Origin of the sequence: Paenibacillus germinis (assembly GCF_013141785.1) — a bacterium.
In the GTDB taxonomy this organism is placed as follows: domain Bacteria; phylum Bacillota; class Bacilli; order Paenibacillales; family NBRC-103111; genus Paenibacillus_E; species Paenibacillus_E phytorum.
In genome coordinates, this window is the sequence record NZ_WHOC01000183.1 from 1 (window position 1) to 57671 (window position 57671).

The 57671-nt window shown below is 44.3% G+C and carries 54 protein-coding genes, 3 tRNA genes and 2 pseudogenes (1 of these 59 running past the window's edge); 41 read left to right on the forward strand and 18 right to left on the reverse strand.

Annotated elements, in window-relative coordinates; genetic code table 11:
- Positions 1 to 24: 24 nt before the first annotated feature.
- The 5 genes from GC102_RS35240 (at position 25) to metK (ending at position 2970) form a co-directional block, all read left to right on the forward strand.
- A tRNA-His gene (locus GC102_RS35240) sits at positions 25 to 97 on the forward strand.
- A gap of 16 nt (positions 98 to 113) precedes the next feature.
- A tRNA-Gln gene (locus GC102_RS35245) sits at positions 114 to 185 on the forward strand.
- A gap of 16 nt (positions 186 to 201) precedes the next feature.
- A tRNA-Leu gene (locus GC102_RS35250) sits at positions 202 to 283 on the forward strand.
- Between the two features lie 232 nt (positions 284 to 515).
- A complete protein-coding gene (gene mtnK, locus GC102_RS35255; RefSeq protein WP_171693656.1) occupies positions 516 to 1730 on the forward strand; it encodes an S-methyl-5-thioribose kinase in 1215 nt (404 codons plus the stop codon).
- Positions 1731 to 1764: 34 nt separating this feature from the next.
- Complete coding sequence (metK, locus tag GC102_RS35260) at positions 1765 to 2970, forward strand: methionine adenosyltransferase (RefSeq protein WP_171693657.1); 1206 nt, start codon at positions 1765 to 1767, stop codon at positions 2968 to 2970.
- 64 nt (positions 2971 to 3034) lie between these two features.
- Here the strand turns inward: metK and speD are convergent, their stop codons facing one another.
- The 3 genes from speD to GC102_RS35275 form a co-directional block, all read right to left on the reverse strand.
- Positions 3035 to 3406 carry an adenosylmethionine decarboxylase gene (gene speD, locus GC102_RS35265; protein WP_171693658.1) on the reverse strand — a complete coding sequence of 124 codons (372 nt, stop codon included), beginning with the start codon at positions 3404 to 3406 and terminating at the stop codon, positions 3035 to 3037.
- A 186-nt stretch (positions 3407 to 3592) separates the two neighbouring features.
- A complete protein-coding gene (locus GC102_RS35270; protein WP_171647736.1) occupies positions 3593 to 4903 on the reverse strand; it encodes an aminotransferase class I/II-fold pyridoxal phosphate-dependent enzyme in 1311 nt (436 codons plus the stop codon).
- Between the two features lie 115 nt (positions 4904 to 5018).
- Positions 5019 to 5609, reverse strand: coding sequence for a GNAT family N-acetyltransferase (locus GC102_RS35275; protein ID WP_171693659.1), 591 nt, complete (start codon positions 5607 to 5609; stop codon positions 5019 to 5021).
- A gap of 247 nt (positions 5610 to 5856) precedes the next feature.
- Here GC102_RS35275 and GC102_RS35280 point away from each other — a divergent pair, with 247 nt between their 5' ends.
- The 6 genes from GC102_RS35280 to GC102_RS35305 all read left to right on the forward strand — a co-directional run bounded on the left by GC102_RS35280 (position 5857) and on the right by GC102_RS35305 (position 12446).
- A complete protein-coding gene (locus GC102_RS35280; RefSeq protein WP_171693660.1) occupies positions 5857 to 6837 on the forward strand; it encodes a phosphotransferase in 981 nt (326 codons plus the stop codon).
- Between the two features lie 15 nt (positions 6838 to 6852).
- On the forward strand, positions 6853 to 7758 hold the full coding sequence (locus GC102_RS35285; protein ID WP_171693661.1) for a phosphotransferase: 906 nt from the start codon (positions 6853 to 6855) through the stop codon (positions 7756 to 7758).
- A gap of 149 nt (positions 7759 to 7907) precedes the next feature.
- Entirely contained in the window at positions 7908 to 8705 is a 798-nt protein-coding gene (locus GC102_RS35290; protein ID WP_246321299.1) for a glycosyltransferase family 2 protein, read from the forward strand.
- A gap of 62 nt (positions 8706 to 8767) precedes the next feature.
- A complete protein-coding gene (locus tag GC102_RS35295; protein ID WP_246321300.1) occupies positions 8768 to 9763 on the forward strand; it encodes a glycosyltransferase family 2 protein in 996 nt (331 codons plus the stop codon).
- Between the two features lie 4 nt (positions 9764 to 9767).
- A complete protein-coding gene (locus tag GC102_RS35300; protein ID WP_171693663.1) occupies positions 9768 to 10511 on the forward strand; it encodes a glycosyltransferase family 2 protein in 744 nt (247 codons plus the stop codon).
- A 492-nt stretch (positions 10512 to 11003) separates the two neighbouring features.
- Entirely contained in the window at positions 11004 to 12446 is a 1443-nt protein-coding gene (locus GC102_RS35305; RefSeq protein WP_171693664.1) for an NAD-dependent malic enzyme, read from the forward strand.
- Positions 12447 to 13022: 576 nt separating this feature from the next.
- On the opposite strand, the gene GC102_RS35310 is transcribed toward GC102_RS35305, so the two are convergent.
- Together GC102_RS35310 and asd are read right to left on the reverse strand one after the other, a co-directional pair.
- Entirely contained in the window at positions 13023 to 14282 is a 1260-nt protein-coding gene (locus tag GC102_RS35310; RefSeq protein WP_171693665.1) for an MFS transporter, read from the reverse strand.
- A 29-nt stretch (positions 14283 to 14311) separates the two neighbouring features.
- Positions 14312 to 15100, reverse strand: a complete 789-nt coding sequence (gene asd / locus GC102_RS35315; protein WP_171693666.1) for an archaetidylserine decarboxylase — start codon at positions 15098 to 15100, stop codon at positions 14312 to 14314.
- Positions 15101 to 15616: 516 nt separating this feature from the next.
- Between asd and GC102_RS35320 the strand changes: the two genes are divergently transcribed.
- Positions 15617 to 15913: a transposase gene (locus GC102_RS35320; protein WP_171693667.1), complete on the forward strand. Its 297-nt coding sequence runs from the start codon at positions 15617 to 15619 to the stop codon at positions 15911 to 15913.
- A 69-nt stretch (positions 15914 to 15982) separates the two neighbouring features.
- Positions 15983 to 17260 (forward strand): beta-N-acetylhexosaminidase, encoded by a 1278-nt coding sequence (nagZ, locus tag GC102_RS35325; protein WP_171693668.1) that lies wholly within the window; start codon positions 15983 to 15985, stop codon positions 17258 to 17260.
- A gap of 44 nt (positions 17261 to 17304) precedes the next feature.
- On the opposite strand, the gene GC102_RS35330 is transcribed toward nagZ, so the two are convergent.
- Complete coding sequence (locus tag GC102_RS35330) at positions 17305 to 18405, reverse strand: YheC/YheD family endospore coat-associated protein (RefSeq protein ID WP_171693669.1); 1101 nt, start codon at positions 18403 to 18405, stop codon at positions 17305 to 17307.
- A gap of 285 nt (positions 18406 to 18690) precedes the next feature.
- Between GC102_RS35330 and GC102_RS35335 the strand changes: the two genes are divergently transcribed.
- The 14 genes and pseudogenes from GC102_RS35335 to GC102_RS35395 form a co-directional block, all read left to right on the forward strand.
- A complete protein-coding gene (locus GC102_RS35335; protein ID WP_171693670.1) occupies positions 18691 to 23319 on the forward strand; it encodes a WIAG-tail domain in 4629 nt (1542 codons plus the stop codon).
- Positions 23320 to 23772: 453 nt separating this feature from the next.
- The gene (locus GC102_RS35340; RefSeq protein WP_171693671.1) at positions 23773 to 24489 is read left to right on the forward strand and encodes a sugar phosphate nucleotidyltransferase; all 717 of its coding nucleotides are present in this window, start codon (positions 23773 to 23775) and stop codon (positions 24487 to 24489) included.
- Between the two features lie 3 nt (positions 24490 to 24492).
- Complete coding sequence (gene rfbB / locus GC102_RS35345) at positions 24493 to 25506, forward strand: dTDP-glucose 4,6-dehydratase (RefSeq protein ID WP_171693672.1); 1014 nt, start codon at positions 24493 to 24495, stop codon at positions 25504 to 25506.
- Positions 25503 to 26378, forward strand: a complete 876-nt coding sequence (gene rfbD / locus GC102_RS35350) for a dTDP-4-dehydrorhamnose reductase (protein ID WP_171693673.1) — start codon at positions 25503 to 25505, stop codon at positions 26376 to 26378. The genes rfbB and rfbD overlap by 4 nt, the downstream gene beginning before the upstream one ends.
- 40 nt (positions 26379 to 26418) lie before the next feature.
- Complete coding sequence (locus GC102_RS35355; RefSeq protein ID WP_171693674.1) at positions 26419 to 27549, forward strand: CgeB family protein; 1131 nt, start codon at positions 26419 to 26421, stop codon at positions 27547 to 27549.
- A 413-nt stretch (positions 27550 to 27962) separates the two neighbouring features.
- Positions 27963 to 28142: pseudogene (locus GC102_RS40820) on the forward strand (GT-D fold domain-containing protein); the annotation flags it as partial.
- A 10-nt stretch (positions 28143 to 28152) separates the two neighbouring features.
- Entirely contained in the window at positions 28153 to 28266 is a 114-nt protein-coding gene (locus GC102_RS40825; protein WP_376769435.1) for a GT-D fold domain-containing protein, read from the forward strand.
- Positions 28267 to 28380: 114 nt separating this feature from the next.
- Positions 28381 to 28836: a glycosyltransferase family 2 protein gene (locus GC102_RS35365; RefSeq protein WP_171693676.1), complete on the forward strand. Its 456-nt coding sequence runs from the start codon at positions 28381 to 28383 to the stop codon at positions 28834 to 28836.
- 2 nt (positions 28837 to 28838) lie between these two features.
- On the forward strand, positions 28839 to 29561 hold the full coding sequence (locus GC102_RS35370) for a glycosyltransferase family 2 protein (protein WP_171693677.1): 723 nt from the start codon (positions 28839 to 28841) through the stop codon (positions 29559 to 29561).
- Positions 29562 to 29566: 5 nt separating this feature from the next.
- On the forward strand, positions 29567 to 29812 hold the full coding sequence (locus GC102_RS35375) for a hypothetical protein (protein ID WP_171693678.1): 246 nt from the start codon (positions 29567 to 29569) through the stop codon (positions 29810 to 29812).
- A 32-nt stretch (positions 29813 to 29844) separates the two neighbouring features.
- Complete coding sequence (locus GC102_RS35380; protein ID WP_171693679.1) at positions 29845 to 30978, forward strand: glycosyltransferase family protein; 1134 nt, start codon at positions 29845 to 29847, stop codon at positions 30976 to 30978.
- A 25-nt stretch (positions 30979 to 31003) separates the two neighbouring features.
- Positions 31004 to 32137: a DegT/DnrJ/EryC1/StrS family aminotransferase gene (locus tag GC102_RS35385; RefSeq protein ID WP_171693680.1), complete on the forward strand. Its 1134-nt coding sequence runs from the start codon at positions 31004 to 31006 to the stop codon at positions 32135 to 32137.
- 101 nt (positions 32138 to 32238) lie between these two features.
- Positions 32239 to 32391, forward strand: coding sequence for a GNAT family N-acetyltransferase (locus GC102_RS35390; RefSeq protein WP_171693681.1), 153 nt, complete (start codon positions 32239 to 32241; stop codon positions 32389 to 32391).
- Positions 32392 to 32997: 606 nt separating this feature from the next.
- Positions 32998 to 33576: pseudogene (locus GC102_RS35395) on the forward strand (IS66 family transposase); the annotation flags it as partial.
- A gap of 47 nt (positions 33577 to 33623) precedes the next feature.
- Here GC102_RS35395 and GC102_RS35400 read toward each other — a convergent pair.
- Positions 33624 to 33806: a hypothetical protein gene (locus tag GC102_RS35400; RefSeq protein ID WP_171693682.1), complete on the reverse strand. Its 183-nt coding sequence runs from the start codon at positions 33804 to 33806 to the stop codon at positions 33624 to 33626.
- A gap of 127 nt (positions 33807 to 33933) precedes the next feature.
- On the opposite strand from GC102_RS35400, the gene GC102_RS35405 reads away from it, so the two are divergent.
- Positions 33934 to 34410, forward strand: a complete 477-nt coding sequence (locus GC102_RS35405; protein WP_171693683.1) for a transposase — start codon at positions 33934 to 33936, stop codon at positions 34408 to 34410.
- A 273-nt stretch (positions 34411 to 34683) separates the two neighbouring features.
- On the opposite strand, the gene GC102_RS35410 is transcribed toward GC102_RS35405, so the two are convergent.
- From GC102_RS35410 to GC102_RS35425, 4 genes are all read right to left on the reverse strand, one after another.
- Positions 34684 to 35835 carry a glycosyltransferase family 2 protein gene (locus tag GC102_RS35410; protein WP_171693684.1) on the reverse strand — a complete coding sequence of 384 codons (1152 nt, stop codon included), beginning with the start codon at positions 35833 to 35835 and terminating at the stop codon, positions 34684 to 34686.
- 331 nt (positions 35836 to 36166) lie between these two features.
- On the reverse strand, positions 36167 to 36658 hold the full coding sequence (locus GC102_RS35415; RefSeq protein ID WP_171693685.1) for a hypothetical protein: 492 nt from the start codon (positions 36656 to 36658) through the stop codon (positions 36167 to 36169).
- A 24-nt stretch (positions 36659 to 36682) separates the two neighbouring features.
- Positions 36683 to 37993 (reverse strand): glycosyltransferase family protein, encoded by a 1311-nt coding sequence (locus GC102_RS35420; protein ID WP_376769436.1) that lies wholly within the window; start codon positions 37991 to 37993, stop codon positions 36683 to 36685.
- A gap of 96 nt (positions 37994 to 38089) precedes the next feature.
- Positions 38090 to 39226 carry a DegT/DnrJ/EryC1/StrS family aminotransferase gene (locus GC102_RS35425; protein ID WP_171693687.1) on the reverse strand — a complete coding sequence of 379 codons (1137 nt, stop codon included), beginning with the start codon at positions 39224 to 39226 and terminating at the stop codon, positions 38090 to 38092.
- 394 nt (positions 39227 to 39620) lie between these two features.
- Between GC102_RS35425 and GC102_RS35430 the strand changes: the two genes are divergently transcribed.
- Genes GC102_RS35430 through GC102_RS35440 form a run of 3 tightly spaced genes read left to right on the forward strand, consistent with a single transcriptional unit; the run spans position 39621 to position 42100 of the window.
- Positions 39621 to 40736, forward strand: coding sequence for a glycosyltransferase family protein (locus tag GC102_RS35430; protein ID WP_171693688.1), 1116 nt, complete (start codon positions 39621 to 39623; stop codon positions 40734 to 40736).
- A 15-nt stretch (positions 40737 to 40751) separates the two neighbouring features.
- Entirely contained in the window at positions 40752 to 41486 is a 735-nt protein-coding gene (locus GC102_RS35435; RefSeq protein WP_171693689.1) for a WbqC family protein, read from the forward strand.
- Positions 41483 to 42100, forward strand: a complete 618-nt coding sequence (locus GC102_RS35440) for a PglD-related sugar-binding protein (protein ID WP_171693690.1) — start codon at positions 41483 to 41485, stop codon at positions 42098 to 42100. The genes GC102_RS35435 and GC102_RS35440 overlap by 4 nt, the downstream gene beginning before the upstream one ends.
- A 102-nt stretch (positions 42101 to 42202) precedes the next feature.
- Here GC102_RS35440 and GC102_RS35445 read toward each other — a convergent pair whose 3' ends face one another.
- Positions 42203 to 43162, reverse strand: coding sequence for a recombinase family protein (locus GC102_RS35445; RefSeq protein ID WP_216628278.1), 960 nt, complete (start codon positions 43160 to 43162; stop codon positions 42203 to 42205).
- 143 nt (positions 43163 to 43305) lie between these two features.
- On the opposite strand from GC102_RS35445, the gene GC102_RS35450 reads away from it, so the two are divergent.
- On the forward strand, positions 43306 to 43992 hold the full coding sequence (locus GC102_RS35450) for a glycosyltransferase family 2 protein (RefSeq protein ID WP_171693691.1): 687 nt from the start codon (positions 43306 to 43308) through the stop codon (positions 43990 to 43992).
- Between the two features lie 208 nt (positions 43993 to 44200).
- Positions 44201 to 44302 (forward strand): IS3 family transposase, encoded by a 102-nt coding sequence (locus tag GC102_RS40830; protein WP_376769438.1) that lies wholly within the window; start codon positions 44201 to 44203, stop codon positions 44300 to 44302.
- A gap of 129 nt (positions 44303 to 44431) precedes the next feature.
- Here the strand turns inward: GC102_RS40830 and GC102_RS35460 are convergent, their stop codons facing one another.
- On the reverse strand, positions 44432 to 44971 hold the full coding sequence (locus GC102_RS35460; protein ID WP_216628279.1) for a collagen-like protein: 540 nt from the start codon (positions 44969 to 44971) through the stop codon (positions 44432 to 44434).
- A gap of 237 nt (positions 44972 to 45208) precedes the next feature.
- Here GC102_RS35460 and GC102_RS35465 point away from each other — a divergent pair, with 237 nt between their 5' ends.
- The 7 genes from GC102_RS35465 to GC102_RS35495 all read left to right on the forward strand — a co-directional run bounded on the left by GC102_RS35465 (position 45209) and on the right by GC102_RS35495 (position 50145).
- Positions 45209 to 46243, forward strand: coding sequence for a YheC/YheD family endospore coat-associated protein (locus GC102_RS35465; RefSeq protein WP_246321301.1), 1035 nt, complete (start codon positions 45209 to 45211; stop codon positions 46241 to 46243).
- Positions 46244 to 46494: 251 nt separating this feature from the next.
- Positions 46495 to 47289, forward strand: a complete 795-nt coding sequence (locus tag GC102_RS35470; RefSeq protein ID WP_216628280.1) for a glycosyltransferase family 2 protein — start codon at positions 46495 to 46497, stop codon at positions 47287 to 47289.
- Between the two features lie 4 nt (positions 47290 to 47293).
- Positions 47294 to 48391, forward strand: coding sequence for a glycosyltransferase family 2 protein (locus tag GC102_RS35475; RefSeq protein ID WP_246321302.1), 1098 nt, complete (start codon positions 47294 to 47296; stop codon positions 48389 to 48391).
- Positions 48392 to 48397: 6 nt separating this feature from the next.
- On the forward strand, positions 48398 to 49126 hold the full coding sequence (locus GC102_RS35480) for a glycosyltransferase family 2 protein (protein WP_171693692.1): 729 nt from the start codon (positions 48398 to 48400) through the stop codon (positions 49124 to 49126).
- An 85-nt stretch (positions 49127 to 49211) separates the two neighbouring features.
- Complete coding sequence (locus GC102_RS35485) at positions 49212 to 49502, forward strand: nucleoside-diphosphate sugar epimerase (protein WP_171693693.1); 291 nt, start codon at positions 49212 to 49214, stop codon at positions 49500 to 49502.
- An 11-nt stretch (positions 49503 to 49513) separates the two neighbouring features.
- Positions 49514 to 49861 (forward strand): alpha-helical endospore appendage domain-containing protein, encoded by a 348-nt coding sequence (locus GC102_RS35490; protein ID WP_171693694.1) that lies wholly within the window; start codon positions 49514 to 49516, stop codon positions 49859 to 49861.
- On the forward strand, positions 49861 to 50145 hold the full coding sequence (locus GC102_RS35495; protein WP_171693695.1) for a hypothetical protein: 285 nt from the start codon (positions 49861 to 49863) through the stop codon (positions 50143 to 50145). Before GC102_RS35490 ends, GC102_RS35495 begins: the two co-directional genes overlap by 1 nt.
- Here GC102_RS35495 and GC102_RS35500 read toward each other — a convergent pair.
- The 5 genes from GC102_RS35500 to GC102_RS35520 all read right to left on the reverse strand — a co-directional run bounded on the left by GC102_RS35500 (position 50125) and on the right by GC102_RS35520 (position 56627).
- Entirely contained in the window at positions 50125 to 51114 is a 990-nt protein-coding gene (locus GC102_RS35500) for a ketoacyl-ACP synthase III (RefSeq protein ID WP_171693696.1), read from the reverse strand. The two genes, GC102_RS35495 and GC102_RS35500, sit on opposite strands and share 21 nt — an antisense overlap.
- A gap of 756 nt (positions 51115 to 51870) precedes the next feature.
- A complete protein-coding gene (locus tag GC102_RS35505) occupies positions 51871 to 53127 on the reverse strand; it encodes a Gfo/Idh/MocA family protein (protein ID WP_171646802.1) in 1257 nt (418 codons plus the stop codon).
- 22 nt (positions 53128 to 53149) lie between these two features.
- A complete protein-coding gene (locus tag GC102_RS35510) occupies positions 53150 to 54736 on the reverse strand; it encodes an extracellular solute-binding protein (RefSeq protein ID WP_171646800.1) in 1587 nt (528 codons plus the stop codon).
- A gap of 37 nt (positions 54737 to 54773) precedes the next feature.
- Positions 54774 to 55658 (reverse strand): carbohydrate ABC transporter permease, encoded by an 885-nt coding sequence (locus GC102_RS35515; RefSeq protein ID WP_171646798.1) that lies wholly within the window; start codon positions 55656 to 55658, stop codon positions 54774 to 54776.
- 24 nt (positions 55659 to 55682) lie between these two features.
- Entirely contained in the window at positions 55683 to 56627 is a 945-nt protein-coding gene (locus GC102_RS35520) for an ABC transporter permease (RefSeq protein ID WP_171646796.1), read from the reverse strand.
- Positions 56628 to 56883: 256 nt separating this feature from the next.
- Between GC102_RS35520 and GC102_RS35525 the strand changes: the two genes are divergently transcribed.
- Positions 56884 to 57671 carry the 5' end (the start) of a helix-turn-helix transcriptional regulator gene (locus GC102_RS35525; protein WP_171646794.1) on the forward strand. The gene runs 1471 nt beyond the window's last position, so the window shows 788 of its 2259 coding nt (coding positions 1-788); its start codon is at positions 56884 to 56886; its stop codon lies beyond the right edge, outside the window.

The following is a 57671-nucleotide window of genomic DNA, read 5'->3' on the forward strand; positions in this document are numbered from 1 at the left end:
TTCAGGGAATAAATCCCTACTGTGGCGATCGTGGCGAAGGGGTTAACGCACTGGTTTGTGGATCCAGCATTCGTGGGTTCAAGTCCCATCGGTCGCCCTTTTCCCTTTAATAATGGGGATTAGCCAAGCGGTAAGGCAACGGACTTTGACTCCGTCATGCCTAGGTTCAAATCCTAGATCCCCAGTTTTCTAATTTCATATGCGGTCGTGGTGGAACGGCAGACACACCATCTTGAGGGGGTGGCGCTCACAAGGCGTGAGGGTTCAAATCCCTCCGACCGCATCCCTATTTAAGCAAGAAACCCTTACTAGTTAAGGGTTTTTTGTGTTTCAACGGATGATTTGTAACATACAGTCATGCCAAACATTTTGCTTCCATCTAGATTCTCTTAGAATGGCCTAAATATGTAGTCTGTTTTACTATTTTGGCTTTTTGCATACACCAAAATCTCTTTCTTCGATTATTAATAGAATAGTATTACTTTTCTATAAGAGGAGGAAGGAGGAATGATAGTATGCTTCAGTACCAACCCCTTAACGAATATAGAGCTATGAATTATGCCCGAAAGTTAAGAAACATGTTTATGTCAAATGCACAGTTGGATTGCAGTGAGATCGGCGATGGAAATTTGAATCTCGTCTTTCGTATTACAGACAAAGGTTCAGGAAAAAGCATCATCCTAAAGCAGGCGCTTCCCTATGCGCGGGTGGTTGGGGAATCTTGGCCATTGACCCTTGAACGAGCACGAATTGAAAGTCAGGCATATATTATTCAACAGTCTATTTGCCCAGGTTTTGTGCCTATTATCTATCATTATGATAGTGCGATGGCATTGACTGTGATGGAAGATTTATCGAACCACCTTAATATGCGTAAAGGATTGGTTGCCCGAGAACGTTATCCTCATTTTGCATGTCATATTGGCACTTTTCTAGCACGGACTTTGTATTTAACTTCTGACTTTGCATTGCCCTCTCAAGTAAAAAAGGAAAAAGTGGTGCAGTTCTCAAATCCGGAAATGTGCAAGATATCCGAAATTCTCATTTTTACGGATCCCTATTTCAATTCAGAAACCAATCAATTTAATCCATTGATAGCAGATAAGGTGGTTGAAATATGGGAGAATAACCAACTGAAACTTGAGGTAGCCAAATTAAAGGAAGGTTTCCTCACTCATGCCCAGGCACTCATCCATGGGGATCTTCATACCGGCAGCATCATGGTAACGAAAGAGGATACTAAGGTGATTGATCCGGAGTTCGCTTTTTATGGACCTATTGGATTTGATATCGGTGCTGTGATAGGAAACCTATTACTTAGCTTTTTCTCCCACGAAGGACACACTCCGGACTCTCAGGAACGAATTGAATATCAAGCGTATCTTCTTACGATGATCGAACAAATATGGACGTACTTTGAAAAAGAATTTAGGGATTTATGGGAAAAGGAATCTAAAGAAAGAATGGCGGTAATCCCGGGATACGTAGATCATTACTTACTCCAAATACTTGAGGATGCTGCGGGCTATGCGGGTTGTAAAATGATTCGTAGAATTATAGGTCTATCACATGTATGGGATATGGAAAGTATAAGTGATCCTAGTTTACGGGCAAAAGCTGAAAAGTTAGCGCTTTCGATCGGACAAAAATTAGTATTAGAAAGGCGGCAAGTGCAAAAAATCAACGACATTACATCCCGTGTTAGACAGATAGCAGGGTGGGGGGAGTAATAAAAAGAGGATTATTATTTGGGAGGTCGTGTATATGACTATTAAAAAAAACCATCTCTTTACTTCTGAATCGGTGACTGAAGGCCATCCTGATAAACTATGTGACCAAATTTCTGATGGTGTATTAGATGCTATATACGAGATAGATCCGTATGCACGTGTTGGTTGTGAATGTTGTGTGGGTCGGGGGTTTGTTCTTGTAACCGGCGAGATTACGGCAAATGCGTTTATTGATTATCAAAAAGTTGTTCGAAAAACAATTAGTAACATTGGATATACACGAGCTGAACTCGGTTTCGATGCCAATTCATGTGCAGTTTTAATCGCCATTAATGAGCAATCTCCTGATATTGCAATGGGGGTCAACCAAGCTTTAGAAATTCGTGAAGGCAAGTTGAATGAAGATGAGATTGAAGGAACCGGTGCTGGCGATCAAGGATTGATTTTCGGCTTTGCGTGTAGTGAAACCAAGGAATTGATGCCAATGCCGATAGCTCTATCCCATAAACTGGCGTATCAATTGGCTCAAGTACGCAAGAATGGTACAGTACCATATTTACGTCCCGACGGGAAGGTACAGGTCAGCGTAGAATATGAGGGTGATCGACCTATCCGTATCGATACGATCGTAATCTCAGCTCAACATGATCCTGAAGTGTCCCTAGCACAAATTAAAAAGGATTTGAATGAATTTGTGATTTTGCCTGTCATTCCAACTGATTTAATAGATGAAAAAACAAAATATTTTATTAATCCAACGGGTCGTTTTGTGATCGGTGGTCCAGAGGGAGATGCAGGATTAACGGGGCGTAAAATTATTGCCGATACTTATGGTGGCTATGCTCGTCATGGCGGAGGTGCATTTTCGGGTAAAGATCCCACCAAGGTTGACCGTTCGGCTGCTTATGCCGCGCGTTACGTAGCCAAAAACATTGTTGCGGCAGGTCTCGCTCAAAAGTGTGAAATTCAGATTGCTTATGCGATTGGAGTAGCACATCCTGTTAGTATAGCTATCGAAACATTTGGTACTGGAATCATTGATGATGACAACCTTATTCAATTAGTTCGGAATCACTTTGATCTTCGTCCGGCAGGTATTATTAAGATGCTAAATCTACGCCGACCTATTTATCAGAACACGGCAGCTTATGGGCATTTTGGGCGTATAGATGTTGAGTTTCCTTGGGAACAGACAGATAAAGCGGAATTGTTACAAAAAGAAGCAGCAATAAGGGAATGATCATTAACAATTACGCATATGACTCAACACAAAAAGCCTCTCCATCCGAAAGAGGCTTTTTATATTAATCTAAGACATCTATTTCATTGGAACCGCGAATTAATGTTTTTGCATACATTTTCTTGGGCTTTAATATATCAATTAAATAATCGATTGCTATTTTAGGGTCTACTCTCTTTCCGCAGGTGTAACCATCGATTGCCGCAAAACTTTCCTCTGGATATGTGTGAATGGAAAGATGACTTTCAGATAGAAGAACAAGTACTGAACAACCACTTGGATCGAATTTTTTATGGATTACTGACAGCACGGTAGCACCACTTTTCTCTGCTGCATTAACCATAATTAGTCGTAAAAAATCAACATTATCAAGAAATCTGGAATCTACCCCCCAAACGTCAACAACCGTATGCCTGCCATATGTTGAGTACTGCAAATCTATCACCCCTTCAAATTTTCAGCTTCACAATTATTCTATGATTAAAAATGAAGAGTGATCTAGTAGAGTGACTAGTTCTAGTGAAAAGCCACGAAAGGGTTGCTCGAAAATGTCGAATTAAAGAGAAGTACAAAAAAGAGCACTCTCTAACTTGAGGTTAGGAAGTGCTCTTTTTTGTTCTTATTATTTGCTTGCGGAGACGGTTTCTATTTCTTTAACGCTTTGATAAATGAGGTTGAATAGCTCCTCGAGGCTGCCTTCTTCAATACAAGAGAAAGCAACGCGGAGGTCAGTAGATCCGAGGGCGATAGTCCCTACACCATGCTGATTCAGCAAGTGTACACGTAAGGCTTCGGCATCAACGGTTTTGAGCTTCAAACACATGAAGTAACCGGAGTTGAAGGGGTAGTAGCCCCATGCGTCATCGAACTTTCCGCTGTCCAATATGGACTTGGTGCGGTTAGCGCGGCCTTTCATGATCTCGTATTTCTCTTGTTTCTGTTGGCCAAACTCTGGAGAGTTAAGCGCATGAAGCACGAATGTTTGAGACGGGTGAGGACCGCTGGAAATGGTCGCACGGATGATCCCCATTGTTTTCTGCTCCAAGGCGCTGAGAAGTGCTTCGCTTTGGCCTGCATACGTAATGAAGCCTACACGGAAGCCCCAGACGTATTCTTCTTTGGTAGCTCCGTCGATTTTGACAGCGAGCACACGCGGGTGGATGTCAGCCAACTGACCAAATAAGGACTCATGCAGGGAACCTTCGAAGAAAAGACCAAAGTAGGCGTCGTCCGTAAGTACGATGACGTTGATGCCTGCTTCAGCAGCATCTTTGATGGCAGCCGTAATTTCTTTCCCCTCTTCAGCCCCTGGTGTATAGCCTGTCGGGTTGTTAGGGAAGTTCAAGACAACGATCGCTTTGCCTTTGGACTTTTGAGCAAAAAGAGCTTCACGAAGTCCAGCTGCATTAAATTTCTGCTGCTCGTTGTATAACGGGTAATTCACGATTTGGGCACCGCGGCGGATTTCGAAGGTGAGCTCGTAATTTTCCCAGTTTTTATCTGGAATAATGACTGCGTCGCCAACATCTGCGAAAAGGTCAGCGGCAATGCTAAGACCATGGGTCAGGGCATTCGTAACAATCGGGTTACCGATCAGTTTACTGCCAATCTCGGGATTTTCCTCGAGCATTTTTTTGCGCCATGCTGTACGAAGTTCAGGTTTACCAGCAGGTGGTGCATATTCATATATATCTTTTGGTGCGTAGGTGGAGAGTGTGTCTTGAATGACCTTCAGATGCATAGGTTGACCGTTTTCGATAGCAATACCGATAGTAGCATTGTATTTCTTGGCTTTGGCCTTTGCTTCAGCAGATTGGCTGAGAATGCCTTCTTTCGGGAAGTAAATCGATCTACCTAATGCAGAAAGCATGTCATGCACGTGAGAATTTTCACGTTCCAGGGTCTCGTTTAACTGTCGTGCCAGAGGATTCATAAGAGTGGGTCATTCCTTCCAATGAGCTATTCATTTTTTGCAGTTATTATACCACTTTAACAAGTGTACGTCACTGCGAGAAACAAATATTTTCGGATTGGTTTTGGATATGGAATTAAACGCCTATTTTATTTAAAAAACCTTCTAATCGCTGTTTAACTTCAGGCCATTCGGTGTCGAGGATGCTAAACATGACGGTGTCCCGTATATAGCCATCGTGAAGTATACGATGTTGACGGAGAATCCCTTCTTTTTGGGCGCCTAATCGAGCGATAGCCGTTTGGGAGCGTTCGTTCCGTAGATCCGTTTTTAGTTGGACGCGGAGAAGGTTTAATGTTTCGAAACAGTGATTCAGCAGTAAATATTTACATTCGGTATTGACGCGTGTACGCCAAACTTGGGAATTGTACCAGGTATGACCGATCTCCAGATTCCGATGTTGGGCTGAGATATCGAAGAGACGTGTGCTGCCGACGAAAGAATCGGTATGCTTGTCGTAAACGCTGTAAGGGATGCCCAGTCCTGCCTTTTGTTCTTCAAGTGCTTGGTGAACAAACTTCTCCACATCTGCGGAACTAAGAAGCGGCGTCATATATGCCCAAATGTTTGGATCCGCAGCCGCTTCTAGTAGGCCGGTTATATGGGATAATTGCATAGGCAGCAGGGCGACACGCTCTCCTTCTAAAATAAGAGGTTGTAGATTCATTGGGAATGTTCTCCTTGTCATTGGGTTATTTATATGAGTTTTTAGTTAGCATAATTGAAAAGTGGAGTAATAGAAAGATCCAATTTAGTTTTATTTATATGTACCAGTCTAGACATTGAGGATCGGAGGAATTAACGTGGAATTCAAATATTTGGATTTTCCACCGGGGGTATGGACACCAATCCGTATTATTATTAATAAATTGTAAAGGCAATGCTTTATAAGGCTTTTAGGAAGGAGACGTTTAATGGCTAGAACGCATGGCTATCGATTAATTTTCAGTAAAATCGCTCGTTCCTATGGGTTTTCTATCATAAAGACCCGCTCCTACTCCTCACAGTATAAAAAAACTGCCGCATTCCGGGTAACGACGAACAAAGGATCATATATGATTAAACCTTTTATAGGATCGAAAAGCCGTCTAATCCAGCTATCATCCTATGCGGTCAAATTGCACAAAAGAGGCTTTCACGGCATGCCCAAATGGCTAAGATCCCGTTCGGGGAAATATTGGGAGCAGGAGGGGGGAAAGCTTTTTTATTTAACCGATTGGATCGAGGGCAGAAAAATGAGCAGCAGCAAGGAGGATCTTATCAAGTTGGGGGGAATGTTAGCCAGACTGCATTCCGTTTCGCGCAGCTTGAAGCTTCCTCGCCAACCCGATTCGGTTACGCTGCGCCATAGGAGAAACTATTACGCATTCCTAAGGCGATTGAAGAAGCTTCGGAGAAAGCCTACCGAAGCGGGAACTTGGTTTAGGCATCATGGGGATCTCTGTATTGAATTAAGCCGAGATGCCATACATTCGCTTGGAACATCAGAAATTCGCTCAATGTTGAGGGGGGAATGCCGGCTTCCCTCCCTCGTGCATGGGGATGTTACCGTAGCAAATACCCTGAAATCGAAAACCCGTATTTATTTGATCGACTGGGATTTAATGAAACGAGGCTCTAGTTATTACGATTTGGTCGTAGCACTTACCAATACGGCGGGATTTGAACCTTCAAAAATGGCAGCCTTCCTAAAGGGGTATGAAGGGGTGCGACCGCTTCTCCGTAGAGAGAAAAAGCTGATCAGCGCCCTATACCGCATCCCCAGAGAGGCCTGGTATGTCTGCCAATATGCTATGAACGGACGTAAATATGGTCCCCTTTTAAATGTCTTAAATAAAACCTGGAATAATAGGCTTATAGCCATCAAGTGGATTGATACCTGGTCTAGGCAGTAGTGAGGGAGGGTTAACATGCCGTTATGGACTGATTTCAATAAGGATTTCGGCTTAAGGGTTAAGAGGAGAAAGAAGATTCGAGACGTCTACCAAGTCTTCACTACAACGGGACGTACTCTTTGTTATAAACCTTATAAAACCGGGGAAGACGAGGTTGCCTTTATAAGAAAGCTTTTTGTACATCTTGACAATAAAGGCTATCGGTATACCCCTAAACCTGTTGAAGGCCCCGGCCAGAAGCTTTGGTCCTTTCACAGGGGTCAATATTGGCTGCTGACCAATTGGGTGAAGGGGCGGTCACCGAATTTTACCCGAGAATCGGAGCTCATGAAGGGGTTCCGAACTCTTGCAAAATTTCATCGCCTAGCGGAAGGAGTTACTGCTGAAGGGGTACCAAAAGGCAGAATCCGTTATGACGAACTATACCGGAGACCAGGCAATTACCGTTCGGAGATTAGCCGTTATGGTGGCAGTCTCGACCGTTTTATCGATTGCTGCCATAAAGCTGAAGCGTTCAGCCAAAAGCCTGCTATTGCTAGTGCTTTAGAGACGGAACGGAAGGCAGGGGCTTTTTCCCACGGCGATTACAATTATCCTAATTTAGTATTGGACCGTTCCAATCATCTTCATCTGATTGATCTGGAGAATGCGTCTATGAACGTAAGAATGATAGATTTAGCCCATATTTTATACCGGAACTATCCTTGGAACGGAAGAGGCGTCCTAAAGGGAATCGAGGAGTACGACCGGAAACGTCCCCTTTCTGCTGAAGATCGGCATTTGTTGTATATGCTTCTCCTGCTCCCCTATCCGCTTGTCCGAGCCATGAAACAATTCGGAAATCATTACCCTCGTCATATTGAGCTTCCATCATCCAGCAGACTTTCGGGTTATAAGAAAACTTTGCGTAAGATATTATAAGTATTTACTGAAAAACGTCCGCATAAAGCTGGCGTTTTTCCTGTTTTTATGCATCTGTACCTAGACCTGTACTAATGCCGTTACATATATCATTCAGGGACATACAATGGGGTAAGACTGGAAGAATGCTAATCTTGGAGGTGTATTTTTTGACGTTACCCAAAAGAGTCCGTGTCGTAGAGAAGAAAACCACTCCCCCACACCGTATACTTAATTCCAAAAACCCAGAAGTTTCTGTAATTATACCTCTTATGAATGAAAGACGGACGATCGCCAGGGTCATCGCCAATGCTCGAAAGGTTCATCCTAAGACAGAGGTTATCGTTGTAGCGAACGGATCACGGGACGGCTCCAGCCAATTGGCTAAACAAATGGGGGCCAAGATGATTACCTATAAGAAGGCTTTGGGCCATGATGTAGGAAGAAGCATAGGGGCGAAAGCAGCCAAAGGAAATGTTCTTTTGTTTCTGGATGGAGACATCGTATTCTCGACCAATTCATTGAAACGACTGGTTCATGCGGTAAAAAACGGCGTGGATGTCGCCTTAAACAAATATAACGGCACGTTGGCAAGAAAAAATGTCCACAGTGTTGTTCTTTCCAAGTACGCATTAAACAACATGTTGTCCTTACCTCACCTGAAAGGTGCTTCTTTAACGACTATTCCCCATGCCCTAAGCCGCAAAGCTTTGGAGAAAATCGGAGCGGAGAATTTGACGGTTCCCCCCAAAGCACAGACAATCGCAGCTAATAAAGGTTTAGTGATTAAAGGTGTCCACTATTTTGAAGTAGGCAAAACGAATCCACGAAAACGTCGAGGTCCAAATGACCCGTTGAAGGACTTAATTATTGGGGATCACCTGGAAGCTATTCAACATCTATTGGACAAAACCGATCCCCGTGGAGGAATGACCGATCTAGACCGGAATAGAAAGATGGTGAAATAATGATAAGGGCTGTGAAGTCAAAATTAAAATCAAAACGGACCTCCCAATCCACCCGACCTCAAATGAATACAAAAGAGATCAAAAGATGGAAAAGAAAGGCCTATGAGGCGGGATCACATTATGGCTCCCGCTTCGAGAAAGAAACCGGAGGCTTTGAGCCCGCGAAATCTGCGATGAATCATGATTGGAACAAATGGGCATCCCGTCTTCCCCGGGCATTAAGCACTACACTCTATCATTCCGCAGCGCGTAAGTTTTTCAAAGGATTTTATTCGGAGATTGGGGAGAAATACACACGCTTGGTCCCGCTTCCCACAGATAAGAATGTCGCTGCCATTCTAAGCGTCAAGAACGAGGATGACATGATTTCCAAGGTGCTTGACGAGCTTGTGTACCTCCCTTTTCACGAGGTCATCGTAGTGGTTAACGGGTCGAATGATAAAAGCTTCGAGCGCATTAGGGAACACCCTGCCGCACCGATCGTGCTCCACTATGAAGAAGCGCTTGGACACGATGTCGGGAGATCGATAGGAGCCAAAGTCTCTCAGTCGGACATTCTTTTGTTTCTTGACGGGGATATTCACATTTCCTATAGAAAGCTTATCCCTTTTATACAGTCGGTTGATAAGGGAACGGATGTTGCGCTCAATGACATAAGCCCTTTTATCCATAAATTGGTTCACCGTGACGCGGTATCGGTTGTTAAAGAATTCGTCAATCGGGCCATGGGAAGAGCCGACTTAATGGCGAACTCCATGACAGCTATACCGCACGCCCTCTCTAGGTCAGCTGTGGAAACCATAGGTTTGGCGAATCTGTCCGTACCGCCTCTGGCTCAAGTGATTGCCATGAAAAAGAAGTTAAAAGTGAAGGCTTCGGCCAGCATAAACGTCCTGAATATCAATCGAAGATCAGATATCAACCACGGGCAGCATAATCCCATGACCCAACTGATTATCGGCGATCACCTGGAAGCTTTGCATAAAGTCATGTCGCGCCGTGGCAATAGGCTTAGTTTCAAAGATAACATGCGAAAAAGGCATTTGGCGGGAGGCTAGGTAAATGAACAACATTAAAACAAGCATTATCATTCCTAGCTATAACGGACTGGAACTGCTAAGAGAATGTGTAGAGGCCATCCGTAACTATACACACGAAGATTATGAAATTATTGTAGTGGACAACGGCTCTGAAGACGGGACTCCAAATTACTGTTTACGGGAAAAAATTCGCTTGATCTCCCTGCCTAAAAACAAAGGGTTTCCTGCAGCATGTAATCTGGGACTTAAGATAGCGACTGGAGACGCGCTTCTCTTGCTGAACAACGATATCGTTGTTACCCACAACTGGTTATCGAATATGCTAAGCTGCCTTTACAGCAACGAACGCATCGGTATCGTCGGTCCCTATACAAATTACACGAGCGGCAGGCAGCTGAAGGATTCCGGCTATACGGATTTATCCCAGTTTCACGAAATTGCCGCCACAGCTAATATGCAGAACCCGGAACTACGGATGCCTCTCAACCGATTGGTTGGCTTATGCTTCCTTTTCAAAAGGGAATTGATGAACAAGATTGGCTTGTTAGATGAACGATTTACACCCGGCCATTACGAGGACGACGATTATTGTTATCGCGCCAGGTTAGCTGGATTTGAGCTTATGCTGGCAGGGGATGTCATCATTCACCATCACGGCAGCAGAAGTTTCAATAAGATGGATAAGGAACAGCTGTCCAAATTGGTCCACAAAAATCACAGAAGGTTTCTCAAAAAATGGAAAGTGGATCCTCTGCAGTTTTTATAAGAAGTTCCATGATCGACCTATCAAGGTCACTTTCTCAATGTGGTAAAGTTGTATCCTTGCTGTCAAAATGATGCCCCTTAGAACTCACCAAATTGCCAAGGGGTTTTTCAATACGAATGACAAGTCGACAAAAATCGGCGATTTCCCTGGAAATCGCCTTAATAAATCCGCCGTAGGCGTTCATGAAACCATTATAGCATCTATGTTTTTGGCGATTGCCTGTTCCATCTTAGTCATGCTATCGATGACCTCTTCCACCTCACCTGTCATAACATATGCAGTCGGTGCATTGGCAGATTGGGCAAACGTCTATGCCGCCTGAATAAAGACATACGATCTAGATCGTTTGGTTTCGCCGCGGCGCTTTCGCTCCTGCTACATGTTTATGAAATTGTCACAAAATGACCAATATGATTTTTGGCAAGGTTGACATTGTATGCTATGATCTAACATGATGGTCAATTAATTATCTACTTAGGAGTGATCCTTATTATGGCGGGGTTAAATGGTGGAGGCACAAGCGTTATTGTGCGTTTGGAAATACATAAAGAATTGGTCACTTTTGGGAAAATTGCTACAGCTATAGGTGAAGCAGGCGGCGATATTGTCGCGATTGACGTAACACGAGCTAGTAAAACAACAACAACGCGCGATATTACCGTAAAAGTAAGCGACCCCGAACACACGGAATCGATAACTAAAGTGTTGAAGGATATTCCTGGCGTCCGTTTAATTAACGTTTCAGACCAAACGTTTCTCATGCATTTGGGCGGCAAGATCGAAGTTACTCCGAAAATGCCTATTAAAAATCGGGACGACCTATCCCGTGTATATACACCGGGGGTTGCTCGGGTTTGTATGGCAATTCATGAAGACCCTTCTAAAGCACACTCATTAACGATAAAACGGAATACGGTTGCTGTTGTGTCGGATGGCACAGCGGTCCTCGGTTTAGGAAATATTGGTCCGGAAGCGGCGATGCCGGTGATGGAAGGGAAGGCCATGCTGTTCAAGCAGATGGCGGGTGTAGATGCATTTCCAATTTGTTTGGACACGCAGGATACCGAAGAAATTATTCGTACGGTCAAAGCGATTGCACCAGCATTCGGTGGTATTAATCTAGAAGATATTTCATCGCCACGTTGTTTTGAGATTGAGGAAAGATTAATCAATGAACTCGATATTCCTGTTTTCCACGACGATCAACATGGAACGGCGGTAGTTATTCTTGCAGGACTGCTCAATGCTGTTAAGCTCGTAGGCAAGAATTTGGAAGATTGTAAAGTAGTTATCACGGGCATTGGAGCTGCGGGGATTGCCTGTACGAAGATGTTGTTAGCTGCCGGTGTTACAAATGTTATCGGTGTAGATCGTCAAGGCGCAATTGTACGCGGAGAGAGCTATACGAATTCGGCTTGGGAATGGTATGCAAACAATACGAATCCATTTTTGCAAAAAGGACTTCTGTCTGATGTTATACCAGGTGCTGATATTTTCATTGGGTTATCGGGGCCAGGTGTACTTAAGGCTGACGATGTAAAGAGAATGGGCACAGATCCGATTGTGTTCGCGATGGCAAACCCAACACCGGAAATTACGCCGGAGGAAGCTGAACCTTATGTTCGTGTGATGGCAACAGGCCGGTCGGATTACCCGAATCAAATTAATAATGTTCTTTGCTTCCCGGGGATTTTCCGCGGTGTGCTGGATTGCCGTGCTTCACGCATCACACAAGAAATGAAGCTGGCTGCAGCCAAAGCCATTGCATCGGTAGTAAATGAAGATGAATTGAACGAATATTACATTATTCCAAGTGTGTTCAACACGGCTGTTGTTGAGAAGGTAAGAGAAGCGGTTATGGAAGCCGCCTATGAATCCGGTGTGGCCCGTCGCCGCAACCAGCGTGAGACACATGATGCACAACACCACGAATAAGTCAGTTAGCAGTTCGGTACACCTCAATGAGGTGTTTCCGAACTTTTTTTGTTTCTGCGTGATGCGCCAAACCACACTAGATGCAGTTAGTGCATCAAAATTATGAGTTGACGTCCTTTTTGGGGAATTACCTGCAAAATGTGCAGCTAATTTCTCCTAAATGGGCAAAAGGGCGTTTTCGGGTGAATTTGATGTAGGAAATGCAGCTAATTGATGAGGAAAGAACAGCTCATTAGAAATTAACTGCATGTTTTGCAGCAAATGTTGTTCGAACAGTTCCTTAAAAGTGTGGCGGCAGAAGGAGGGGGTGAACAACCACTGAGGAAGAGTTGGCATGCCACGACTAGGAATGGATTAGCAGGCAGCAAGGTAATGGGTAAGTGGTAGTAAGGGAATGGATTAGCAGGTAACAAGGTAGTGGTTGTAGCATCAAGGCAATGGCTTAGCAGGCAGCAAGTTAATTGATTAGCAGCCAACAAGGAAATGCAAGAAATCACCCCACTTGCCTACACATGTATACGAAAAAACCTTGTTTCAGCAGCTGATGCATTCAGCTTGCCTTACAAGGTTTTTCTGCTAGTTAGTTTCTTCTGTCCATTGTCTTAACTTGCGATCCGAAGGGAGAAGGAAAGTCAGGATGCCAAGGAGCGGTAGGAATGCACACATTTCCATAACACGCGTCGTACCTATGGTGTCGCAGAGATTGCCAAGGACGACACTTCCGATGCCGCCCATTCCAAATGCTAGGCCTGTAATTAAGCCAGATACGGTTCCGACCTTCCCAGGAAACAGCATTTGGGCATACACAACGGTAACGGAGAAGCTAGATAATAGGATGATACCGATAATCACAAGTAAAATGTAAGCCCAAGTTATCGACACATGCGGTAACAGCAAAGCAAACGGTGCTGAACCAAGCATGGAAAAGAAAATGACATTACGCTTACCGAAGCGGTCTGCAAGCGGACCGCCAAAAAATGTTCCAACGGCTCCTGCCGCTAGGAACAAGAAGATAAAGTCCTGTGCGCGGTCGATGGACATGCCGTATGTATCTTGCAAGAAAAAGGCGAAGTAGCCGCTCATTGCTGCTCCATACCAAGAACGGACGAACACAAGAAAAATAAGCAGGCAAATCGCAAACATGACTTGCTTGCGCCGCTGTGGGCTAACGGTGCGTTGTACGATTGTCTTAGCTTTAACCGGTGTGGCAAGAAGTACGGATTTATACCAGCGAGCAATATATAATTGCACAGCGATAGCTACTGCTGCTACGCCTGTGAACCATATGGAACCGAATAACCCAAGTGGAATGAAAATCCATTTGGTCATCATGGGAGCCAAAGATTGACCGGCGTTACCGCCAACTTGGAAAATGGATTGAGCCAGACCTTTGCGACCTCCCGCGGCCATGTGAGAGACACGAGATCCCTCCGGGTGGAAGGCGGCTGATCCGAGACCTACAAAGCAAACAGACAATAATACGACCCAATACGAGTGTGCGAATGCGAGCAGCAGCATACCCGTAAGGGTAGAGGCCATGCCAATCGGCAGCATATAGGGTGAAGGCTTGCGATCTGTGTATAAGCCCACAACCGGCTGCATAATGGAAGCCGTGAAGTTAATAGCGAACTGCACCCAACCAATCTGTGTATAGCTAAGTCCCATCTCACTTTTTAGTATGGGAAAAATAGCAGGAATGACAGATTGAATCGAATCGTTGAGTAAATGGACAAGACCAATTGCGAATAAAATACGATAAACGGTAGGTTTGACGTCTCCGGTACCATGTAAGCTCTTGGAGCTTTGTTCAGGAGATGATGCTGTAATGGACGCCATGGTTTTCTCCTCTCCAGTCACAGATTCCTTTATTTTTCTAGGAAACGGCCGAGGTCTTCTCCCATTTTAACTTTAGAACCGAGCTGCAGATCTGGGCGAGGCTCAAACATATCATCTTCAAAAAGGAGAACAACTGTTGAACCAAACTCGAAGTAAGCCAGTTCTTGACCTCGCTCAAGCGTTTTGGGAAGAGGCTTCACATATTGAATAGAACTTACGTTAAGTGCCCCAACCTTCACTACAGCAACTTCACCGGCATTGTGCTGGATAAAGGTGATTAACCGTTCGTTACGACTTAGTACTCTCTTCATATGACGAAGGCCAAACTCATTCACAGGATATACTTTCCCAAGTACATGCTCGCTCTCAAGCACATCACCTGAAATCGGCGAATGAATGCGGTGGTAGTCTGTAGGACTAAGGTACAGAACAAAATAAAAGCCATTCTTATAGTTGACCGTACGAGGCGAACGATTAAGCAGCTCTTCGATGGTGTAGTCTTGACCTTTGACATTCACAATCAAGCCTTCCTTGATGTCGCCGATACCTGTAATGCTGGCATCAACAGGACTTACAACACGAGTTAGGTCTTCGTGAATAGGGCGTAACCCTGGCTTTAATCTGCGTGTGAAGAAATCATTCAAAGATTTATAATCCTGTAAATGCTTCTCAGCATCTTCGATGCGTATTCCGTAGGTTTGGGCAAAGCGAGGAATGAAGATCCGGCTTGCTTTGGATCTGGCAAAAGCACCTGTCACTTGGGACACCCATTTGCGTGAAGACAGCTCCGTTAGCAATCGAAAAAATGGTTTAGACATAGATTAAAAAACTCCTGTTCATTCGTGTTTATATTGTTCTTCGCTAATCTTGCCACAGAAAGGTAAAAGAATCAATTGTCGAATGAGGAAGGAATGCAAGGTAAGCGCAAGAAAAAAACAGCCTAATGGCTGTTTGAGGTGGAATATGCTAGCTTTGCTTATAATCCCCGCAGGTATAGCAGGTAGCGAGGTTAACGGAGATGGGAACAGAGGAGCCGGCGAACTTGATACATTGGACAGGGGTTCGAGATGAATGATCAGAAATACTCGTACAGGACTTGCAGCTTGCGATTAGCTCAAAGGAAGCATCTAAGGGCAGCGAATACTGTAAGACGATATTCTTCTTCATTAATAGACCTCTTTTCCTTGTGATGGATGCGACCCGGATCCTAGCAGGAGAAGCCTTTATGTAAACGCTTTACTTTCAATATTAATCATATCACAAAATGGATCAATATGCCTTTGGTATTTCCGGAAAGGAAACCGTCAATGCTGTTGATGAGGTGAAATAACAACATGTCTATAATAATGGTGGTACTTAGTATTCTGATTCCGATTAGCATGCTAATAAGTGCTTGGCTGTTCACAATGTGCCGAATTGTCTATCATGTGCTGGCAGTGGGGTGTGCCTATGTGTTTGGTATTATCAGCGTGCTCGCTATATACGAGATTTTAAGAGATGAGACGGTTTTTATGACGAATATTCACGGCATTTTTCAAAATTGGCTATTCCTGTTAAGCGGAGCTTACTTGGGGTGTTACGGGATCTACACGTTATTGAGATGGACGCTGAAGGAGCTTAGAAGTGAATAATCTGTCTTGCAACAATTTTAGGTAGAAGATCGTTAAGAAGATTAGGTCCAAAAGGGAAGGTAGATGAAGATGAAACGAGATATACCTTTGTTGATCAGGGGCGCGGTGTTCGCAGCTGCGTTTTCACTGCTCTTAACTGGCTGTTCGTCGTCTCACCCGGGAGACAGTCCATCTTCCCCAGCACCCGCCGCGACACCGCCGAGAGTGGAAGCTACACCTACACCGACATCAACACCAGCACCAACACCAGTCGCAACAAGCGGTGTTGTGGCGATGACGCTGGAGGAAAAGCTAGGACAGATGATTATAGCGGGAATCGATGACTACAGTATGAATGAACATGCACGCGAACTGATTAAAACCTATCACGTTGGCGGGATTATATTATACAAGCCTAATGTGAAAGATACGACTCAACTGGTAGGTCTTGTTAATGAATTGAAACAGACGAATGCCGTGAATAAGCTTCCGCTTTGGCTGGGAGTAGATGAAGAAGGCGGCAGAGTGACACGGTTGCCAGATGAGATTACGAAAACACCGACCAGTAAAGACATCGGTAAAACGGGTCGTCCTGTGCTCGCTTATAATATCGGTCAACTGCTCGGGAAAGAACTAAATGCCTATGGCATAAATATGGATTTCGCACCCGATCTGGATGTCAATAGTAACCCTAATAATCCGGTCATTGGAGATCGTTCCTTCGGATCTACTGCTTCTATTGTGAGCAGCTTTGGTGTTCAAATGATGAACGGACTGCAGAATCAGCAGGTTGTCCCTGTTGTAAAGCATTTTCCAGGGCATGGTGATACTTCGGTAGATTCACATGTGGGACTGCCGATCGTCCAAAATGACCTCGCCCGTTTGCGTAAACTTGAGCTGGTTCCGTTCGCAGAAGCTTTCAAGCATCAGGCTGATGCGGTCATGGTCGCTCATATATTGCTGCCTAAAGTGGATGCTCAGAATCCTGCTTCGATGTCGAAAAAGATTATGACAGATCTTTTGCGTAAGGAAATGGGGTTTGAGGGACTCATCATGACAGATGATATGACGATGGGGGCCATTATCAAGAACTATGATCTGGGTGAGGCTGCCGTGAAGTCTGTTCTTGCGGGGGCAAATATCGTTATGGTCGGACATGACTATGAGAAGGTCGTCACGGTCATCGACGCACTGCAAAAAGCCGTTCAATCCGGGCGAATTCCGATGGAAACCATCAACCAAAGTGTTCGTCAAGTCACGAAGGTGAAACAGAAATACCAACTGCATGATCGTCCGATTAAAGTTCCTGATACGAAGAAACTGAATGCTGAGGTGCAAAGCGTACTAGGGACTAAAGCAAACAAATAACACCGTTTCTGCGGATTTATTCGCAGCACGGTGTTTTTTTTCGATTAAAGTGGGGGGATGCCGCCATCTAACAAGAATTTGGCATAGGCGATAGGGTTAAAATAAGTAGCTTTCCATATCTCCTGCATGTTGGCTTCAAGGAAACTGTAGCGTTGATCTTTTCCATTACATTCAATAAACAATGGAAATCCGTCGCTTGTGATCCCTACATCGAGCCCGATATCAGCTAAGTAGGGCAATTCTGTACTGAGATGCCGGGCGACACGCAGGGAGAAGTCGGTAATTTGATGTATGACTTCCTCTTGATTAAGGTGAGGGTATTCGGTGGATAGAATATCGGATAAACTTCGCACTTCTCCACCCTGCGCTACATTGGTGAGAAAGAGCTTACGTGATGCGACTTTCGCAACCATACCTGTTATTCCCCATTCGCCAGATGCCCCGCGTTGAGCAGATATGCGAAGATCGAATGGTCGGCCATCAAATGTAGCCAGAGGCAGGCGCTGCTGAATCATGTAGGTATGGCTTTGGATTTTGCGTCGTAAGGTCAAAGGAAGGTAATGACGGAAGCTTACTGTCCGCCAGATTCGGTTACTGATCTTCATGCTTGCTGGGTAAATGAGCTTCCAGCTCTTGACATGGCGATCCATCTTCATCACGCCACGCCCGATGCTAGAATTGGTTGGTTTAATAATGAGAGAATCGTAGGCTGACATCATGATTTTCATATTTTTCATGGTAGCCGGATAAGTCCCTGGCAGATGGGGGCGAATGCTATCATTTTTCAGCAAAAGATCGTGAATGCGCAGTTTGCTATAGCGGTTCCATCTATTAAACAAGATTACGCCTCGTTTTGTCCATTCCTCCATTTTCTGATAAGAAGTATGGTCCAAATAAATCGCTCGATTATGGATAACCTTGGGAAGATCCAACCATTTTAGCTCAAAGCAAAGTCCTTCTTGTACATAAGCGTGTACCTGCATATTATTGATTTGGACATCCTGGAGGCGGAAATAACAAGGGGTTACACCGTATTGCTTGCCAGCTTCATCATAATATTGAATAGCTTCATACTTTGTGTTCCCTAGGGGAATGCCTGCGTATAAGGAATCGTTGACTAAAATACCCACATAGGGATTTGCCATCTACTTCACTCCTTCTCCTTCAGAGGGCCTGGGTTTGATGAAATTGTGACTCCTATTCAGTTTATGGAAAAGCAGGGTAGCTTGTTTGTACAGTTGCTGATACTTTCCAAGGAGAAATGGAACAAATGCCCACGCTTTGCCTTTTAATCCGCATATGTATAGAGAGTAGTTGGTGGATTCGGCCATTTATCTAGGTTAGCGCACATTTTCTCGGGCTAGCGTACCTATCGGGCGGAGACTGAATATGTTACAAGTGACTAATTCTTGGAGAATGGAGAGGAGTCTATGAGTAAGCGTAAGAGCAGCAGAGTAAGACCTTATGTGCAAAAAGTGAACTCCAGCAGGGTGAACGAACTGGATTGGATAGATGAAATTGAACCAGTATCAGATCCAGTCAATCAGGAGAAAGCCGAGAAAGTCGAGAAAGCAGAACCCGTTCATAAAACGGTAACGAGTGATACACAACCGCCAGTCAAAGGGAATGTAAAATCCCCAGTAGAAACGACCAAAATTAGCAAGCAATCCAATCAAATGAAGGTTTCCACTACTTCCACCGCTCCCCCACCGCTATTATTGCTCTCTGAAAGGAAAACGGGGAAATTTGTAAACCCTGTCGTCTATACAGATGATATTGTGGAAGAAGCGATTACTTGGGAGAAAATTGCCAATCGCTCTGTCGATGAGAGCAAAATCAAACCACTCAGTATCGGCACTAAAGCTCTGAAGGATTTTGCGATCGAGCATTCGAAGCTTGCTCCGGGAAGTGTAACAAGAGATAAAATCGCTAATCAAGCGATCAACGATGAACATATTGCTCCGCATAGTATCTTGGGTGATAAAATTCAGGATGAATCCATTCCGGGTAGTAAACTGCTGGACAATAGTATCACAGCCGATAAACTGGCGGATCAAACCATTGATTCCTTAAAAATTGCTCACGGGTCCATTCTTCCACAACATTTGTCTGAGCTGATCATTACGAGCGAACTCATTGATAATCAAGCTATAACTGGAGAGAAAATTCATAGTGGCGCGGTGCAAGCAAAGCATTTGTCCAATTATATTATTGATACCGCCAAGCTGACGGATGCTTCCGTCACAACGGATAAGTTAAGAGATCAGGCTGTGACCGAAGAGAAAATCGCCAATGCGAGCATTACCTCTGTTCATTTTCAACCACACAGTATTTATGGAGAGCACTTGGCTAATGGCAGTGTTCAGAGCCATAACATTGCTCCCCGTCAAATTGAAGCAACGCATATTGCTGATCTTGCTATTGAGAACTTTCATTTGCAAAATGAGTCGATCACAACAGAGAAGCTGGCGTGGGAATCCGTAAATACGGATCAGCTTGCGGATATGGCTGTATCGAGCGGGAAGATTGCTTCACTTGCGATTGAGACGAAACATTTGCAGGAATCCTCCATCTATGGTGAACATATTACCGATGAAGCAATCACCAGTCGTCATATCGCTGCAAGCTCGATTCATGCGGAGCATATTGCGAACGGTGCTTTATATGGAAGCTTGCTTTCGGATGGAAGCATTACATCGGATAAGTTGGCAGAAAACCTCATTACGGATAACCACATTCATCCTAATGCCATTCAAAGTCAGCATCTTGCGGATGCTATCATTTCGAACTCGAAACTGAAAGATGGGTCCATTACATCAGCTAAATTGGTAGAAGACCTTGTTGAAGGAAGGCACATTCGCAGTCAAACGATTGGTAATAGGCATTTGATTGATGGTGAAATAACACCTTCAAAGCTTCAAGATGGAACGATCACCTCTTCTAAATTAGCCGAAGGCTCGGTTGAAGGAAGACATATTAACGCACAATCCATACAGAATACACATTTGGCAGATCATATCATTACTACCGCTAAGCTTGAAGCGGGTGCTGTGACGAATGAGAAATTATCGGATGGCAGTGTAGATACTTCGAAGTTGAAGGAAGACAGTGTCACTTCAGATAAAATCTCTCCGAGTTCCATCAAAACAGGACATTTGCAGGAAGGCATCATTAGTAGTATCCATTTGAAGGATGTAGCCGTACTTGGTCAGCACATCACGCATCAGGCAATTGGTAAAGAGCATCTTCAGAATGGGATTGTTACCGGGGATAAGATCGGGTTAAATGTGATTCTTTCGGAGCATATTGCAGATCATGCAATCGGCGAGAAACAAATTGCTTGGATGGCGGTTCAGCGCGAACACATAGCTGAGGAAGCCATTGCAACCCCTCATATGCAAGATGAAACCATTACAACGAGTAAAATCGCGGAAGAAGCTGTCACGAGCAGCAAAATGGCCTCGATGTCTGTAGAAACTCGCCATTTACAAGAGAATATTATTAATGGGCTGCACATTAAACCAGGTGCAATAACGTCCGAACATTTAGCCCAAGGATCGATTAATATCGGTATCTTCGCTGACCGAAGTCTGGAAGGAAGTAAACTTGTCGAAGAATCGATCACTTCTGAAACACTTGCTCAAGGAGCTGTTACAGAAGAGAAGTTGGCAAACGGAGCGGTTGGAACCCAGCATCTGCAGGCTGAGTCCATATCGTCCTGGGTACTCCAGGATCGAGCAGTCACAACGAAGAAACTAGGAGACCAAGCGGTAATGGAAGCCAACTTAGCAGATGCGAGTGTGACTAGCCGCAAAATCACAGTGAAGGCTATCAATAGTGAGCACATCGCAGACGGGGCGATTACAGCGGCTAAACTGGCTAATGAAAGTATTCATGGCAGCAAGCTAGTGAGCGGCGCGCTAAGTGGAAGACATTTGGCAGACGGTGCTGTCACGAATTCCAAAATATCAGCGCTTTCTGTAAATAATGAGCACTTAGTGGATGGTGCTGTAAGTAGTTCGAAGTTGGCATTGGGCAGCGTAGACGGTACGAAGCTATCTCTAGGATCAGTTGCGAGCAAACATTTGTCTGATGGTGCTGTGGATGGTGCAAAGCTAGGTCTTAGGGTTGTTGACACTGAACACCTGGCTAACGGTGCTGTTGATAATGATAAGCTTGCTGCGAATTCGGTAGATGGGAGCAAATTGATACTTGGCGCTGTTAGTAATTATCATCTAGCGGATAACGCGGTGTATGGAGCGAAGCTGGCAATAGGCAGCGTAGACGGCAGTAAGTTGACAATGGGCTTAATAAGGAATGAGCATCTGTCAGACGGTGTTGTTGATGCTGTGAAGTTGGCAGCAGGTTGTGTGGATGGGACTAAGTTAATGGCGGGTTCGGTTCATCGGGAACATCTCATTGATAGCGTAGTAGATGGATCGAAGCTGGCGGCAGGCGCTGTAAATAATGAACACTTAGGGAATGGCATAGTGGATGGGTCTAAGCTCGCAGATAGCAGCGTAGGAAGTAGTAAATTAGCGCAAGGAACGGTTGGCAGCGGTCACCTCATTGATGGCTCCGTTACAAGTAAGAAGCTGGCAGCGGGGACTGTTGACAGCAGTAAGTTAGTCACCGGGGCTGTGAACAGCGATCACATCGCTATTGGATCCATCGATGCAACAAAGTTGGCCCGAAACAGTGTGGACAGCAGCAAGCTAATGGCAGGTGCGGTTACGAATGAGCATTTGGAAGACGGAATCATTACCAGCAGCAAGCTGGCGCCATCCAGTGTAGATGGCAGCAAGCTGGTATCTGGCGCAGTTAGTGGTTTTCATCTTGCAGAAGGTGCTGTGGATAGTAAGAAGCTGGCCGCAGGAAGTGTAGATGGCAGCAAGCTGACTGCTGCATCCGTCAACAACGCACACCTTATTGACGGTGCTGTCGATGGGGCTAAACTGGCCGCAGGAAGTGTAGATGGCAGTAAGTTGACCGCAGGTGCGGTTAGCGGCGATCATCTTGCAGATGGCGCGTTGTATGGCGCGAAGCTAGCAGCAGGAAGTATTGATGGCAGCAAGTTGGCCTCTGGCATCATCAGCACCTATCATTTGACCATTGGCAGTGTGGATGGAAGTAAGCTCACCGCAGGTGCGGTTACGAATTCACATCTGGCGGACGGTGCTGTGGATGAGGCGAAGCTGGCTGCTGACAGTGTGAATGGTCGTATACTGGCGGGCGGCTCGGTAAGTGGTGAACACCTTGTTGATCATGCTGTGTCAGGCTCGAAGTTGGCCCCAGACAGTGTAGATGGCAGTAAGATTACAGCTGGCTCAGTAACGAAGGAACATCTGGCTGAAGCCGCGGTAGATGGTAACAAGCTGACGGCAGGCAGTGTGGATAGCAGTAAAATAGTGAATGGTGCAATCATCCGAGAGCATCTGGCCGATCATATTGTCGATGGCTCGAAGATAGCGTTCGGGGCAGTGGATCGCAATCACTTAGCGCAAGGTGCGGTAGACGGAACGAAGCTGCAGGAAGGCAGTGTGGGTAGCAGTAAGCTAACCTTGGGAGCTGTAGGGAGAGAGCAGCTTCAAGACGGAGCAGTGAACAGTGATAAACTGGCAACAAGCAGCGTAGACAGCAGCAAGTTGGGGCATGGGGCGGTAACTAGCTCCCATATTGCAGATAGCTCGATTACAAGCGAAAAACTGGCTGCAGACATTATTGAATCCAGGCATATTGCTCCAGGTGCGATTCAAGCTGAGAACCTGTCTTTCAAAACGATACACATTCCAGCAGCAAAGCCTGCATCCATGCAGCAGTTCGGTCTCATTCCATTTCAATTCAAAGTACAGGATGAAATCGTGGAAGTGTTAATCACTTTTGATGAACCTTTTGCTGATGAAAATTATGTCATTACGGCGATAGCCAATCATCCTGCTTGCCACATTGTTGCTAAACAAAAATTAAAAGACACAGCCGTAGTTTCCGTCGTTCGAGCCAAATTTTCACCTGACTTGCATGGCATTGTGAACTGGATTGCTATTGGCTCCAAAGCATAATGAATTGTCCTAGGGCTTTCCCAAAAGGTCAATAGACCTTAAGGGCAGCCCTTTTCATAATGTGTATAAACAAAAAGAAACCAAACCTTGGAAAAATGGAAGTGTCGAGCAACCATCGAACTCAAAGGAGAGGTTTCTTTTGTACATTCAATATACCATGCATCAGCTGCCAACCGATACTCGTTTCCTCATGCCTCTATTTAATGCTTCAAGAAGCTCGGGCACTTTGTGTTTGAGAAAAGAATTTTTATACACGTGCTCGAAGCAACAATTGGCGGTACTCATGGGATATAGTCGGCCGGTTTGGGACAGCCTTTTTTTTTACTCCTAGTCTGTAGCCGTTATTTCACAATTTTTTGGTTATTGGTACAGACCACGAAAAGTAGATATGCATATATCTATGAGTAGGTGTTTCTTCTAAGCATCAATCCAGATGAAAGGAGCATGACCTCAGTGAAAGGTGTCATTTTGGCAGGAGGCACAGGTACACGCTTACGACCTTTAACGAAATTGGTTAATAAGCATCTATTGCCTGTAGGCAAGCATCCTATGATTCATTATTCCATTCGGAAAATGAAGGATGCTGGTATTCATGATATCCTACTCGTCATTGGGAAGCAGTCCGCGGGTATGTACATGGATTTCTTAGGAAGCGGGCAGGATTGGGGTGTTAATCTTACTTATAAAATACAAGAGAAAGCAGGAGGGATAGCTGAAGCTTTATCTCTTGCAGACGGCTTCATACAACCGAAGGATAAATTTGTAGTTATTTTAGGAGATAATTTGTTCGAGGACCCTCTGACGGATTATGTTCATGCCTATGAAGCTCAAGATCAAGGAGCAATGGTTCTTTTGAAAGAGGTCGAAGAGCCCACAAGATATGGCGTCCCCCATATCGAGGGAAATCGTATCGTCTCCATCGAAGAAAAACCGGAGCAACCACAATCTAATTTTTGTGTTACAGGCATTTATATGTATGACTATGGGGTATTTCATATTATTCAAACGATAGAGCCATCAGGGCGCGGTGAACTAGAGATTACGGATGTAAACAATTGTTATGCGGAAGAAGGTACACTCACGTACAACATCTTAGAGGGCTGGTGGGCGGATGCTGGAACTATTCAATCTTTGTATGACGCCGGTTCGAAGCTGTTGGAAGGAGAATAGCGTATGAGACTACTCATAACCGGAGGTATGGGCTTCATCGGAAGCAATTTCATCTTGTACATGATGAAAAAATATCCTGAATACCACGTGTACAATTTGGATCTGCTCACTTATGCCGCTCATAGGGACAATGTGTCAGAAGTAGAGAATCTGTCGAACTATCATTTTATTCAAGGGGACATTCTTAATGAATCGCTATTGTCCGTTATATTTGGCGAAGGTATTGATGCGGTCGTGCACTTTGCTGCAGAGTCCCATGTAGATCGGAGTATTGAAGATCCACTCCGTTTTGTAAGAACGAATATCCAGGGAACTAACACCTTGCTAAAAGTGGCCATGCGGCATGATGTTAAGCGGTTTGTCCAAATTTCTACGGATGAAGTTTATGGGTCTCTCGGCCAAATGGGGTATTTCACAGAAACTACATCATTAGCACCAAATAGCCCTTATTCGGCTAGCAAAGCAGGAGCGGATATGCTGGTACGTGCTTATTATCATACCTATAATTTCCCCGCTATGATTACCCGTTGCTCCAATAACTATGGTCCGAATCAATTCCCAGAGAAGCTTATTCCTCTTTCGATTTTAAAAGTCTTGAACGATCAAAGGGTTCCTCTTTATGGTGACGGCCTTAACGTACGAGATTGGCTATACGTCGAAGACCATTGTAATGCGATTGACCTAGTGCTTCATGGCGGAACACCCGGCGAAGTGTATAATGTTGGCGGCAATAATGAATACACGAACATCGAGATCATTCGCTGTATCTTGGCTGAATTAGGGAAAACGGAGTCTCTCATCCATTACGTTAAGGATCGGCCCGGTCATGACAGGAGGTATGCGATTGACGCTTCAAAGATTAGAAATGAGCTCGGTTGGAAACAATCAACACCATTCGAAAAAGGGATCAAAAAAACCATACAATGGTATGTCAATCATGAACAGTGGTTAAGAAAAATAGTTGAAGGCTCTCATCGGGGTAATGGGTTGGACCCTATTGGGGGTGATCATTGTTGAAAATATTAATTACGGGCGCCGCCGGCCAACTGGGTTCGACCTTGGTGTCATTCTTATTTGGTGCGCATGAAGTAATACCTCTTACAAGAGCAGAGCTTGACATCACTAACCCTAATAGAGTAAAGGAAACGATCCTTATGCATCGGCCGGATGTAATCATCCATACAGCTGCTTATACAGATGTGGATATGTCAGAGAAGCATGCTGATACAGCATTTCATATTAATGCGTTCGGAACGCGGAATATAGCTGAAGCTGCAGAGTTAGTGGGTGCCAAACTGGTGTACATTAGCAGCGATTATGTATTTGATGGTATGAAAAAGGAACCCTACATCGAATCGGATTGTCCTTCACCCATAAATATATATGGCTCTACCAAACTACTCGGCGAAAAATTTGTAGAGTTGTACTGTAGCAAACATTTCGTCGTTCGAACAGCATGGTTGTACGGTATGGGTCAGCGAAGTTTCGTCAACACCATTTATAAGCTGGCTCGAAGTCAAAATGAAATATCTGTCGTAACGGATTGCTACGGCTCTCCGACTTATGTTATGGATCTCGCAGCATTTATTACGGAGCTGCTTAGCAAGGAGAACTATGGGATTTATCACGTAGTTAACGAGGGAGTTTGTTCGCGCTTTGAGCTTGCTCAAGCTATTGTACAAGAAATGGGCTTTGACCATGTGCAAGTACGGCCCATTCTTTCCCATCAATTTGAGCAATCTGCTCTAAGACCTGCTAATTCTGCATTAGCATGTGCGGCAATTCGCATGAATGGGCTAACTCCACTAAGGGATTGGCGATCTGCGTTACAAGCTTATATGGGTAATCTCAAGCAAAGTGATGAAGGAGGACTTTTTTCTGGGCATTAATTGGAGAACCAAGAATCGGTAACCGAAGCAGGTGTGCATCATGAGTGCCAAAACCGTTGGCAAGAGTGGTAAGTCCATTGTTACTTGGCATAAAGGATTCAATGCTGGCAGTAGAGATGGAAGGGCAGCAGGCTGGAACGAGGGGTACCGAATAGGCAGATCGCACGCTATATATACGCAAGTGGGTGAGGTGGTCTTTCCAATTCGTCCCTACAAAGTACTCTATGTCACTGCAGGCATTGGCGACCCTTATCCAGCACTTGATCAAGCTATCATAGAAGGATTGAGAAGTGTTGTAATCGAGGTAATGTCCGTGAGTCCGACTGAATCCGTTGTAGCTACAGCCACACTGTATACCCCAGACGTTATTTTAGTGTTAAATGGTGTTTCATTACCGCTTGAACAGGTAGATGAGCTTCGACAACGTGGGTTTCGAACTGCAGTTTGGTTTACAGACGATCCATACTACACGGATTGGACGGTTGGCATTGCTCCTCATTATGATCACGTATTTACATTGGAATTAAACTGTGTGAGCTTGTATCAGTCGATTGGTTGCACCAACGTCTATTATCTTCCTTTTGCAGTAAATCCGAAAGCCTTTTATCCGATTGTCGCACAGTCTAGCTTTCAAACGGATATTTGTTTTATTGGTACGGCTTTTTGGAACCGAGTCCGGTATATCGACCAAATTGCCCATTACCTAAAGGGCAAACGAACGCTCCTTTCTGGTTGGTGGTGGGATCGATTGCATCAATACCAACTGCTCTCTTCTTCCATCCGACTTGGAAACTGGTTGACCCCTGGGGATACATCTCGTTATTACAATGGCGCCAAAATTGTTATTAATCTTCATAGACCGATCGATGACGAGACAAATAGGAACAGCATGCTTTTGCAGGCCTGTTCTGTCAATCCTCGTACCTTTGAAATTAGTGGCTGCTCCACCTTGCAGCTAGTGGATGCACGATCTGAGGTATCGCGAATGTATGTTCCTAATCAGGAAATTGTTATCTATTCCTCACCAGAGGAACTGGTCTACCTACTCGACTACTACTTGAATCATGAAGAAGAACGAAGAGAGATCGCGTTCAAGGCATATAACCGAACATTGCGACAGCATACTTATGCCCATCGCCTGGATCAAATGATGTCTATTCTATTTGAATAGCTCTGAATAGAGGTCATTGCGAGGAAATAGACGCATGTAACCGTTTCTTTCAAATCATACAAGAATAACGAAGGGGTTCGTCAGCGTATGTGAAGCAGGAGGTGTACGATGCAGCTCCAAGTGAAAAAGCGGAAGCTTACTAAAAAGATGAAGGAAAAGCTCTGCGAAGTACGAGGCGAAGAATGAGACTGATTAATAAATCCGCCGATACCAAATACCTAACAGGTTATAACACTGGCTATAACAGTGGTTACAATGAAGGTTACAATCGCGGTTATGATACGGCCCTTGATAAAGGCGTGTTTCAAGGCGGTGATGCCATTGTAGATCAATTTCTTCCAGAAAATGTTATTCTTCCGAACATTTCTATAAATTCTATTATTGCTGCGGGACTTGACCACTTTTACCAGTATATGGTTCCGGTTCTTCCGACTGTGGATATTTACGGGCTGATCCGTAATGCCTTGGAGCTCCGCAAACCACTTTCTATTATTCGTCTCGGCGACGGCGAGCTTCTCACTATGGCGCAAGGGATGCAAAGTTTAGAGCAGCTCCGCCAAGACGGTCCTTTTTTACATTATGCAGGAGTCGATTTGCCCGATTATGCTGATTCCAGCAGTTGTTATTGTACAGCGCATCGCAACAGAGCTTGGAAAAGTTGCCATCGATTTCGGACATCTATCAGATAAAATCAGTAATGGCGAAGCACCTTTGTAAGTAAAGAAAGGGAAGAAGAGCCGTGAAAGCAAGTTATATTAAAAAAACAAAGTTCAGACAAAACCGAAGCATTTCCTTTCTTCCTTTCGCCAAGGACTTAAAGATGGATGCCGGGTGGGCTTCGATAAAGGATACGAAGATGGTTTGAACAGTGGAACCCGTGAAGGTATAGGTAAACGTCCACTGTTTGAAGGGACCAGTATTATTATTCCAACCTATAATCAAAAAGCGTTCCTTCTTGAATGTATAGAAAGTATTCGTGTTTATACACCGGAGCCCTATGAGCTGATTATTATTGATAATGGGTCGACCGACGGGACATTGGACCATTTAATATCGGATACCACCGGGATTAGATTTCGTTTCATTGATCATAATCTAGGCTTTGCAGGTGCTGTCAATCAAGGGCTTCAGATAGCAAGAGGCACCTCATTAGTGCTTTTGAATAATGACACAGTGGTTCTACAAACTACGATACTGTCGAGGGGATGCAACAATTTGCTCTTAGTTACAATCGGTCCGACTCATCTCGCTGGAGACAAGTATCCCGAATCACAGCTTTTTGCTTGATCATGCGTCGAGATGTATTTGAGCGAATCGGATATTTTGATGAAGGATTCGAAATCGGTAATTGTGAAGATGACGATTACGGTCTACGGGCGGAGCTTCTTGGACTGCAGCTTGTTGTAGCTGGAGATACGTTTGTCCATCATTATGGCAGCAAGACAATGAAGAACCTGAAAGAACAGTTTGCACCTGTCTATGAGAAAAACCAGATTTATTATTTTGATAAATGGGGAAATCCATCCCGTGCCCTTAAAGAAGCAAGGCAAAATGACGAGGGCACAGCAGTTGCGATGTGCCGGTTCTATGCTAACTGTGTAATTGTAAAAGGGGAAGATCCTACAGCATATTGGGTTGAAAACGGTGTGCGTTATCCAATCAACAGCCCTGTTCATGTACCCATTACTCTAGTATCGCAGCTCGAATTGATATCTTGGCATGCAGGACCACTTATCTCTGCTGCTGATGTGCTATTGAAACTGGCTGGTCTAAATAATCCAACTATTACTGAGATGAGCTTAAGGGATAATATTATCGTGACAACTCCCGATGGTTGTAAATATCAGCTTCAAGACGGTAAACTGCGATCGATTGTTTCTCCTGCTGCTCATCGAACATGGCATTTGAATCAACGATGGACTGTCCCCATTAGTCATGAAATTGCCAGTATGTACGCAACAGGAAATCCGATCATTCCTTGTCCTGCTATTCGGACGCTTTTTAGGAGGTGAATTGAATGATCCGTAAGAGGAGCTTGTTAGCGACTAGAGGAAAACGGACCCTAAAAGTTAAGAAACGAAATATAAAAAGAACCAAGAAAAGGAGAAAATCAGTCGTTAAGAAAATGAAAAAAAGAAAGATATACAGACCACAGTATAACAAAGGGTATAACAAAGGTTTCGACAAAGCATATAACGAAGGCTTCAATGTTGGATATGCACAAGGTGTAAAACAAGCAGGGCAAATCAACATTTCGGAATAGCGCAAAGGGAGGTCAAATAGGAGGGGGTTATCATGAACATCAAACATAGAACCAAATCGTATTCTTATCTTAATGGACGAAGGAAAGGGAAAAGGAAGGGTTATCAACAAGGCTACCAGAATGGAGTTCAGCTTGGCTTGCAAAAAACACTTTGGCCTATTGCTCTGATAATAGCGCAAGTAAAATCTTTTCCATCACTAGAGATCATTTTATTACAGCCATTTAGATTGATGAAGAAGTTGGGAATTTATAATTATCGGCTAGTCACAGAGGAAGTTGTAACGCGGAAGGACATAGCTTCTGCTCAAATAGTTATTTTTATTCGAAATGTAGAACCTCTTGCCTACAAATGGCTAGAAGTGGAACACAAAATGGGGAAACCGACTGTTTATGTTATTGATGATAATTTTCTGCATATCCCTTATGTAGGTGCATTGACCGATTATTACCAAAAACCAGAACGGAGAGAGACCTTTATTCGTTTTTTAACTTTTTCAAAAGTAGTGCAAGTCACTTCACCTTATTTTGCGAATTATATTCGACTTCATTTCAATCCGAGTGTGGTGTGCTTTCCAGCTAGTGTAGACTTCGAGTTATTGGATGCAGCCAGCCCTAAGCCTGTTCGAAATGACGGCAACATTGTATTTGGTTATGAGGGAGCAGTCAAGGAAGAGGACTTCAAGCCAGTTGTACCCGCTATTATTCAAATTTTGAAAGAATATCGGCCTCGAATAAGAATGGAATTCCTGGGATTTATCCCTTCAGGATTAAAAGGGGTTCCGGGCGTCTCTTTTCTTCCCTATGACTATGACTATCGTCAATTTATTCAGACTATGTATCAAACCTCCTGGGATGTTGGTCTGGCTCCTTTAACAAATTCCATATTTAATTTATGTAAATCAAATAACAAGTTCCGAGAGTATTCAGGTTGCTCAATTCCTGGGATATATACGCATACGCCAGTTTACTCCGATTGTATCCTCCACGAAGAGACCGGTTACCTAGTGCCCCAGACAACAGAGGGCTGGTACCTAGGTATGAAACGGATGATCGAAGATACGGCAATGCGCAATAAAATTAAAGAGCAAGCAAGAGCTTACAGCAGACATCACTTTTCCCTTGAAAAATCCGTTGTAAATTGGCGAAGTCATATATTACACGTGTAGATCATGCCGAGAGGAGAAATGATTCTTGAACAGCAAGCACATCCCTGTGTTACAACCTAGTATTGGGCAAGAAGAAATCGATGCTGTAGTAGAAGTGATGCGATCCGGATGGCTCGGACTCGGTCCCAAAACAGAACAATTTGAACAAGAGTTTGCAAAATATGTTGGTAGCCGCTTCATGGTTGCTCTCAATTCTGGAACCGCAGCGCTGCATCTTGCTCTTGAGGTACTGAATATAGGTCCTGGTGATGAGGTTATTGTTCCACCGATTACATTTATATCCACGATTCATGCAGTTAGCTATGTAGGGGCGACGCCTGTATTTGCCGATGTGGAGACAGATACAATGAACATATCCGTTCAAGATATTGAACGAAAAATTACGAATAAAACAAAGGCCATTATCGTTGTCCATCTTGCCGGTCATCCTTGTGATATGGATGCGATCCAAGCATTGGCAGACTCCAAAGGCATTAAAGTCATTGAAGATGCAGCGCATGCTTGTGGCGCTGAATACAAGGGGAACAAGATCGGTTCTTCAGGCAATCTAACCTGTTTCAGCTATCATGCTGTCAAAAATTTGACCTGTGGTGAAGGTGGAGGCATTACAACCAACCAGGAATGGATTGCGCGCAAATTGAAAGAGAAGCGTTGGGTGGGTATTTCCAAGGATACATGGATGCGTTCTACCTCTGAAAGGGTATATGCTTGGCAATATTTCGTGGATCAAGTTGGATATAAGTACCATATGAGCGATATGCAAGCTGCAATTGGTATTGTGCAGCTAAAAAGACTCGATCAATTAAATGGCCGCCGTCGAGAAGTAGCCGAGCATTATCAGGAGCATTTCAAGGATTTGTCGTGGGTGGAATTGCCAAAGGAAAAGGATTATGCCCGCAGTTCTTGGCATTTGTTCCAAATAAAGCTTCAAACAGAGGATGCCAGAGATCGACTTATTGGCCATATGAAGGATCTCAACATAGCACCCGGTGTGCATTACTATCCTTGTCACCTGCACCCTTGCTATATCCACCTAAAAGCAGAGGTTCCTGTATCGAATGAAATATGGAAAAGAATTATTACACTTCCTATTCATCCCAATCTGACGGATGAGGATTTGGAACGGGTTGTGGAATGCGTAAGAGGTTTTCAACCTTAGCAAGCTGATGCATACGAAGAGAGTTTTGCCTTAGTGAAACTCAAGCAAATGCTTACGAAGATAGCTTTCCTCCGGAAAGCTCTAAGGAGGTGACCATTCCCATGCTAGAAGGACAAAAGATATCCTTACGCTGCTTAGAAGCAGAGGATCTTCCACTCATTGCAGCTTGGAGAAATCAATCCGAAATTCGACGATCCTTCTTCAATAAGCTTTGCTCGCTGCATCTGGCCAGAAGAAGTGGTTTGAGCGAATGACGGAAGATCGCACCAAACAATTCTTTGTTTGTATCTCGCAAGATTCGGGTCAACCTATCGGAAAGATTAGTATGGTTGATATCAGTAGCGTTGCATTAAAGTTAACATGCCTCGGGTTGACTCAAATAATCTAAATTGTGCTAAAAATGTTAAATTATTGTCGTCCATGACAATAAAAAAAATCTCCATAATTAGGGTAACAGGTAGTCCCTGTCCAAATCCCTAATTTAGGAGATCATCACATGGACAAGGATACACTGTGCGCCACGAGGCGCTCTATGCTGTGGGGTAGGTCATCTCGGTAGAGCTTCACCGGAAATGAAAATTGCATAGTCGTATTCAAATGCCCCTTTACAGGGGGGGGAAGTTATGTCTAAACAAGATGATTGGGATGTACTTACGGTCCTATCTTGTATTTTAGCATCCTCGTATTGAAACCACTAGTTTCTGAGAGCAAAATGAACGTCTTTATTTCCCCATAGTGCTGCTAACCCACCGCGGTTTCGTCCAATAGAATTATCCAAGGTCAATTCCCGTTGCTCGGAGAGCTTTCTTTTTGCCTGACTTTCGACATTTCTCTATTCATAATGCGAAGCTTAGCATTAGCGCCGCAAATATGACGAGGCATTGAAAGCAGCGCCAGAGGCCAAGGGCAACCCGGAAACGGTCGCTGCGCAAGGACTCGCGTATTGCAATCAGTTGTTTGCGATCGAACGTGAACTGAAAGAGGCCACGCCGGAAGAACGCTATAAGGCGCGAGAAGAACACAGCCGTCTGGTGCTAGAAGCCTATCATGCGTGGTTGCGGGAGCAAAAATCCCGGACGATGCCCAAAAGATTGATCGGTCAAGCGATTGCCTATAGTCTCAATCAATGGGAGAAGCTCACCGCATTTCTGAAGGACGGACGTCTGGAAATCGACAATAACCGCAGTGAGCGTTCAATCAAGCCGTTTGTCATCGGGCGAAAAACTGGCTATTTTGCGAATAGGCCACGGGGTGCAAAGGCCAGCGCAGCGATTTACAGTGTGATTGAGACGGCAAAAGAAAACGGGCTGCTTCCGTACCGGTACCTCAAGTACCTATTTGAGCAATTACCCCAGCTTCCTGATCTCCAAGATTCGAAGGCGTTGGAGCCGGTTATGCCTTGGTCCCCTTCACTGCCGGATACCTGTCGCAATCCTTAAATCTTCATCCATCATACTGTTTGCTCCCATCTGTTGCTAGGTGAGGGCTATTTGACGCTCAACTTCTCATTCTCTTTCTCAAGCTGTGCATAATCTTCTGCAGTGGGTACGAACTTCGCTTGCTTCATACTCGCTTCGTCCAGTTGATCTAGATCCTTACGGTTCAACTCTCTGGACCATCGGAGCACCATCTTGGGATCAAGCTCATGTTGCCTTGCTACAGCGGTCATATTGCCGATTTCTTGAAATTTAGGTCGTATTGCTTCTTCTTCATTTCGTTCCCCTCCGCCTCAATATTATTGTATCGGAGTAAGGGGTGTACTGTCCAAGTCCAAATAGGGGCTAAATAGCCATGTCATGAAAGTCATCAACACTGCTGTAGATGAGACGAGGCGGAAAGAACAACGTAGCGTAAGCGAACTCAAAGACAGTCGCTACTCTTGGTTAAAGAACGAAGAAAACTTAACAAAACTGATCAGTCTTAAGGATGAAGATCTAAAGACAGCAAAAGCGTACCACTTAAAGCTTACCTTTTCGAGATTGTGGGAGCAGGAAACACCAGAGAAAGCGAAAGTGTTCCTGGATAGCTGGTATTATTGGGCGACTCACAGCCAAATCCCCGATATGGTGAAGGCCGCAATAACGATTCGTCAGCATGAAAAAGGGATTATAAGATGGTTTACATCCAAAGTAACAAACGGCATCATGGAGGCCATTAACGGCCTTGTTCAAAGCGCCAAACGACGGGCGCGTGGCTACAGGTCGGTCAAAAACCTAAAGACGATGATTTTTTTGATCGCGGGCGGACTGAAGCTGAACACAGTTAAAATTTAAACAAAAAAAGAACCGCGATCAGTTTGGAGCCACAACCCGCTCATCTCACCGAATTCGATTCCCTTGTCCGATTTTTATAGATTCACGCTACACATACTAAACTGCGAATAGCCAATTTTAGTTGGATATCTCTTGTTTTGTGGTGGAACCTTATGGTTCAAATACGGACGATTACGCGCAACATTGGACGACATTGTAATAAACAAAGACGATCTCGAAACTTAGGTTTTCAGAGCTATTCCCTATCATTTGCTGCTGTTCATGAATCGTACGTTACTTCTGTTCAATCAGCAGCTGTTGCTGATAGATGTGTGCGTCCTTTTGTTTTATTGCCAACTGCTGTTCATATATATGATTTGCTTGTCGATATATATGTTCGTCTTTTAACCATATAAGACGATGTAGTTCAGATATTTCATTCTCCAAAAAATTAATCTTGCTCATCATGTCATTATTTCTCCATTGAAAATATTCCCGACACCAATACAGCAGCCTTTGCAATCGGTCATCAACTTCTTTCTTTGTTACGTTTTTTGCTCTAATTTTCATAAAACCGAGGTCGTTATTCATAATCTTCAATGTTATTAATTTACTAATATCAGATGTAAGAACATAGTGTTCCAGTTCCAACATTCTCAAAGCTTGCAGTTCATGGTCATTCAGATCTGCGAAATCAGAGCGAAATGGGTCGTAGTTCTCAATATTTCTAGGGTTCAGCATGCTGTTGCGATCTTGCTGCACGTATTTTCTGCTTAATGGAAGATATACGAAATTCAAATTGCTTAACGAATCGGACAGCATGGATCCGAATTCCTCGGCAATCAATTCCGGAATAAAGCCAATCGGATAATAATCCGCAATTCGGATCCACAGATCCCAGTCATTGCGGCGTTTAAGGAGAATATGAGGATCAGCCCATCCTACCCTTTCAATTACTTCTCTTCGAATCATAACACAAACATTTGGTACACAATTACCCCCAGCCCTCGTCATGACCTGGTTATATTTCGTTCCAAACTCGTACGATTCTTTGCCTGGGACATGAACCAAAACCCTGCCGTATGCCATCCCTAGTTCGGGTGCTCCGTTTAGCTTCGAGACGAGTGTCTCCAAGTAATGAGGGTAATATATACAATCATCGAACAGCATCGAGATATAGTCGCCTTTGGTCTGCAAAAAGGCGAGAGCGGTTGTGTACGCGGGAATGCCGGTATTCTCTTCAATGCGGAGGTACCGAATGCGGTGGTCCCTTCGAGAATATTGGCGGGCAAGTTTTGCGGTTCCATCCACTGATCCATCGTCAACGATAATTAACTCGAAGTTGGGATAGGTTTGAGCCAATGCGCTTTCCAATGCACGCTGCAAATAACCGTCTGTATGACGGGAATAGGTTGGGAGGATAATGGATACGAGTCCTGTAATCATTTGTACGGCCACCTTTCATGTGTGATGAAGATATAGTCGCAGCCAGTCCGCACAAGACCAGTGCTCATGGTAATCAACAATATAAGGAATACGTAAGTTCGCCGCAGCTTGTTCCAAGACAGGATATTGTTGATCCTTGTGAACTAAGGCAGCTTGTTGATTCGATAACCATCGTTCTGCCTGTTGGACATTAAAAACCAATCCAGGAGGAGAACAGGTAATGGGCTTGAAGCCACTGCCGGCAGCGATACCAGACAATGAGGCAAGGAATAGAGGAGCAGTACACCAGCCTAACAAGGCCGTCGGCATGCTGCCTTCCTCTTAATTTGGTTTACAGAGTGGCTGCGAGAACGATACGATCAATGTCCACCGCTTGCGACTCTGCAGTAAATTCCGTTCTTACCTGCAAGCATGCAGCTTCCCAGATCGCCTTTCGCTCGTTATAGTCCATCTTGAATACGCCGCGAATTTGTCTTAACCAATCCTTCTCATGATTGGCTGCCAGAATACCTGTAACGTGATTTCTCACACACTGATATACCTTTACGTCGGAGTAGATTCCTATGGAGCCCATTGCGGTGATATCCAAATATTTAATAGGGCTCTTTGCTTGTTGAATTCGATGTTGGTCAAATAGTGGTGACAGGACAGCATCAAAGCGCATCTCCCGAAACTTGTTAAGATATCTGGAATAAGGCAAGACTACGGGGATATAGTGTGTTGGAGAAGATAAAGGCGGCTGTGAAGAAGGATCGTATCCCCAAAAGTAAAAATCTGTAGAATCGCCGACTTCTCTTGAGAATTGCTGCAATGCAGGCCACAAGAAATTCAACTCATTTATTCTGGATTAACCTCCGATAAAACCGAAGCGAAAGACCTGGTCACGAGCAGGTTCATTATAGGAGGAAGCAACAGCCCACTCGGGAATGTTCGTCCGTGCTTGAATAATCCGCGGGTTAATCTTTGCAACGGATTCAGTAATAAGTGGCGAGTAGGTGACGACGATATCGGAACATGCGATCTGACGGGTGATCTCTGCATAATGATCAGTACCAGGTCCGATGGAGTGAAACGAAGGACCTGCTTTATATAGATTCAGGATGTCGTCATCCAGTATATAAACGATAGGTCTGCCCATCACCTCCGCCAGCTTCTGATGCTGAGCATTCATCGGATTCATGGATCTATGCAGGAGCAGCAGATCGGCCATACGCATGACGGAGGGATCGATGTGCTGGGTTGGCACCGTATACACATAATAATAACGCCCCGTTCGATATTCCATGTTTTCAACGCATGGTTCCGGCTCTCGCGGTGTCAGCATGTTCACCTTGGTTTTCGGACCGGCTGCAGGCAGGTTCGCACAATCCGGTGCGAACTCCCTGTACCAAGGCAGCAGCTTCTCTTCATAGATTAACTGCCTGTGTTCAGAATCCAGATACGGCTCGAATTCTGTTAGCGAATCAATCTGATAGCGGTACATATTGTCCGGCAGCAGTTGTTCATCTCTGGGCAGTCTGGTCATCAGTCGAAACCAGATGTGGTCGGAAGGTATCGAATTTCCCAAGCAGTAATAATGCCCCTTGTCTATCCAGCTTACCGAGGCATGGACGTAATGCATAGGATAATACGATGCCCATCGTCGCCATAAATCCCAATCCTCCCAATTCCTCATAACGACATGACTGTCATAGAAGCGTTTTGGATGAAGCACGGCATTTTTTCCGATGTAATTTACTTCCGAGAGCATTTCAAGCCCGTAATAAGGAGCACCCAGAATCAGTTCATTGCCATGAGGCATATTCACCGTGCATTGACCATAAACCAGTGCTTCTTCGGGGAGCGATACTAAGTTTTGCAGCAGAATCTCTAATGTTCGCTGCTGCCAGCGCGCACTCTCATATTGATACGCAATGTAGGTCCTCCTTGCCTGCTGCAAGCCCTCGTTAAGACACAGCCCCATCAGCCCGCATGCAATCCTGTGGATTACTGCGCATATTCGCTCATCTCTTTGCAGCAGTCGCATCAATTCAGCTTCAATCGAAGCATCATTACTGTCGGAAATGATGATTAGTTCAAAGGAAGTAAAGGATTGATCTAACACATCCTGTACCGCCAGTTCTAGAGATTCCAGTGTACAGGAGTTGGTTAGGGGCATGATTATACTAATCAACGGATTTGAAATGAAAGCGGGAGACTATATCAGCTTGCCATCCTGAAGAAAATGGCCCGATGCAACCATCTCCTATCACCCCTAGTTTTCATAGTGAGGGATATACGCTTTAATTGCATGACAAACCCGCTCAACATCCGTCCTGGTCAGTCCAAGATGCAGGGGGAGGGAGATAATCATTTGGCTCAGCTCAGCGGCTTTCGGACAGTTCGCATCATGTTTATTAAAGAGGGGGTACTCGGTATTATCTCGATAATGCACACCTGGGAAAATTCCGCTGCGGTTCAAATGTACCAATAAGCCGTCCCGATCCTCTGAACGAATGACATATAAATGACGCGAGGATATGCAATTGGCAGCTATGGGAATCGTCTCGACAGTAGCGTGCTCTTCCAGCAACTCATCATACCAGGATGCAATCTGCCTACGGTAGGCATTGTCTTGATCCAGATATAGAAGCTGGACTAGACCAATAGCCGCCATAATGGCGTTTCCGTGATATTTATAACCCAAATCGATAAGGTCATATTTCCATTTGTAGTTTCCTTGGAATCGAGAGTAAGTGTCCTTATCTATGCCCAACCACGATAGTTTACGGCAGATTCGATCATGCTCTTGCTCGCGAAAGCATACCATGCCTGAATCCCCTGTAGGCAAATTCTTTACAGCTTGAAAGGAATATACCACTGCGTCAGCTTCCTTTCCTGGGATTACACCGTTTAATCGCGAGCCAGCCATATGGGCTGCATCTAAGATCAGCTTCAATCCCTTTTGCTGACATAATTCTACTATCCTCTCATACTGCCCAGTATTTCCACCGTAGCCTACAAACATAATTGCTTTGGTTCTAGCTGAAATTTTCCTCTCGACATCCGCTGGGTCCAAGCATAACTGGTCGTCTACATCAGCGAAGACCACTTCTAATTTCTCATATAAGATCGCTAAATTCGTGGAAACAAAAGTAATCGGTGTAGATATGATTTCGTCCCCATCCTGCCAGCCATAAGTATCCTTTAATATTTTAACGGCTAGATGCAGACCCGCTGTTGCTGAATTCACATAATGTGCGTGGGGTAACCCTGTATAGGCCATCCACTTTTTCTCGAGCTCTTCAGTTTTATAACCTAATCCCGTCCAACCTTTCTCCAAACAATCACGAATCTCATCCAGACACGCTTGAATGTGGTAGGATGGTTTAAATAATTGGATACTATCCACTTCACAAACACCTCTACTCTGCAGAAAATTATTTTAATAGATTATTTTATGAAATAAGTCCCTGAGTGGTATGGATGAAAGACCACCCTAATTTATTTCAGCACAAATCAGCGAATACGCCCGTACACCTAAAGAAATGGCTCATACAATAAATGGAATGAAGGTTATTTTGAGAAGGAGTGGGTCTCATGTATCGTAGGATCAAGGCACATGCCAACGGTTCCCGAAAGCGTTTAGTTCTTAAAAAGGTAAGAAAGATGAGAAAAGGTTCAAAAAGATCGTCACGGTTTAGGCGTATTTTTAAAAAGGCATTTAATGTTAACTACAATACTGGTTATGATCTCGGCCATACGGAAGGTTTTGGGTACGGCCAAAGGTTAGAGAGTGATGCAGTATGAGGAGATGGCCTAACGCAACCATTGCGTTGAAAGAAGGCAGAAGGGTCGGGTTTGAAAAGGGGCATCGGGATGGTTTCATCAAGGGGATTAAAGCCTCGCTCGGAGAGCATGCGCTTCTTGTCACGCCAGGCGGCATCCCTTCATTTGTAATCGCAGTCTTACAGCCTTTTCGATGGTTGAGAAATAACGGTAAAATCAATTTCCATGTCAGTTCTATCCCTGAATTGAAGAAAGCATATATTGATGCTGCGGATGTGGTCATATTCACACGACAAGTGCAGCCAGAGGAATACCAATGGCTCGAATATTGCAAAAAAGCAAGGAAGCGCACAATTTACGTCATCGATGATAACTTCTTAGCCATACCTGATCACACAGCAGTGGGTAAATATTATTATCAACCTCATATTAGAGATACATTTATCAGGTTTCTCAAAAATGCGGATACCATTGTGGTCGGCTCACCGTTCTTTAAGAGCTATATTCAGTCAAAGTTCAATACAAAAGTATGCTGCTTGCCTGCAAGCTTTGATTTTGACAGCATAGCGCATGTATCTGCTCCGGAGCGATCTGATCGTAATCCAATTGTCATCGGATATGCTGGAACTCAGAAGGATGAGGATTTCGCCGAAGTGTTACCCGCTTTAGCAAGATTGCTAAACGAGTACGGTTCGCGGATCAAAATCGAATTCTTTGGCTTCGCTCCCCAGCAATTTCTGGATCATCCTCTCGTCGCCGTATATCCTGTCTGCAACGATTATAATGAGTTTCTGCAGCGCTTCAAAAGTCTGGGTTGGCATATTGGTCTTGCACCTCTTCAGGGCACGCTTTTTAACTTCTGTAAAACAAATAATAAGTTTCGTGAGTATGCTGCATGCGGGATTGCGGGGGTTTACTCCGATGTCCCCGTCTATTCGGACTGGGTTATTCATGGGAAAAACGGATTGTTGACCTTTAACCATAGAGATAGCTGGTATGGCGCAATAAAACAATTAATAGATGAACCGAATTTACGAATCTACATCGCTAATGAAGCGGAGAAGTTCGTAAAGGAAGCATTTACGATGGAGAAAAACGCATTATCTTGGTACGAACTCATAAGAGAAGTTTAGAAATGGGAGAGGTAAATGAAAAAAATTGTGCTTATGCAGCCTTATTTTTTCCCATGGATTGGACTATACGAGCAAATAAAGCTTAGTAGTGTCTATGTGCATTATGACGATGTTCAATTTCCTAAAGGGAGCTATGTCAATCGGACGAGAATAAAAACCAAAGATGGCTTGAAGTGGATCACAATCCCAACAAAGCAATTAACGTTGGGGATGAATATTAACGAAGTGGAGGTGGATAACACTAAACCATGGGTAAAGGGTCATCTTGAGTTTCTAACACAAACCTACAAGCGGGCTCCTTATTTTCATGAAATGATAGATTTATATGAACGCGTTGTTTGCTCGTCGCATGAATCTTTAAGCGATATAGCGATTGCAAGCCTTAAGGAAGTAAGTCGGTATTACCAATTAGCAGATCCCGAGGCATTCCTATATTCATCGAAACTTGAAATTGGGGGCAAAAGTACCGAGCGTGTGGTTTCAATCGTTAAGCATCTTGAAGGAGCCCTTTATATTACGGGTCATGGCGCAAGAAACTATCTAGAACATGAGAGATTTGAGAAAGAGAACATCCAGGTTGAATACATGGATTATCGGCGAATCAACTATTCGCAATTGTACGGTGAATTTAATCCGTATGTATCCGTCTTGGATTTGATCGCGAATACAGGGAAGGAAGGCATGAAATATATTTGCTCCGGAACAGTGAATTGGCGGTCTTTTCTGCAGGGGGAGGGTGGTTTACGATGAACAAGCCGATTCTGATCTATGGTACTGGAACGTTAGCCAAGCTGGCGAGGCAGCTTGCTGCAGAATGCGGTCGGGATTTCGCAGGTTATATAGATGATTATCACAGTGGAGCAGAGGTGGTAGGAACCTTTGAAGATGTAAAAGCATGCTATCCGGCCGAACAGTATGAGATTGTAATTGGGATTGGCTATACGAATCTTGCTGCAAGATGGGCGGTATATGAGGCGGTACGGGAAGCAGGGTATGCATCTCCGAGCCTTATTCATCCGCAGGCTTTAGTAAGCGAGACGTCCCGTATTGGGCATGGCTGTATGATAATGCGCGGTGCTGTAGTTGATACGTGGGCCGAAGTAGAGGATCTGGTCGTCATGTGGCCCGGAAGTGTATTAAATCATGAGAGCATGATAGGGAGCAACACGTTTTTGAGCCCGAACTGTACGATATGCGGGTTCGTTACCATTGGCCGACATTGTTTTCTTGGCGCTGGCTCCATTATTGTTAATCATCAAACTGTGCCTAGTCACAGCTTCATCAAAGCAGGGAGGCTATATTTCTATAGTACGATTAATGGCATAACGGATCAATTGCCTATCAGGCGTCTGCCGCCCCCCTAATAGGAAAACAGGGCGAATTTTAGGATGTAGGATTCGCTCTGTTGTTTGCCTTGATTACCGTATCATTCCTCAAATCCAACGGCAAAATTTTCGCAGATCCGGTCAGCATGGAACGCAGGGCTTGTAATTGACAATATAGGAGTCACTGATAGCATAAAGGTAATAACTATAATGATGATGATCTCGAATGAGCACCTCCCACTGTTCTTGGGGAAGACGTACGATATGTTGAACAAAATGGCCTTGTTCATTGACGCGCTTCTGGTCGCGATAGCGACCATATACATACGCACCAGCATAAACAGGATTGTACAATATGCCAAGGACTCTACCGTGGGTCAATGTTCCCCATATGAGTTTTCCTGCCCAGGCTCCGCCGTAAGCTCGCTTAGGAAAGCGTAAGTTGTTTTGGGTGAAATATTGAACGACGCCATAAGCGCTGCCGCTCGTTTCAAAAGCACGAAAAACGTTACGCACGGCAGTCTGAACCTCTTCGTCAGGATCCATGACGGTTTGCCCATCTGTTTCGTGGCAAAAGCCAACAGGCAACGGAAACCGTAATTCTCCCTTACGTGCTTTGTTTTTCTTCCCACCGAGCATACGGGCACGAAGAAAGTGGAGCTCGGCCTCACTCATCGTGCCTTTAAACCCCAAAATGAGCATGTCGTTAAAGTCGCTGAGATCGTAGATACCATCCTCATCCACTACAACAGTGTTGAATAAAGCACATAGTTCGAGAAGGCGCAGGAGGTCGGCTGAGGAGCGAGCCAACCTGGAGATCTCCAGACCAAAGATCGCGCCAACTTGGCCAAGAGATACTTGGGCGACCAAGCTCTGGAATCCTTGGCGCAGGGAACGGCTCGATCCTGAAATCCCCAGATCCTCGTCGATGACTTGGATCTGCTCCTGATTCCAACCGAGGTGCTGAGCTTTCTCCTGCAGGGCATACTGGCGCTCCGTGCTCTCCCGATGGAAGCGAACTTGAGCTAGGGTCGATTGGCGAATGTACACAATGTCCTTCCGATTCAGGTGCTCCGCTCGGACTTTCAGTGGCACTAACATGGTCTTCTTCCTCCTTATGAATCGCGGCTAGACAAGCATGAAACAACCCTGCGAAAAGGGTGACGAGTTCATCCACTTTACGCGGATCGTTTCCGACCAATTCAGCTAATACAGAACTGGACACAGAGAGTCCTCCTATTTGAGTGCCGTCTAACTCTTCTCTCGGCGACGAAGAAGTTCCAAGTTCAATTCTGTTAATTCGGAGTAATGGATCTCAGGATGGATCAACGGAACTATGCTTACAAGAGGAAGTTCAATTGATTTCCCTTCCTTCTAATAGGGGGTTTCCAATAGCTTGTAATTTGGGACTAACCATTGCAAGCGGAGATGCATTATTGCTTTTGAATAATGACACGATTGTAACTACCTGTTGGTTGGATAATATGCTGCGATGTTTATACAGCAGCGCGGAAATTGGCATAGTTGGACCTATGACAAATTATGCAAGTGGAAAACAACAAATTACAGAGGCATTTACCTCTATAGATGACATGGTTTCAAAGATGAATACAGCTAACCCTGCCAAGTGGGAGGAAGTGAAGCGTTTAGTTGGATTTTGTTATCTTTTTAAAAGAGAAGTTCTGGAGCGGGTTGGTATGATGGATGAAAGATTTTCACCAGGACATTTTGAGGATGACGATTATTGCTACCGAGCAAGGCAGGCCGGTTACAAATTGATGATTTCGGGTGACGTGTTCATTTATCATCATGGCAGTGTCAGTTTTCAAAAGGAAGGGGAGGAAAAGGTCAAAGGACTTCTACTTCATAATCATCAAAAATTTATTGAAAAATGGGGTGTCGATCCCCATAGTTTCTTGGAAAATCAATGACGAAATTCCCCTGACGGCCACTACCATCAAAGAAAATGTACGTGGCCTGTAAATCTGTTTGTTCCATACTGGAACTGCAGGTTACAGGCCGATATTTTTTTGGTAGGACACACTCTGAGTCCCAGATCGGCCGACTATATCCCACGAGCACTGCCAATTTTTTCTTCGAGCACGTGGATAAAAATTCTTTTCTCTGGGGGAACAACTTATTCAATCTATTGAAAAGGACATACATTTCTATAATAATGAACGTTTTCAAGCTAAATTAAACAACCTCAGTCCTGTAGAATTTCGGACAGAGGCTGTCTAATGACTTACAACGTTCACTATTAATGGAATAATATTGACCACATTTTAGATCATAGCTAGCATAATACGGCAGGCCGAACCCAAATATCTGCCCTGACTAAAAAGCCAGGGGAGAAGATGAGAGTAACCATTATGCTAACTTTTCAATTACAATTGACGCGCTTACTACAGGTGTACCTCCACCAATTGCGTTTAGAATGACCAAGTTGCCCATATTATCAATCCGATTCAATGTTAACACGCCACCCGCCGTTAATTGTGCAATGACCTGACCTTGGTAAGGTTGATTCCCTGCATTTGTACCATAATTGCTGCAATTGACTAGGGATGCTGGAGTGGGACCAGCAGGATCAAAGAACAATCCAAACGCATTATTACCTGGATTAGCAAACACTTCCCAGCTGATATTGTAGAATCCAGTCTCAATGATGTTGATAGATACCGGTGCTGTGAATGAAATGGCAGTCCCAATGATAAGAGAATCGTTGAAGGCTACTGCTTCACCTTGCCCGCCAGCTGTTGGTGCAGCATCAATGTTTTGTTCCACCGTACTGCAAAGGAAAGCAAATGAAGCTATACCTCCAGCTGGTCCTTGCGGTCCTTGCGGTCCTTGTGGTCCTTGTGGTCCTTGTGGTCCAGGGGGGCCAGGAGGGCCAGGTATTCTACCCATATAAAAATCACTCCTCTTTTAAATTTCAAAATCAAGCTATTCATAACAACTGCGTTTTGGTAGGGCTAATATCGCCTACTTCACGTTAGTCTCAGGATAACTTATTCCTGACAGTGGCATAGGGTGCAATGATCTATGTAAAAACATATTTTTTGTTCAGTTGTATTGTTGTCCATGCATTTCTATTTTCGTGACATACCTTATTTACAACTCTTTTTACAGAAATAAAGGAGGAAAATGATGAAAAAAGATAGCGGTTTTATCGGCATTATGGTTGCTAACCGAAATGAAAGGAAGTATGCCCTTAAAAAATATCTTGATTTCAATACGACCAATATGAAAATATTCTGTTTTACACCATCTGAGATTGACTGGGAACGCAAAAGCATTACCGGAATTCATTGTCTGAATCGAAAATGGCTGCAAAATAAATTTTCGTTCCCTGAGGTTATTTATAATCGTTGTTACCGTATCAATAATCGTATGATCGAACGTTTGAAGGCTAATATCGGCAGTAACAAATGGTTCAATCATATCAATCAATTTAACAAACACGAGATTCATAAGAATTTAAGCCAATGGCTTGTACAATATTTACCGGAAACCGTTCTTTACGACAAGGAGTATACTTCACACTTACTAGATATTCATAAGGTCTTATACTTTAAACCCTGTTATGGAAATAAAGGGAAAGGCGTGTATCGTGTAGAGTTGAAGGATTCGGGGGAGATCCATATTGGCGACCATCATTTTGTGCCCAGAATAATTGTAGGAGACTCCTTGCAATTTCAAGAGGAAATCCATAAACTTGTTGGCTCCATTCCCTACATCATTCAAAAAGGGGTCGATATACAGAAATTGCATAATCGAATATTTGATATCCGCGTACTTGCCCAAAAAAATAAGAAGGGTCTATGGTCCGTAACAAATGTCGTCAGTCGGATCGCTCATAAAGGCTGTTTTAACACTAGCATGTGCAAAAAAGTTTGTTTATCAGAAGAAGTACTCAATCGTTTGTACCCTCCCAATGAAGTAAATGCCATCATCCAATCTATTTACGACATCAGTTTAAGAGCTGCAGAAATAATGGAAATGAGTACCAGCTACCATTTAGGCGAGCTTAGCGTTGATTTTGCCTTGGACAACAATGGCTTTTTTTGGATAATTGAAGTAAACGGGAAACCACAAAAAGATCTATACGATGAGCTAAATAAGCGATCTAGAGTATATAAACGTCCGTTAGAATATGCTCAATATTTAAGTGAAAATTGATCTAATGCTGATAAACTAGTTTATGGCTTAAGGCTTGGCATGGTTACATGCCTTTTTTCTGCCTTTTTGTCTAATCACGAGTCCATCTAAATTCAAACTATAAAAGCAATAGTCCTAACTAATTGTAGGGCGCAATAGGGCTGTACAAATGCCTGTTTTCTACTAGTACGGCTTCTGCCCTGTCCCCTTTCTTTTGCAATCATAGAATATATAAAGCAGGTATTCCGCCATGGACAGGAGTTGAGAACGAGTTGAGTAACCAGCGTATTCAGCGGAAACGGAAGCAGCCAATCTCCTGCGTCACCTTGCATCAGCATAAGCCAAAAGTATCGGTCATCATTCCGGTTTGCAACGAAGTTCGTACCTTGGCCAAAGTCATTCGGGAAGCTTTCCGCGTGCATCCACAAACAGAAGTTATTGTCGTTGATAATGGTTCTACGGATGGTAGTAAGCGTGTAGCGACGCAATTAGGGGCAAGGGTTATCTCGTTTAGTCAACGGCTAGGACATGATGTTGGGAGAAGCATAGGTGCGATGGAAGCTAAAGGGGATATCCTACTATTCCTTGATGCCGATTTTGTTGTATCTGCCAAGGAAGCGATCCCACTGATCCGAGCAGTGCAGCAAGGCGTGGATGTAGCATTAAATAAATATAACGGAATCATAACGAAAGCGAGTGTTCATAAGGTCGTTCTAGCTAAACACGCACTTAATGCGATACTGGGCCGACCAGACTTACAAGGTGCCTCCATGACGACGATCCCACACGCAATTAGTCGCAAAGCGCTCGACACCATTGGAGCTGAGAATCTAGCAGTTCCACCTTTGGCTCAAGCCATAGCTGTACAACGCGGGCTTCAAATTAAGGCAGCGCAGCTTATCCAAGTCGGGCTCAGAAATCGCATCCGAAGAAGGGCCAAAGATGTAGATCCTGTAGGTGATCTAATTATCGGCGATCATTTGGAAGCCATTGGGTGGCTGATCAAATCCTCAGATGAAAGAGCGAGTATGCATGACCAATTGCGGGTTAGAGAAATGATGAGGTGATGACATGAAGCGGAGCATCAAGAAACCAAAACCTCAACCTACATCCGCAGTAAATAAAAAAAAACGAACTCGGCTTAAGAAATCTTCGTTTCGTTCTCGTTCTAAGCGTACCCATTCCCTAACAAGAAACCAGGAATACTGGAAAAACTGGGGGAAACGAGCGGGTCAACAAGATGCTCTCGCGCACGATATTACAAAGGAGCCTTACCAAAAGAAAGCACTCAATAACCTTTGGGTACACCGGGCTAATTCCCAGTTACTTGCTGCTAACTCACTAAGCTATGAAGCAGCGTCAAAAGGATATGTGAAAGGTTACTGTAAAGCTGCTAAATTGTATGTCTCCGATTGGATGCTTATACCTACAGCGCGTTCCGTTGGCGCGATAGTGAGTGTGATGAATGAAGAACGTACCATCGTGAAGGTAATGGAGCAGCTGAATCGACTACCTTTGGATGAGATCATCATTATAGTGAATGGGTCGAGTGATCGCACTTTAGAGAAAGTAAGAGCGCACTCTCATGCTCTCATCGTTCATTATCCCGATCCGTTGGGCCATGATGTCGGGAGATCAATAGGTGCCAAACTGTCGCATTCGGATATTTTGCTCTTTTTGGATGGAGATTTTGTCGTAGAGGCCGAGAAACTTATTCCTTTTATCTATGATATTGAACGTGGCTCAGATCTTGCTCTAAACAACATAACACCGTATTTACCTACATTTTCACTCTGGGATTCCGTAACCTTGATGAAGCGGTTTCTTAACATAACGTTGAAAAGACCGGAATTGAATGCGAACTCGCTCACGGCCGTTCCTCATGCTCTATCGAGGAATGCGCTGGAGCATATCGGATGTTCCGAGTTAATGGTTCCGCCCAAAGCACAGGTAAACGCGATTCTGACTGGGTTGCGAATTACTGCTCCAACAAGTGTTAACGTCATATCTATGAACAAAATCCGAAGTCACAATAAAGGGGAAAACAACCCGGTTGCCCGCTTGATTATTGGCGATCATGTAGAGGCGCTGGAGCTTGCGATGAAGTTGAAAGGTGAGCGAATCGTGTTTCCTGATAACATTAGAAAAAGGGAGTTTCTGGAGAGGTGAGGGAGCATGCGGGTAACCAGTATCGTTATTCCTACTTTCAATGGCCTTACTTTACTGAAAGACTGTGTAGCTTCAATTCGCAGCCATACTTCAGTCCCATTTGAAATTATCGTGGTGGATAATGGATCAAAGGATGGAACCCTAGAGTACTGCTATAGAGAGCGGTTGAAGCTGGTTTCAATTCCAGTAAATCGCGGCTTCCCCGCTGCTTGTAACTATGGCCTTCACATTGCGACTGGAAATGCTTTGATGCTGCTCAATAACGATACCGTTGTGACACCGAATTGGTTGGATAACTTGCTGCGCTGTTTATACAGCAGTGAGGACATAGGCATGGTAGGTCCTGTGACGAATTATGCGAGCGGTAAACAGCAGATTCAGGAGCCATTTACGAACATAGCTGACATGGCAGCGAAATATAACAACGTGGATACTTCTTTATGGCAGGAAACAGAACGTTTGGTCGGGATTTGCTTGCTTTTCAAAAGGGAATTGTTAGATAAAGTCGGCTTTATGGACGAAAGATTTTCCCCGGGGCACTTCGAAGACGATGATTTATGCTATCGGGCAAGGCTTGCAGGATATCGATTGCTCATAACAGGGGATTGCTTCATCTTTCATCATGGCAGTGCAAGCTTTAGCAAAAAGGGTCAAGAGGCTGTGCAAGGGCTGCTGATGCAAAATCGCCAGAAGTTTATAGATAAATGGGGCGTTGACCCGCACAGCTTCATATAAGACCGGGTGTGAAGCTTCCGGAGTCACCGTTCTTTGCGTTGCTGCATAACTTAGAGTGAAAAAGTGGAGAAGGAGGCGAAAGGGATTGGAACAGCGAGTGACAACGATTATTTCTCACATTGCAGCCTCGCATCGTGAGATGTCTAGAATCTTGGGGACCCACCGAAGTGTTTCGACGCAAATGGCCACCATTGCAAGCGATATACCTGACTCGCATCCTAATTTCGAAGGCGTAGGCATGCTGCAGGAGCAAGCATTACAACTGACCAAGAATATAACGGCTTATTTAAATAGCTTAGCTAATTTGGAAGAGGCAATCGCGCAGCAAACGGAAATTGTCATGAAAGAAATGAAAGACCCTGAAGATGAAGAATAGAGGGATACGCCTTGAATAGAAATGATCTGTATTTGAAAATGTTGGATGCTACAGCAAAGCTGCAGCAAGAAATAGCTTTGATGTTGGAAGCTAGAGTTGTAGAAGCAGAGAAATCGCGCAACTGGATTTGCCATCATATTAACTCAACGAATTTAGAGGGGCATGAACATCAGATGAAACAATCTGGAGAGATTCATGGGTATGTGATTGAGCTCATCGATGGCTTGACGAAGATGGAAAACTCCTTAAACCGACATATGCAGGCTCTTCTTGGACAAAATGAATCGGGAGCAGGTGCGGGGGGAGACGGTTCGAACGGAATGGGTAACTTATTTTCGTTTGGTGAGGATGATAAGTAATGAATGCATCGAATCGTGAGAGAGTTGAATTGCATATGCTAACCTCGCTGGCTAGAAGCCAGCGAGCCTTATGCCGAATCATAGAGACGATAGCGGATCAAGTAGCGGTCTCCGAGCAGCTTGCTGTCCATATGGCTGAGAATCTTAAGACGATAAGTGAATACCAGCGTTCGATGATTCAGAGAATAACGAAACAAAATCCATGTCAACGCCGGTTAGGAACGCCCGGCAAGCCGTGGATCAGCAAGAATGTCGCTCGTGGATCATCCCCAACGCATGATTAAACCCGCGTGAGTAAGACCCCCGCCAAAGCCAAAAAGCAGCAGCGTATCACCGGCTTTGACCTTTCCCTCTTGTAAGCCTAGATCCAGAGCAAGAGGAATGGAAGCCGCGGATGTATTGCCATAGTATTCAAGGCTGTACAGCGCTTTTTCGAATGGAATACCGCTCTTTTCACAGATGGATTCAATAATCCGAAGGTTAGCGCTATGAGGAATGAACCAATCAATTGCGGTATGAGGTAAACGGCCTTTTGCGAGCAGCTTCTCGATTCCTTGCGGGACAGTCGTTACGGCATATTTGTACACCTCGCGGCCGTTCTGGACGAGCTTGCCTTCACCCGCTAATGGGTTTCCGTTCAATTCAGAGGCAAGTCCGGTTCGGTATACGTGCTTGCCGCCTGTACCGTCCGATCCAAGATGGTGAGCAAGGAAAGCAGGATTTTCTTCCTCTCTTTCAACCATCACGGCTCCGGCGCCATCACCGAAAAGAATGCAGGTGGAACGGTCCGTGTAGTCTGTAATTTTGGATAAAGAATCGCCACCGACGACGAGTACCTTGCGGTGAACCCCAGCAGCAACAAGGCCGCTTGCTGTATGCAGGGCATAAGCGAACCCGGAGCAGGTGGCATTGAGGTCGTAGGCACCAGTTTCAGGGATGCCGAAATGAGCTTGAATCTGGCAAGCGACAGGGGTGGAAGGCAGATCCGGTGTATGGGTAGCGACGATGACTAAATCAACATCGTTCAGTGATGTCGGATATCTAGTGAGCATATTTTGTACGGCTGCTATACATAAATGACTTGTGAATTCATTCGCTGCTGCAATTCTACGTTCCCGAATTCCTGTGCGTTGAACGATCCATTCATCATTCGTGTCGACCATACCTTGGAGATCCGCGTTGCTTAGTATACGATCGGGCACGTAGCTGCCGATTGCTGTGACTCTAGCTTGCAAAGGGGAAGCGATTGACATCAATAATTCACTCCTTATTAGTATCTGATATTAGTACTAGGTACTAAATATAATTACACTTTATCGTATACTCGGGGTAAAGTCAATTGAAAAAGAATCATTTCCCTTTCGTTATATCGAAGTTTGACCCGAAAGATGGACACTTTGAAAAAAGTGACCTCTTTAGGGTCTTTAACGATTATATTCATGAATAAGAAAGGTTGGGGATTACACGTGGGAACTACTTGGAGTAGGAGGGGAATAAGGTTAGAATGATTGAATGAATGAACCCATCTTCTCAGTTGAATGATGTTGCAGAAAGTGCAACAATTTTGCCTAGATCCCACCTCTATCCCTTCAGTGTTGCATAATGTACAACAATTTAGCCCCATTCAGGCCATTTCGCGAGAAATGGGTTCTTAATGTTGTACAAACTACAACTTTTGCTTGCAAAATAGCCTTTAGATGTTCGAATTGTTGTAGAAACTACAACATTGGTAATCACGGTTGCCCATCGAAGTTGCTGAACGACAATGAAAACGAATTTTGGAGTTATGCCTAACAGATTTGAGGCGGCGAAATGAATGAATAGACAGTCTCTTTCAACCAGCATTCAAGCTAGGTGTGGTTAAAGCTTTGGACATAAAAAAAGATGACCCCCGGTGAATACAAAATACAGGGGCCATCTTTTAACAGCTTAGACTAGGGTCTTTCTTTTAAGTGTCCACGATGGGGTCACAATTCATATCGAGGGAATCGGCTCTGTCTACTTTTCCGCTATGTTTTCATATTATGAATGGCAAATTCGGATAAATCTATGGACTTCCCATGATTCAATCGGGACTCTTCAGCAGCAAAAGCCATCAAATGGCTGCGCACGGATGCAGATGCGGATGTCAAGCTTTCTCCTCCGTCGTAGTTCCTTACTTCCTCAAGGAAGCTGCTCACGATTCCAGAGTCCCCGCCGCCATGGCCGCTTGTTGGAGTCGCAATTTTAATCTCCGTCTCCTCATGTGTGACGAAATCTAGCAGGGTCAACTTGTCTTCGTCCCCGCGAAGCTCGCCTTTGGTGCCCATAATCTGAATCCTTCTCTCCTGGTGACGAGTGAAGCCGCACATGCTGAACATCGCCGTAGCCCCATTCGCGAATTCCATATTGACAACTTGATGATCAACGACATTATTATCGCTTTTGTATACGCAGCGTCCATAAGGGGTTTCCTTCAAGCCTTTGACGATATTTTCCCTTGTCAGTTCTTCTGTGAAATGTCTCGCCCATCCTTTTCCTTCTCCTAAGTAAAACCGTGGTGCAGAATAGGGACAGGTCGATTCGACCGTACAGCCATTAACGCAATAATCCGTTGATCCTTCAGGGGCATTCCCGGAATGAAAATGCATCAAGGAGCCGTAAGAGCTGACACGCACACAAGGCTGATCCATTAACCAGGAGAGCACATCCATATCATGGCATGATTTGGAAAGAATCATCGGGCTTGAGGTATCGGAGTTATTCCAGTTTCCTCTAACGAAGCTGTGAGCAATATGCCAATAACCGACGTTCTCGTTTAATTGAATGGAAACGACTTGGCCAATTCTGTCCTCTTGGATCAGCCGTTTAATAGCAGACCAGAACGGCGTATAGCGGAGAACGTGACAGATGGTAAGTAGTCGGTTATTTTCCTTTGACGCTTTCTCCATCTCCAAGCATTCCTTTGGACTGGGTGACATGGGTTTTTCCAATAGCACATGATATTTGTTGTTCAAAGCTTGAAGTGTAGGATGGTAATGCATCCGGTCCTGCGTGCAAATCATCGCAATATCTGCCATTTGCGGCTGCTCCAGCAGCTTTTCCCAGGATCCAAAGCAGCGATCCTCTGGAATTCCGTGCTCTTTGGCAAAACTTGCCCTTCGCTCCGGATTCGATTCTGCAACGGCGACGAATTTCAATAAGTGAGGGTAATTGATGGCATAAGGCGCATAACCATGGGCGCCTCTCGCTCCCGCACCGATCAGTACAGCTGTAAGCTCCTTCATAGTAGGTTCTCTCCTTGAGGAATTACTTTTTCCATTCCCCTTGTAATTTCATATCATTAAGCTCTTTGTTGACTTCATCGATAGCCTGTTTTCCGCCTTTAGCCATCCATTCATCAACCATCTTATCCCAATCGGATATCGGTCTTTGACCCACAACCATTTTGGTCGTTTCATCCGTAATATATTGGTTCAATTCCGTCTTTTTCTCCATAAACGTAAGGGGATGAATCCGACTGATTGGATTTACATAAAACGGTGAACTTTTCAAAAGATCGGCTAGCTTTTGGTTGAATACTTTTCCATCAGCTGTTTTATTCATTTTCGCGTAATCATACAGAATGTCATCGCCAGTCTGCCATCCTTCGTTTAAGATATAGGCATTAGGCGCAACATTAGATCTGTTTTCCTTCATTTGTTGCGCGATTCCGTCAACCATTTTATAACCTTTGCCTTCATGACCGTTCATCCAATCGAAGTATTCGTTCTTCGGATTCTGCTGATCGAAGGGAACGGGCTTTCTGAAGTAATCGATGATCTCCAGGATGCGTTTTACTTTATTCGGATCGTTTTTCAGCTTGGCCGAAATCATATACATACGATAAAAGCCACTCCCTAGTGTATAGCCGGAATTCCCGTCCGCTGTTTTAAACGGAGGAATCGGAACGACTACCGCCTTCGGATCATTTTTCATCAATACTTCAAAGTCAACGCCGCCCGGCCCGCCAGGTCCCGGTTGATCGTACCAAATCCCGACTTTACCCGCGTTAAACGCTTTAAATACGTCGTTATATTTCGTAACAGCCCAATCTTTATTGAGCGCGCCTGCCTTGTAAACATCAGCAAGGAACTGAATCTTTTCTTTATTGGCTTGAGAAATATTGCCGGGGATCAACTGTCCGCTTGGATTCTTATGATACCATGCGGTATTGCTGTAGTAAGCGCCAAATCCCGGATCATAATAAATCCCTTTAGCAAGACCTAAACCTACGGTATCGTCTTTCCCGTTTCCGTCCGGATCGTTTTTCGAGAAAGCAGTTACAACTTGCTTCAGCTCTTCATAGGTGGTCGGCATTTTAAGACCAAGTTTATCCAACCAATCTTGGCGGATAAGCGGTTTCTTTCCGCCTTTTGCCGTAAAGTAGGTTGGAATCCCGTAGATTTTCCCGTCCACTTTCAAAGGATCCCATACATAATCCGGAACCGCTTTAAATGTGTCATATTGCTTAATGAACTCATCCAATGGAAGGTAAGCACCTTGCTTCGCCCATTTCACGAAGTTGGAATCAACTTCCTCCATGCCGATCACATCCGGAAGATCGCCGGAAGCCATTTTTACAGCAAGCTTTTCATCATAGGTATCCCAGGGAATATACTGCGACTTGAAATCAACCTTAAACTTTTCATTGATTGCTTTTACCGCGTCACTATCCGGTGGCGGGACTGGATCTTCCCAAGAACCTTCAAACCAATTGATCGTCACTTTTTTGTCGGTATCCGTCCCAGCCTTGCCGGTTTCTTGTGGGGCCGTAGATTGCCCGCTGGAACAAGCCGCCAGACTGGTTGCCATAGTAAGAGACAGTAGGACAGTAGTTATACGTTTCATTTGCATGTAGAACCCTCCTCATTGTTATGTAATCGGTACTCCCTTATCCTTTCACTGATCCCAACATCACCCCTTTCGCAAAATGCTTTTGCAGAAACGGATATACAAGTAAAATCGGGATCGTTGCGAGCAGGACAGCAGCCATACCAATCGTCTCGGCGGGCGGCGGGTTTTGAGCCAATCCCATTAGGTGACCATCAGAAAGTGTCCCTGAAGCTTGCTCCAAAATGACGATTTGGCGCAATATGACCTGTACGGTCCATTTTGCTGGATCACTAATATAGATTAATGCCGAGAAATAAGTGTTCCAGTTGCCTACCGCATAAAACAAACCAAATGCCGCGAGAGCAGGCTTAGAAAGCGGGATGATAATGCGGGAAAAAATTTGCAAATCATTTGCACCATCCATGTAAGCAGCTTCCGATAAATCTTGAGGGATACCCATGAAAAACTGCCTCATCACGATCAAGTTGAACGAGTTGATCGCACCTGGAATGATAAGCGCCCAATACGTATTGAGCAAGTGTGTTGCTTTTACCACTAAGTAGGTTGGGATAATGCCTGCACCGAAAACAAAGGTAAACAGCACAAGGAATAAATAAAATCGTTGGCCCCATATTTGGCGCGACAGCGCATAAGCCATCATGGAAGTCAGCAGTAGACTTATCAACGAACCAACGATTGTAACAAAGACAGTAACGCCAATAGAACGGACAAACGCTTTGGAATCAAAAATGTAATTGTAAGCGTCAAGCACCCATGTCTTCGGAAACAGCAGTAATTCCTTTTGTACAAATTCAGCGTAAGACGTAAATGAAGTAACAATCATATAATAAAACGGAAACAGCATGATCAAGCTAATCACAATAAGTATAAGCGCATTGAGCGCATTCATCGATTTACTTCGCCAACTTAAATGTGAATTCATTCCCTTTACCTCCTTATCTGATGATTAAAAGACGCCTTCTTCACCGAATCGCTTCGCCAGACGGTTTGCCCCAACGATCAAGATTAAGCCAACAAACGATTTGAAGAGACCGACCGCAGTCGCGAAGCTAAAGTCCGATTGTTCGATACCTTTGTAGTAAACGAACGTATCAAGCACGTTGCCCATTTCCCTGTTAAACGGATTAATCATCAAGAAGATTTGTTCAAAACCAACGTCGAGGACGCTCCCGAGCCGTAAAATCAACAAAATGACAATCGTGCTGCGAATAGCTGGCAGCGTAATATGCCAAATCTGCCTCAGTCGGCTTGCACCATCGACAACAGCCGCTTCGTACAAGCTTGGGTTCACACCTGATAGGGCGGCGAGGAAAATAATTGTACCCCAGCCGGATTCCTTCCAGATCACTTCCAAGACGATCAAGGGCATGAACCAGCTTGGCTCCTGCAGAAAAGGAATGGGCTGCATCCCAAAGACATGGGATAATAGTTGATTAGCAATCCCCTCTGATTTGAGAAATACTGTTGCGATTCCAACGACCACAACCCATGATAAAAAGTGAGGCAAATAAATGATGGATTGAATGATGCGCTTTAGCTTCTCGCTGCGTAATTCATTTAGCATGAGCGACAAAAGAATAGAAAACGGGAAGGCAAACACAATCTGCAAGAAGGACAAGTATAGCGTGTTCCAGATGACCCGAATCACTTCGCTATCTTCAAAAATCTTCTTAAAATGTTTCATCCCAACCCAGTCGCTATGAAGAAATCCTTTAAATGCACTGAAATCCTGAAAGGCGATAATATTGCCCAACATAGGAACGTAGCGGTAAATAATGAAATAAGCAAGTCCCGGCAGAAGGAGCAGATACAAATATTTTTCTTTCCACAATCTGGATGCGAGCGAATTTCTCTTCTTCTTCACAATCCTACTTTCTGCGATTATTTCCATTGTCTTCCCCCCTATATTTATGTACTATAAAAAGATCACTTATGTTTGTGAAACCGTTTTCAATAATGACACGTGTTGGCGTAACGCCGATCTACAGAACCATCAGTGGATGTTGCCATATGACCCATACTAATCAGAAAGATGGGAAGAGGCTATCCGTAAAATTTTCATTACCGATCATTTCTTCGAAAAATCCGTAAAAAAACACAATTTTCAATAAAATGATCACTCTTATTACGAAGGAGGATTCAAGAACATGCGAAGAATACGACAGTTGAAACTCAATACCCGCTCTATTTTTGTCAAATTGCTGATAAGCTTCCTAGTGATCATCCTCCTGTTTGTCTCGTTTAATTTATTTTCACTTACATTTTTCAGAAAGAGCGTACGGGATGAGCTGATTAAATATAACGATACCAACATGTCCAATACGACTCACGACTTTGAAGAATATTTTCAACTGCTGAACAGCATCATTGTCAATTTGTACTTAAATAAAAACCTTCGGGATTCAGATTCAGCATCCATCGATTACGTCGCCGCCAATCATGTGATCGACGATCTGCGAAACACGGTCTCCAATCCCCGTTTTTATTTAAATAACTTGTTTGTCTACGATATCAAACATTCACTTATTCTCGAAAAAGCAAGAGGAGCAAGTCCAGAAGCGATATTCAGCCAACTCTATACGAATCCAGACTACACCTATGACTTCTGGAAACAGGAATTTGCCCAAAAAGTCTTCTTCAAAATGTATCCCGCGGCTACCTTTACGGAAGCGCCCAATCTTAGTCCTGTGTCACAAACCGGCCTTGTTTTTCCTTTAATGATAAAAAGTGATTTTTATCCCGACTATATTATGCTTGCCTTTATCGATACCAATAGGTTATACAAGGCGTTTCATCAATCGATCAACGATAACTTTTACATGTTGGACAATCTAGGGCATCCTTTGTTCTCGTCCGATTCTACCAGTCGGCATCAACTTCCGGTTTTGGAACCGGGTAAAGATTGGATCAAGGAAAACGGGAATTACTATTTTTA

Coding starts and splice junctions, on each gene's coding strand:
- GC102_RS35400 (WP_171693682.1), bottom strand. CDS start 33,806: ATGACCGCTGTAGCAAGGCAACATGAGCTTGATCCCAAGATGGTGCTC.
- GC102_RS35355 (WP_171693674.1), top strand. CDS start 26,419: ATGAGTGCCAAAACCGTTGGCAAGAGTGGTAAGTCCATTGTTACTTGG.
- GC102_RS35390 (WP_171693681.1), top strand. CDS start 32,239: ATGCTAGAAGGACAAAAGATATCCTTACGCTGCTTAGAAGCAGAGGAT.
- GC102_RS35300 (WP_171693663.1), top strand. CDS start 9,768: ATGAACAACATTAAAACAAGCATTATCATTCCTAGCTATAACGGACTG.
- GC102_RS35310 (WP_171693665.1), bottom strand. CDS start 14,282: ATGGCGTCCATTACAGCATCATCTCCTGAACAAAGCTCCAAGAGCTTA.
- GC102_RS35460 (WP_216628279.1), bottom strand. CDS start 44,971: ATGGGTAGAATACCTGGCCCTCCTGGCCCCCCTGGACCACAAGGACCA.
- GC102_RS35420 (WP_376769436.1), bottom strand. CDS start 37,993: ATGCCCCTAACCAACTCCTGTACACTGGAATCTCTAGAACTGGCGGTA.
- metK (WP_171693657.1), top strand. CDS start 1,765: ATGACTATTAAAAAAAACCATCTCTTTACTTCTGAATCGGTGACTGAA.
- GC102_RS35495 (WP_171693695.1), top strand. CDS start 49,861: ATGAATGCATCGAATCGTGAGAGAGTTGAATTGCATATGCTAACCTCG.
- GC102_RS35480 (WP_171693692.1), top strand. CDS start 48,398: ATGCGGGTAACCAGTATCGTTATTCCTACTTTCAATGGCCTTACTTTA.
- mtnK (WP_171693656.1), top strand. CDS start 516: ATGCTTCAGTACCAACCCCTTAACGAATATAGAGCTATGAATTATGCC.
- GC102_RS35445 (WP_216628278.1), bottom strand. CDS start 43,162: ATGTTAGTGCCACTGAAAGTCCGAGCGGAGCACCTGAATCGGAAGGAC.
- GC102_RS35280 (WP_171693660.1), top strand. CDS start 5,857: ATGGCTAGAACGCATGGCTATCGATTAATTTTCAGTAAAATCGCTCGT.
- asd (WP_171693666.1), bottom strand. CDS start 15,100: ATGTCTAAACCATTTTTTCGATTGCTAACGGAGCTGTCTTCACGCAAA.
- rfbB (WP_171693672.1), top strand. CDS start 24,493: ATGAGACTACTCATAACCGGAGGTATGGGCTTCATCGGAAGCAATTTC.
- GC102_RS35330 (WP_171693669.1), bottom strand. CDS start 18,405: ATGGCAAATCCCTATGTGGGTATTTTAGTCAACGATTCCTTATACGCA.
- GC102_RS35370 (WP_171693677.1), top strand. CDS start 28,839: ATGCGTCGAGATGTATTTGAGCGAATCGGATATTTTGATGAAGGATTC.
- GC102_RS35475 (WP_246321302.1), top strand. CDS start 47,294: ATGAAGCGGAGCATCAAGAAACCAAAACCTCAACCTACATCCGCAGTA.
- GC102_RS35275 (WP_171693659.1), bottom strand. CDS start 5,609: ATGAATCTACAACCTCTTATTTTAGAAGGAGAGCGTGTCGCCCTGCTG.
- GC102_RS35505 (WP_171646802.1), bottom strand. CDS start 53,127: ATGAAGGAGCTTACAGCTGTACTGATCGGTGCGGGAGCGAGAGGCGCC.
- GC102_RS35375 (WP_171693678.1), top strand. CDS start 29,567: ATGATCCGTAAGAGGAGCTTGTTAGCGACTAGAGGAAAACGGACCCTA.
- GC102_RS35515 (WP_171646798.1), bottom strand. CDS start 55,658: ATGAATTCACATTTAAGTTGGCGAAGTAAATCGATGAATGCGCTCAAT.
- GC102_RS35380 (WP_171693679.1), top strand. CDS start 29,845: ATGAACATCAAACATAGAACCAAATCGTATTCTTATCTTAATGGACGA.
- GC102_RS35520 (WP_171646796.1), bottom strand. CDS start 56,627: ATGGAAATAATCGCAGAAAGTAGGATTGTGAAGAAGAAGAGAAATTCG.
- GC102_RS35500 (WP_171693696.1), bottom strand. CDS start 51,114: ATGTCAATCGCTTCCCCTTTGCAAGCTAGAGTCACAGCAATCGGCAGC.
- GC102_RS35440 (WP_171693690.1), top strand. CDS start 41,483: ATGAACAAGCCGATTCTGATCTATGGTACTGGAACGTTAGCCAAGCTG.
- GC102_RS35410 (WP_171693684.1), bottom strand. CDS start 35,835: ATGATTACAGGACTCGTATCCATTATCCTCCCAACCTATTCCCGTCAT.
- GC102_RS35305 (WP_171693664.1), top strand. CDS start 11,004: ATGGCGGGGTTAAATGGTGGAGGCACAAGCGTTATTGTGCGTTTGGAA.
- GC102_RS35320 (WP_171693667.1), top strand. CDS start 15,617: ATGTCTATAATAATGGTGGTACTTAGTATTCTGATTCCGATTAGCATG.
- GC102_RS35285 (WP_171693661.1), top strand. CDS start 6,853: ATGCCGTTATGGACTGATTTCAATAAGGATTTCGGCTTAAGGGTTAAG.
- GC102_RS35430 (WP_171693688.1), top strand. CDS start 39,621: ATGAGGAGATGGCCTAACGCAACCATTGCGTTGAAAGAAGGCAGAAGG.
- GC102_RS35465 (WP_246321301.1), top strand. CDS start 45,209: ATGATGAAAAAAGATAGCGGTTTTATCGGCATTATGGTTGCTAACCGA.
- GC102_RS35295 (WP_246321300.1), top strand. CDS start 8,768: ATGAATACAAAAGAGATCAAAAGATGGAAAAGAAAGGCCTATGAGGCG.
- GC102_RS35405 (WP_171693683.1), top strand. CDS start 33,934: ATGAAAGTCATCAACACTGCTGTAGATGAGACGAGGCGGAAAGAACAA.
- GC102_RS35335 (WP_171693670.1), top strand. CDS start 18,691: ATGAGTAAGCGTAAGAGCAGCAGAGTAAGACCTTATGTGCAAAAAGTG.
- GC102_RS35435 (WP_171693689.1), top strand. CDS start 40,752: ATGAAAAAAATTGTGCTTATGCAGCCTTATTTTTTCCCATGGATTGGA.
- nagZ (WP_171693668.1), top strand. CDS start 15,983: ATGAAACGAGATATACCTTTGTTGATCAGGGGCGCGGTGTTCGCAGCT.
- GC102_RS35270 (WP_171647736.1), bottom strand. CDS start 4,903: ATGAATCCTCTGGCACGACAGTTAAACGAGACCCTGGAACGTGAAAAT.
- GC102_RS40825 (WP_376769435.1), top strand. CDS start 28,153: ATGCTGATTCCAGCAGTTGTTATTGTACAGCGCATCGCAACAGAGCTT.
- GC102_RS35510 (WP_171646800.1), bottom strand. CDS start 54,736: ATGCAAATGAAACGTATAACTACTGTCCTACTGTCTCTTACTATGGCA.